This window comes from Peribacillus simplex (genome assembly GCF_030123325.1).
Taxonomy (GTDB): Bacteria; Bacillota; Bacilli; order Bacillales; family DSM-1321; genus Peribacillus; species Peribacillus simplex_D.
On record NZ_CP126106.1, the window covers coordinates 5158051 to 5210000 of the forward strand.

The 51950-nt window shown below is 43.2% G+C and carries 47 protein-coding genes, 21 tRNA genes, 2 rRNA genes, 1 riboswitch and 1 other annotated feature (2 of these 72 only partly in view); of the genes, 21 read left to right on the forward strand and 49 right to left on the reverse strand.

Annotated elements, in window-relative coordinates; genetic code table 11:
- The 3 genes from QNH43_RS24470 to QNH43_RS24480 all read left to right on the forward strand — a co-directional run.
- On the forward strand, positions 1-864 hold the 3' portion of the coding sequence (locus QNH43_RS24470; RefSeq protein ID WP_076370054.1) for a glutamate biosynthesis transcriptional regulator GltC. Its footprint begins 39 nt before the window's first position; only the last 864 of its 903 coding nucleotides appear in the window; its start codon lies off the left edge, out of view; the stop codon is at positions 862-864.
- Positions 865-1003: 139 nt separating this feature from the next.
- Entirely contained in the window at positions 1004-1498 is a 495-nt protein-coding gene (locus tag QNH43_RS24475; protein WP_283916062.1) for a spore coat protein, read from the forward strand.
- Positions 1499-1628: 130 nt separating this feature from the next.
- Complete coding sequence (locus QNH43_RS24480) at positions 1629-2228, forward strand: hypothetical protein (protein ID WP_283916063.1); 600 nt, start codon at positions 1629-1631, stop codon at positions 2226-2228.
- A 748-nt stretch (positions 2229-2976) separates the two neighbouring features.
- Here the strand turns inward: QNH43_RS24480 and QNH43_RS24485 are convergent.
- The 5 genes from QNH43_RS24485 to QNH43_RS24505 form a co-directional block, all read right to left on the reverse strand.
- Positions 2977-3219: a hypothetical protein gene (locus QNH43_RS24485; protein WP_283916064.1), complete on the reverse strand. Its 243-nt coding sequence runs from the start codon at positions 3217-3219 to the stop codon at positions 2977-2979.
- 275 nt (positions 3220-3494) lie between these two features.
- Positions 3495-6662: an Ig-like domain-containing protein gene (locus QNH43_RS24490; protein ID WP_283916065.1), complete on the reverse strand. Its 3168-nt coding sequence runs from the start codon at positions 6660-6662 to the stop codon at positions 3495-3497.
- 321 nt (positions 6663-6983) lie between these two features.
- On the reverse strand, positions 6984-9398 hold the full coding sequence (gene leuS, locus QNH43_RS24495; protein WP_283916066.1) for a leucine--tRNA ligase: 2415 nt from the start codon (positions 9396-9398) through the stop codon (positions 6984-6986).
- A gap of 54 nt (positions 9399-9452) precedes the next feature.
- Positions 9453-9684, reverse strand: a binding site (T-box leader).
- A gap of 154 nt (positions 9685-9838) precedes the next feature.
- A complete protein-coding gene (locus tag QNH43_RS24500; RefSeq protein WP_076370043.1) occupies positions 9839-10102 on the reverse strand; it encodes a DUF2524 family protein in 264 nt (87 codons plus the stop codon).
- A gap of 96 nt (positions 10103-10198) precedes the next feature.
- Entirely contained in the window at positions 10199-10705 is a 507-nt protein-coding gene (locus QNH43_RS24505) for an SMI1/KNR4 family protein (RefSeq protein ID WP_063234889.1), read from the reverse strand.
- A gap of 168 nt (positions 10706-10873) precedes the next feature.
- On the opposite strand from QNH43_RS24505, the gene QNH43_RS24510 reads away from it, so the two are divergent.
- The 3 genes from QNH43_RS24510 to QNH43_RS24520 all read left to right on the forward strand — a co-directional run bounded on the left by QNH43_RS24510 (position 10874) and on the right by QNH43_RS24520 (position 12933).
- The gene (locus QNH43_RS24510) at positions 10874-11833 is read left to right on the forward strand and encodes a tRNA modification radical SAM protein MnmL/YtqA (protein ID WP_283916067.1); all 960 of its coding nucleotides are present in this window, start codon (positions 10874-10876) and stop codon (positions 11831-11833) included.
- Positions 11830-12402, forward strand: a complete 573-nt coding sequence (locus tag QNH43_RS24515) for a tRNA 5-(aminomethyl)-2-thiouridylate-methyltransferase MnmM (RefSeq protein WP_283916068.1) — start codon at positions 11830-11832, stop codon at positions 12400-12402. The genes QNH43_RS24510 and QNH43_RS24515 overlap by 4 nt, the downstream gene beginning before the upstream one ends.
- 135 nt (positions 12403-12537) lie before the next feature.
- Entirely contained in the window at positions 12538-12933 is a 396-nt protein-coding gene (locus QNH43_RS24520; RefSeq protein WP_283916069.1) for a hypothetical protein, read from the forward strand.
- Positions 12934-13001: 68 nt separating this feature from the next.
- On the opposite strand, the gene QNH43_RS24525 is transcribed toward QNH43_RS24520, so the two are convergent.
- On the reverse strand, positions 13002-13805 hold the full coding sequence (locus QNH43_RS24525) for an alpha/beta hydrolase (RefSeq protein WP_283916070.1): 804 nt from the start codon (positions 13803-13805) through the stop codon (positions 13002-13004).
- 210 nt (positions 13806-14015) lie between these two features.
- Between QNH43_RS24525 and QNH43_RS24530 the strand changes: the two genes are divergently transcribed.
- The gene (locus QNH43_RS24530; RefSeq protein ID WP_063234974.1) at positions 14016-14534 is read left to right on the forward strand and encodes a gamma carbonic anhydrase; all 519 of its coding nucleotides are present in this window, start codon (positions 14016-14018) and stop codon (positions 14532-14534) included.
- A gap of 1520 nt (positions 14535-16054) precedes the next feature.
- On the opposite strand, the gene metK is transcribed toward QNH43_RS24530, so the two are convergent.
- Complete coding sequence (gene metK, locus QNH43_RS24535; protein ID WP_096340908.1) at positions 16055-17248, reverse strand: methionine adenosyltransferase; 1194 nt, start codon at positions 17246-17248, stop codon at positions 16055-16057.
- Between the two features lie 162 nt (positions 17249-17410).
- Positions 17411-17573: riboswitch (SAM riboswitch) on the reverse strand.
- A 431-nt stretch (positions 17574-18004) separates the two neighbouring features.
- Between metK and pckA the strand changes: the two genes are divergently transcribed.
- Positions 18005-19591, forward strand: coding sequence for a phosphoenolpyruvate carboxykinase (ATP) (gene pckA, locus QNH43_RS24540; protein ID WP_076370027.1), 1587 nt, complete (start codon positions 18005-18007; stop codon positions 19589-19591).
- 490 nt (positions 19592-20081) lie between these two features.
- Here pckA and QNH43_RS24545 read toward each other — a convergent pair whose 3' ends face one another.
- From QNH43_RS24545 to QNH43_RS24555, 3 genes are read right to left on the reverse strand one after another with little or no spacing between them, the layout of a single operon-like run.
- The gene (locus QNH43_RS24545; RefSeq protein WP_283916071.1) at positions 20082-21383 is read right to left on the reverse strand and encodes a nucleotide sugar dehydrogenase; all 1302 of its coding nucleotides are present in this window, start codon (positions 21381-21383) and stop codon (positions 20082-20084) included.
- A gap of 41 nt (positions 21384-21424) precedes the next feature.
- A complete protein-coding gene (locus tag QNH43_RS24550) occupies positions 21425-22741 on the reverse strand; it encodes a glycosyltransferase (RefSeq protein WP_283916072.1) in 1317 nt (438 codons plus the stop codon).
- 23 nt (positions 22742-22764) lie between these two features.
- The gene (locus tag QNH43_RS24555; RefSeq protein ID WP_349654788.1) at positions 22765-23970 is read right to left on the reverse strand and encodes a glycosyltransferase family 4 protein; all 1206 of its coding nucleotides are present in this window, start codon (positions 23968-23970) and stop codon (positions 22765-22767) included.
- A 196-nt stretch (positions 23971-24166) separates the two neighbouring features.
- On the opposite strand from QNH43_RS24555, the gene wecB reads away from it, so the two are divergent.
- Both wecB and QNH43_RS24565 read left to right on the forward strand, forming a co-directional pair.
- Positions 24167-25303: a non-hydrolyzing UDP-N-acetylglucosamine 2-epimerase gene (wecB, locus tag QNH43_RS24560; RefSeq protein WP_434060142.1), complete on the forward strand. Its 1137-nt coding sequence runs from the start codon at positions 24167-24169 to the stop codon at positions 25301-25303.
- Between the two features lie 147 nt (positions 25304-25450).
- A complete protein-coding gene (locus tag QNH43_RS24565) occupies positions 25451-25630 on the forward strand; it encodes a Fe3+ hydroxamate ABC transporter substrate-binding protein (protein ID WP_283916074.1) in 180 nt (59 codons plus the stop codon).
- Positions 25631-25824: 194 nt separating this feature from the next.
- Here the strand turns inward: QNH43_RS24565 and QNH43_RS24570 are convergent, their stop codons facing one another.
- The 4 genes from QNH43_RS24570 to QNH43_RS24585 all read right to left on the reverse strand — a co-directional run bounded on the left by QNH43_RS24570 (position 25825) and on the right by QNH43_RS24585 (position 28403).
- A complete protein-coding gene (locus QNH43_RS24570) occupies positions 25825-26595 on the reverse strand; it encodes a sulfite exporter TauE/SafE family protein (RefSeq protein WP_283916075.1) in 771 nt (256 codons plus the stop codon).
- A 38-nt stretch (positions 26596-26633) separates the two neighbouring features.
- Positions 26634-27098, reverse strand: coding sequence for a 2-thiouracil desulfurase family protein (locus tag QNH43_RS24575; RefSeq protein ID WP_283918447.1), 465 nt, complete (start codon positions 27096-27098; stop codon positions 26634-26636).
- A 232-nt stretch (positions 27099-27330) separates the two neighbouring features.
- Positions 27331-27573 (reverse strand): DUF2584 domain-containing protein, encoded by a 243-nt coding sequence (locus QNH43_RS24580; RefSeq protein WP_076370015.1) that lies wholly within the window; start codon positions 27571-27573, stop codon positions 27331-27333.
- Positions 27574-27614: 41 nt separating this feature from the next.
- The gene (locus QNH43_RS24585; RefSeq protein WP_241594698.1) at positions 27615-28403 is read right to left on the reverse strand and encodes an alpha/beta hydrolase family protein; all 789 of its coding nucleotides are present in this window, start codon (positions 28401-28403) and stop codon (positions 27615-27617) included.
- A 180-nt stretch (positions 28404-28583) separates the two neighbouring features.
- On the opposite strand from QNH43_RS24585, the gene QNH43_RS24590 reads away from it, so the two are divergent.
- From QNH43_RS24590 to QNH43_RS24600, 3 genes are read left to right on the forward strand one after another with little or no spacing between them, the layout of a single operon-like run.
- The gene (locus tag QNH43_RS24590; RefSeq protein WP_283918448.1) at positions 28584-29540 is read left to right on the forward strand and encodes an ABC transporter substrate-binding protein; all 957 of its coding nucleotides are present in this window, start codon (positions 28584-28586) and stop codon (positions 29538-29540) included.
- Positions 29541-29567: 27 nt separating this feature from the next.
- Positions 29568-30338: an ABC transporter ATP-binding protein gene (locus QNH43_RS24595; RefSeq protein WP_283916076.1), complete on the forward strand. Its 771-nt coding sequence runs from the start codon at positions 29568-29570 to the stop codon at positions 30336-30338.
- Positions 30328-31119, forward strand: coding sequence for an ABC transporter permease (locus QNH43_RS24600; protein ID WP_260320910.1), 792 nt, complete (start codon positions 30328-30330; stop codon positions 31117-31119). The genes QNH43_RS24595 and QNH43_RS24600 overlap by 11 nt, the downstream gene beginning before the upstream one ends.
- A gap of 442 nt (positions 31120-31561) precedes the next feature.
- Here the strand turns inward: QNH43_RS24600 and ytkD are convergent, their stop codons facing one another.
- Complete coding sequence (gene ytkD / locus QNH43_RS24605) at positions 31562-32032, reverse strand: RNA deprotection pyrophosphohydrolase (RefSeq protein WP_283916077.1); 471 nt, start codon at positions 32030-32032, stop codon at positions 31562-31564.
- Between the two features lie 113 nt (positions 32033-32145).
- On the reverse strand, positions 32146-32496 hold the full coding sequence (locus QNH43_RS24610) for a hydrolase (RefSeq protein ID WP_283916078.1): 351 nt from the start codon (positions 32494-32496) through the stop codon (positions 32146-32148).
- Positions 32497-32722: 226 nt separating this feature from the next.
- Between QNH43_RS24610 and QNH43_RS24615 the strand changes: the two genes are divergently transcribed.
- Positions 32723-32989, forward strand: a complete 267-nt coding sequence (locus tag QNH43_RS24615; protein WP_370662567.1) for a DUF6154 family protein — start codon at positions 32723-32725, stop codon at positions 32987-32989.
- A 94-nt stretch (positions 32990-33083) separates the two neighbouring features.
- On the opposite strand, the gene QNH43_RS24620 is transcribed toward QNH43_RS24615, so the two are convergent.
- The gene (locus tag QNH43_RS24620; protein WP_283916079.1) at positions 33084-33524 is read right to left on the reverse strand and encodes a Dps family protein; all 441 of its coding nucleotides are present in this window, start codon (positions 33522-33524) and stop codon (positions 33084-33086) included.
- Positions 33525-33648: 124 nt separating this feature from the next.
- Here QNH43_RS24620 and ytzI point away from each other — a divergent pair, with 124 nt between their 5' ends.
- Positions 33649-33804, forward strand: a complete 156-nt coding sequence (ytzI, locus tag QNH43_RS24625) for a YtzI protein (RefSeq protein ID WP_251434170.1) — start codon at positions 33649-33651, stop codon at positions 33802-33804.
- Between the two features lie 37 nt (positions 33805-33841).
- Here ytzI and QNH43_RS24630 read toward each other — a convergent pair whose 3' ends face one another.
- Positions 33842-34315 carry an S-ribosylhomocysteine lyase gene (locus tag QNH43_RS24630; RefSeq protein ID WP_137019600.1) on the reverse strand — a complete coding sequence of 158 codons (474 nt, stop codon included), beginning with the start codon at positions 34313-34315 and terminating at the stop codon, positions 33842-33844.
- Positions 34316-34524: 209 nt separating this feature from the next.
- On the opposite strand from QNH43_RS24630, the gene yidD reads away from it, so the two are divergent.
- Positions 34525-34746, forward strand: coding sequence for a membrane protein insertion efficiency factor YidD (gene yidD / locus QNH43_RS24635; protein ID WP_377400061.1), 222 nt, complete (start codon positions 34525-34527; stop codon positions 34744-34746).
- A gap of 123 nt (positions 34747-34869) precedes the next feature.
- Positions 34870-35814 carry a metal ABC transporter solute-binding protein, Zn/Mn family gene (locus QNH43_RS24640; protein ID WP_283916080.1) on the forward strand — a complete coding sequence of 315 codons (945 nt, stop codon included), beginning with the start codon at positions 34870-34872 and terminating at the stop codon, positions 35812-35814.
- 64 nt (positions 35815-35878) lie between these two features.
- On the opposite strand, the gene QNH43_RS24645 is transcribed toward QNH43_RS24640, so the two are convergent.
- Entirely contained in the window at positions 35879-36943 is a 1065-nt protein-coding gene (locus QNH43_RS24645; RefSeq protein ID WP_283916081.1) for a DctP family TRAP transporter solute-binding subunit, read from the reverse strand.
- Positions 36944-37082: 139 nt separating this feature from the next.
- On the opposite strand from QNH43_RS24645, the gene QNH43_RS24650 reads away from it, so the two are divergent.
- Together QNH43_RS24650 and QNH43_RS24655 are read left to right on the forward strand one after the other, a co-directional pair.
- Positions 37083-38693 carry an ATP-binding protein gene (locus tag QNH43_RS24650; RefSeq protein WP_283916082.1) on the forward strand — a complete coding sequence of 537 codons (1611 nt, stop codon included), beginning with the start codon at positions 37083-37085 and terminating at the stop codon, positions 38691-38693.
- Positions 38686-39381, forward strand: a complete 696-nt coding sequence (locus QNH43_RS24655) for a response regulator (RefSeq protein WP_283916083.1) — start codon at positions 38686-38688, stop codon at positions 39379-39381. Before QNH43_RS24650 ends, QNH43_RS24655 begins: the two co-directional genes overlap by 8 nt.
- A gap of 48 nt (positions 39382-39429) precedes the next feature.
- On the opposite strand, the gene QNH43_RS24660 is transcribed toward QNH43_RS24655, so the two are convergent.
- The 7 genes from QNH43_RS24660 to QNH43_RS24690 form a co-directional block, all read right to left on the reverse strand.
- A complete protein-coding gene (locus tag QNH43_RS24660; protein ID WP_283916084.1) occupies positions 39430-39576 on the reverse strand; it encodes a hypothetical protein in 147 nt (48 codons plus the stop codon).
- A 402-nt stretch (positions 39577-39978) separates the two neighbouring features.
- Positions 39979-41082: an o-succinylbenzoate synthase gene (gene menC / locus QNH43_RS24665; RefSeq protein WP_283916085.1), complete on the reverse strand. Its 1104-nt coding sequence runs from the start codon at positions 41080-41082 to the stop codon at positions 39979-39981.
- Positions 41079-42557, reverse strand: a complete 1479-nt coding sequence (locus QNH43_RS24670; protein WP_283916086.1) for an o-succinylbenzoate--CoA ligase — start codon at positions 42555-42557, stop codon at positions 41079-41081. Before QNH43_RS24670 ends, menC begins: the two co-directional genes overlap by 4 nt.
- A gap of 86 nt (positions 42558-42643) precedes the next feature.
- Entirely contained in the window at positions 42644-43462 is an 819-nt protein-coding gene (menB, locus tag QNH43_RS24675) for a 1,4-dihydroxy-2-naphthoyl-CoA synthase (protein WP_076369982.1), read from the reverse strand.
- Between the two features lies 1 nt (position 43463).
- Positions 43464-44285 (reverse strand): 2-succinyl-6-hydroxy-2,4-cyclohexadiene-1-carboxylate synthase, encoded by an 822-nt coding sequence (gene menH / locus QNH43_RS24680; protein WP_283916087.1) that lies wholly within the window; start codon positions 44283-44285, stop codon positions 43464-43466.
- Positions 44282-46033 carry a 2-succinyl-5-enolpyruvyl-6-hydroxy-3-cyclohexene-1-carboxylic-acid synthase gene (gene menD / locus QNH43_RS24685; RefSeq protein WP_283916088.1) on the reverse strand — a complete coding sequence of 584 codons (1752 nt, stop codon included), beginning with the start codon at positions 46031-46033 and terminating at the stop codon, positions 44282-44284. Before menD ends, menH begins: the two co-directional genes overlap by 4 nt.
- A complete protein-coding gene (locus QNH43_RS24690; RefSeq protein WP_283916089.1) occupies positions 46026-47435 on the reverse strand; it encodes an isochorismate synthase in 1410 nt (469 codons plus the stop codon). The genes menD and QNH43_RS24690 overlap by 8 nt, the downstream gene beginning before the upstream one ends.
- Before the next feature lie 299 nt (positions 47436-47734).
- Here QNH43_RS24690 and QNH43_RS24695 point away from each other — a divergent pair, with 299 nt between their 5' ends.
- The gene (locus tag QNH43_RS24695) at positions 47735-48655 is read left to right on the forward strand and encodes a 1,4-dihydroxy-2-naphthoate polyprenyltransferase (protein WP_283916090.1); all 921 of its coding nucleotides are present in this window, start codon (positions 47735-47737) and stop codon (positions 48653-48655) included.
- A 147-nt stretch (positions 48656-48802) separates the two neighbouring features.
- Positions 48803-49552 (forward strand): TraR/DksA C4-type zinc finger protein, encoded by a 750-nt coding sequence (locus tag QNH43_RS24700; protein WP_283916091.1) that lies wholly within the window; start codon positions 48803-48805, stop codon positions 49550-49552.
- Between the two features lie 41 nt (positions 49553-49593).
- Here QNH43_RS24700 and QNH43_RS24705 read toward each other — a convergent pair.
- The 23 genes from QNH43_RS24705 to QNH43_RS24815 all read right to left on the reverse strand — a co-directional run.
- A tRNA-Glu gene (locus tag QNH43_RS24705) sits at positions 49594-49665 on the reverse strand.
- Positions 49666-49668: 3 nt separating this feature from the next.
- Positions 49669-49759: transfer RNA gene (locus QNH43_RS24710), tRNA-Ser, on the reverse strand.
- 1 nt (position 49760) lies between these two features.
- Positions 49761-49835, reverse strand: a tRNA-Asn gene (locus QNH43_RS24715).
- A gap of 10 nt (positions 49836-49845) precedes the next feature.
- Positions 49846-49922: transfer RNA gene (locus QNH43_RS24720), tRNA-Ile, on the reverse strand.
- Between the two features lie 5 nt (positions 49923-49927).
- A tRNA-Gly gene (locus tag QNH43_RS24725) sits at positions 49928-50001 on the reverse strand.
- A gap of 4 nt (positions 50002-50005) precedes the next feature.
- A tRNA-His gene (locus QNH43_RS24730) sits at positions 50006-50081 on the reverse strand.
- Positions 50082-50098: 17 nt separating this feature from the next.
- Positions 50099-50174: transfer RNA gene (locus tag QNH43_RS24735), tRNA-Phe, on the reverse strand.
- Between the two features lie 23 nt (positions 50175-50197).
- Positions 50198-50273: transfer RNA gene (locus QNH43_RS24740), tRNA-Asp, on the reverse strand.
- A gap of 6 nt (positions 50274-50279) precedes the next feature.
- A tRNA-Met gene (locus tag QNH43_RS24745) sits at positions 50280-50353 on the reverse strand.
- A 105-nt stretch (positions 50354-50458) separates the two neighbouring features.
- Positions 50459-50551, reverse strand: a tRNA-Ser gene (locus QNH43_RS24750).
- Positions 50552-50572: 21 nt separating this feature from the next.
- Positions 50573-50649 (reverse strand) — tRNA-Ile (locus QNH43_RS24755).
- Between the two features lie 10 nt (positions 50650-50659).
- A tRNA-Met gene (locus QNH43_RS24760) sits at positions 50660-50736 on the reverse strand.
- Between the two features lie 28 nt (positions 50737-50764).
- Positions 50765-50840: transfer RNA gene (locus QNH43_RS24765), tRNA-Ala, on the reverse strand.
- 17 nt (positions 50841-50857) lie between these two features.
- Positions 50858-50934: transfer RNA gene (locus QNH43_RS24770), tRNA-Pro, on the reverse strand.
- An 11-nt stretch (positions 50935-50945) separates the two neighbouring features.
- Positions 50946-51022 (reverse strand) — tRNA-Arg (locus QNH43_RS24775).
- A 9-nt stretch (positions 51023-51031) separates the two neighbouring features.
- A tRNA-Leu gene (locus QNH43_RS24780) sits at positions 51032-51120 on the reverse strand.
- A 12-nt stretch (positions 51121-51132) separates the two neighbouring features.
- Positions 51133-51207: transfer RNA gene (locus QNH43_RS24785), tRNA-Gly, on the reverse strand.
- 8 nt (positions 51208-51215) lie between these two features.
- Positions 51216-51297, reverse strand: a tRNA-Leu gene (locus tag QNH43_RS24790).
- Between the two features lie 8 nt (positions 51298-51305).
- Positions 51306-51381: transfer RNA gene (locus QNH43_RS24795), tRNA-Lys, on the reverse strand.
- 20 nt (positions 51382-51401) lie between these two features.
- Positions 51402-51477 (reverse strand) — tRNA-Thr (locus QNH43_RS24800).
- Positions 51478-51487: 10 nt separating this feature from the next.
- Positions 51488-51563, reverse strand: a tRNA-Val gene (locus tag QNH43_RS24805).
- Between the two features lie 11 nt (positions 51564-51574).
- Positions 51575-51690: ribosomal RNA gene (rrf, locus tag QNH43_RS24810) — 5S ribosomal RNA — on the reverse strand.
- A 121-nt stretch (positions 51691-51811) separates the two neighbouring features.
- A 23S ribosomal RNA gene (locus tag QNH43_RS24815) occupies positions 51812-51950 on the reverse strand; it runs 2793 nt beyond the window's last position.

Here is a 51950-nt window from a genome sequence, read left to right on the forward strand (position 1 = left end):
GAGAGGGAACACGTCTCTGAAGCCGCAGAGCACCTGCATATTGCACAATCAGCAATCAGCCGGCAAATCTCCAGACTGGAAGATGAGCTTGGCGTTCTTTTATTCGAGAAAATCGGCCGTAATATCCAGTTAACCCCAATTGGTAAAATTTTCTTGATTCATGCAAAGACGGCGATACAGGCGATAGAATATGCCAAATATCAAATTGAGGAGTTTTTGGACCCTGAACACGGAAGCATTAAAATCGGGTTCCCGACCAGCCTTTCCACCCATTTACTGCCTACCGTCATTTCCGCTTTTAAAGATGAGCAGCCGAATATTGGCTTCCACTTAAGACAGGGATCTTATTCCTCTTTAAAGGAAGCTGTCAAAAATCGCGAAATCGGATTAGCCTTCCTTGGACCGATCCCGACAAACGATCCAGATATCGAAGGTCATATCCTGTTCACGGAAAACATTTCCGCTTTACTGCCGATAACGCACCCATTGGCCGAAAGGAAAAGTCTGCGTCTAAGTGACTTGCGAAATGATCCCTTCGTCTTGTTTCCAAAAGGATACATCTTTCACACTATCGCTCTCGAAGCATGCAAAGCAGCCGGTTTCGCACCGAACATCGCCTCGGAAGGTGAAGACATGGATTCCATAAAAGGGCTCGTATCTGCCGGAATCGGAGTCAGTCTGCTCCCTGACAGTACCTTTTATGAAGTCATTCCAAGACTGACTGTCAAAATTCCGATCGATACACCCGAAGTCAAACGGACTGTCGGCATCATCACTCCCAAAAACAGGGACTTGGCACCATCAGAAAAACTTTTTTACCAATTTGCCAAAAAGTTCTTCTCTGTTCTCGAGCAATATCAATAAAACATGGCGATCGTTCTAACCTGTGAATGTGAAGGAAGATGGGACAACCTACCTTTTCCATAAACAAGTTACTAGACAACTTACCTATAGCCCACCTTTCGAATAATTTATCAAGATTATTCGTTCAGGAGGAATTTACATGAAACCCACCCATTCACATCTTGCTTGGCATGAAACACTCGAGCTTCATGAATTGGTCGCCGCCCAGTCCAATGCCCTTATGAAATTTAAAAAAGCTTATCCCAAAATAAAAGATCCCATTTTAAAAACGATATATAGGCAAACGATCGATTCCCTTACCCAAAACATCATGGAGCTGCTGCAATTTTATCCATTGACGCCTAAGACGGGCCGGGATGACGATGTATCAAGGGATGACGCATCGGCCGCTGCTGCCGGGGAATTGCTGGGCTTTGCCAAATCATCCATCAAAAGTTATGCAGGTGCCATTACTGAAACAGCCACCCCTTCCCTTCGAAAAGTATTTAGGAAACATTTAAATGGAGCCATCGATACCCATGCCAAGATATTCCACTACCTTTATGAACGAAACCTCTATCCTGCTTACGACTTGAACCAATTGCTTCAAAATGACGTCGATGTTGCCAATAAGGCTCTTTCCCAACCATTCTAAATGCAAAAAAAAGGCAAGCATAACGATTGCTTGCCTTTTTGCCGCGTTCCGATTCCGTTTTTCATTATAATGTTATAATATATAAGAATTGGTTTTAATTAGGCAAATAGTATTCAAGAGGTGAAAAATCATGAAAAAGATCCTTTTTACCATCATCCTATCCCTGATCTCATTTTCGTTAGCCGCCTGTAAGGCTGATGAGCCAAAGTCCGGGAATAACCTTTCAATTCCTGAGTTGACAGCAAGGGAAAAATCCATCCTGGAGAATACAAGTGAACATTCCTTTCTTATCGATTTCCATGTTGATGATACATACAAGGAGATGTCCATCTGGATCGAAAAATATGAATTTGGCAAACTTGTCGAACCTGAAATGGGGCGCATGACAACTGCCATCAAAGATGATGGGACGATCATCTTTACGACCTCCAAAACGGTTGATGGCCAAAATCCATCGATGTTCCACATCAGCATTCAAAACGACAATGGTACGGATACAGCTACTTATCCTGAAACCATTGATGAAATGGAGTCCAGCGTATGGGGCAGTGCTGGCAAACTCAAAATAAACAGCACAAACAAGCTTGCATTGGCGAGTATATGCTATTCAAGCGGAAACGAAGGCATACGTTCACTTTCCACTGATTTTTATGGTGATAGTGATAGCCATATGGACGAGTTGAAGAAATACGATGTTGTCTACCTCCTAAGAAGTGAATTCACTAAATGAGCTGACAAATGCAGGGGCAAGTTGATTCGAACATTCCCCTGCATAGTTTTCCATTCTATCTTATTACCGCATCAAGACCTCCACCTTCAGTCATCTTCCTAGCCTTACATTAATCCCAATTAGCTGACCGACGAATTAAGTACATATATCCTGCATCAAGCTAAAGAAAAACTCATGCTTTAAGAGCAATTCAAGATCAAAGTGGTGGAATTGGCGGATCAAAAAGCAAATGAGAGTCCGCCAAGAGCTGACTCCCATAAATTCACAACCTCTTATTATGCTCATTATTTAAAGCTTTCACTTCTAAATTAATACCAGCTACTTTATCTTTGATACATTAGTTAAAAACGGTCATTTGATGTTTGTCACAATTAATTCAACATCCATAATAAGGGGGTTGAAGGAAGAGGCATTTGGGTGTAATCTTTAAAAATAATAAAACGGAAAGAAGATTATTAATTTGAAGAAAATCATCCTCCTCTTTGCAGCAGTAGTCATCGCGAGCTCTCTCGGACATCAAATAACCGGCGGATATATGGACCCTCGAAAATCACGCCTTAGGTATATACATTTAAAATAAGGGATCAGCTTTTTGTGCTTGATTCCTTATCATTACGGAAATCAATAAATATTAATCCCCTTAAATTAGTCACTTTCTTGATTATTTCCCGCCAATGCCAAATCACCACCTTTGATATATACCATTTTTTTCCACTTCTAATACTATCTCGATTGGTTTTTTCACATCTTATTGAATGGTTTGCAAACTTTCGGTTTCCATTTTATCCTTTATATCGATAAAAACCCGAGTCCTATCGGATGTATTTGATAGTACATAATTCCCCTCTTGTATTTCTGTATCGACCTTATAATAACCGGAATCTTTAAGGATGATTTTTTGACCCATTTTCGCTGCTTTTTCAAATTTAGATGGTCTAGATTCACATATGAAAAAGCACCGCATGCAAAACATCATTTTTATGCATTTCATCCCCCAAAACTCTTATCAAGGGCTTTAATATCATAATAGCCTTGATCGACATCTCTACCGACAGTGATATTTTGTGATTCGCCTCAACTATTGAACAGATTAATAGAACGGCGAGTACGTGAAGTTTCAGAGTATAACGCGAAACTCCAGATCTGAAATCATGCAGTGACAAAGCTTGGCAAAAACACCGCTCATCATCGAGCGATGTTTTCATTCGTTTTTCCACAAAAAAAAGCCGTTTAACCTGTAAGTTAAACGGCCTTCACCTCTTATTGCTATTTAGATTTTTTAACGGTAACTTTTGTTGCTTTTCCTGTATTGCCCGCTTTGTCTTTTGCTGAGACGTATAATGCGGATCCAGCTTTTTTCTTGCTGATTTTGATGGAGAAGTTCCCCTTACTATCAGCTTTTGCCGTTCCGATGTTTTTATTGCTGTACTTCACGGTTACGGTTGAACCGATTTCCGCTTTACCAGTTACTTTTGTTGCTTTGTCGTTTACTTCATTCACTTTCGGTGCACCTGGAGCGGTTTTATCTTTAACCGTTACTTTTGCCGCTTTTCCTGTATTGCCCGCTTTGTCTTTTGCTGAGACATATAATGCCGACCCTGCTTTTTTCTTGCTGATTTTAATGGCGAAGTTCCCCTTTTTATCAGCGGTTGCAGTTCCGATGTTTTTATTGCTGTACTTCACGGTTACGCTTGAACCGATTTCCGCTTTACCAGTTACCGATGTAGCTTTATCGCTTACTTCATTCACTTTCGGTGCATCTGGGGCTGTTTTATCGAGAACAGTCACGGTTGCCGCCTTGCTTTCACGTTTTGCTAAGTCTGTAGCTGTTACTGAAAGTTTAGTGCCGGCCTTTTGCTTGCTGATTTTCACTTTGAAATTCCCTTTGCTGTCCGTGTTACCTGAACCAATCACTTTTTTTGCACTATTTTTGATCGAGATTTTCATGTCCGCTTGTGATTGACCCGTTACATACGTATCTTTGTCACTTACAGCTTTAACAGTTGGTTTGTTAGGGGTTTCACCCTTATTCACGAATACTTTGATTGAAGATACTGCTAGTTTGGAAGAATCAGAGATATTCACAGTAAGCTGCTGCGCAGCTTTTTGGACCGGAATGGTAACGGTGAACATTCCGTTAGCTGCCGCCGTTCCTTTACCGAGCGTTTTGTTTCCGCTTTTCACTTCGATTACTGAACCTTTTTTAGCTGAACCGGTCAGTTTTGTTTGCGTATCCATAACAAGATTGACTTTAGCTTGTAAATCCACTGCACTAAGAGCGCTGTATGCATTCAGCCTTCCATATCCAGATACTAAATCTTTTCCGACAGGCAGTTCTTCTTCAGGGATTATGATTTCTCCATCTTCTGGTTGATAGTCCTCATAAGGATCTACATTATCTTCTTCTTCAAAAGCGACATATTCCGATGTCTCATGAAGAATTTCCCTTACTTCATTCACTTTCAACCCAGGGTTTCCGGATAATAACAGAGCTGTAGCTGCCGCAACATGGGGAGCTGCCATTGATGTACCATCCATGTAGGTAACATTCCCATTAGGCACAAGGCTCGGGATGCCTGTCCCTGGAGCTACCATGTCCAATTTCGATCCATAATTTGAATAATCGGATACTAAATCAAGTGCATTGGTTGCACCGACGGATATGGCGTATTTAGATGATGCAGGATAAGAAAGACCCTCCATCCCATCATTACCGCTTGCTACGACTACCATTACATTCTTGGCAGCGGCATGTTTCAAGGCATATTCAATCGTCCTGCTATATTCTCCGCCCAAGCTAAGGTTTATGACCTTTGCACCATGATCCACGGCATATTTAATGCCTAGTGCAATTTTCTCATTGTCTCCAAATCCTGAAGAGTCCAAGACCTTCACTGGCATGATTTTAGCTACTGGATTGATTCCTTGCATGGAATATCCATTATCCGCTTTGGCAGCGATGATTCCGGATACATGTGTCCCATGGCCATTGTCATCGATTGCTTTTTCTTTCTTATCGATGAAATTCTTACCTGACTCCATTTCAACGACACTCTGAAGATCTGCAAGTGAATCATCGACACCTGTGTCGATGACCGCTACCAATGTATCTTTTAAATTACGTTTCTTAATAAGGTTCTGCAGTTTTTCGTTATCGATGTCCGCGCCCTTTACGCCTTCTTCCCCACCGGCGTTATCCAAAGACCATTGATACGGTGATTGAATGTCGGCAGAAAGTGCTTTGTACGTTTTTACCGGTTCGATATATTCCACTTCTGAAAGTTTTTCGATACCGGATAGTGCCGCCGTGCTCATTTTAGCTTGGTTCTTTAACTCCACTACATACATATCATCATACAGAACCTCTTGTTGCTTAGGTGCCGATAATGTTCCATATCCTTTTCCGCTTATCTTGGATTGGACAGCGCTTAATGACTTCCCTGGTTTAAGTTTGACGATATATTTGTTCTTTACATTTTTCGAAGCCGGAAGTTCGATTCCCGCTTTGCTTGCGATATCGACGATTCTTTCACCTGCAAGCTTATCAAGATTGATTTTCTTTGCAATGGCGTCCATATCCTTTTTCAATCCGGCTGGAGCGACGTCTGTCGACTTTTTGAATAAGGCCTTAATCGCTTCTTGCTGCTTGTTGCTAATGACTGCCGTACTGCTTGCTCCATTTTCATTAAGATCCTCAATAAGGGGCTTAATCTCGACTAAGTGATTATAAACAGCTTCCCTTGCCGTTTTATTCCCGGCAAGATGAAGAGCCAGGAATGGCGAAGCTTTATAGTATAAAGAAGAAAGGGTGCGTCCCTCAGGTGACTTCGTGAGAACTTCATCTCTAAACACGCGGAGTGTTTTCAACATGGATTCTCCCGTTTTCTTATCGTTTACACTCACTTCAACCGGGCATGATTCGAGTTCCTCCCCTTCGTCCCCGGCAGATGGCGGCAATGTTACTGAATGCGCATTGATGGAGTATTCAGCTACATTTTCCGCATCCGGGATCGGATTTCCCTCATCATCCGTATCGCCGAAATATTCAACTTTAACATAATATGTGCCTTCCCAGGCATATGGGAAATCGACTACGGCTTTTTCATCAGGATAAGAAGAGACCATATAATTGCTCTCATCTTTTTCTGCTTTTTCTTTATCTTGATATACGGAGATATTCAAGATTTTGTCCGAATTGACTTCGAACTCAATATGGGAGAACTTTTGTATTTCTTCTGTTGTTGGACTGATTTGGTACCATTGAACATCCGGTTTTTCAAACTTTCCTTCCAGAGTGTCCCCATTTTTAATCGTTTTTACATTTTCAACGGGTGTTGCAGTTGCAGCTTGAGAATTTAACGGAACCATCAAGCTGAAAATCAGTGCAAAAATTAGTGCACATGCCGTAATTCGACTCACATTCTTAAATTTCACGATTTCCCCTCCAATAATTGGTTAAAAAATAACAGTACTATACCAAACTATCACACTGTAAAATTATATCAACCAATTTTTTCCCTTTTTTATGTCAAATGCTTGATTTATTTGGCCATCAAGTCGAAAAATGATTCACATGTACCAATTAAGCAAGATATTTGAGCTCCCCATGGTCATCTCATGACGATAGTCGTTTCCAACATTCGATAGATTCAAATCGGTGAAAATCCTAACATGACCTATTTCCTATGGCGATGACAGCGAAAAAAAGCTGCCCCAGCAGTAAAAATATCCGGGACAGCTTGCAATCATTTTTATTTAGTTTGCGACGATATTGACTAATTTGCCTGGTACGGCAATCACTTTACGAATGGTTTTCCCATCGATTTGTTCTTTGATGGAATCATCACCCATCGCGATTTCTTCCAGTTTTTCTTTTGTGGTGTCAGTCGGCACCATTAATTTCGCTTTGACTTTTCCGTTGATTTGGATGACGATTTCGACTTCGTTATCCACTAACTTCGCTTCGTCGAAAGCCGGCCATGTTCCGTACGTGATGCTTTCGGAATGGCCCAGTTTAGACCAAATTTCCTCAGCGATGTGCGGTGCAACTGGTGCAAGCAGCTTTACGAAGCCTTCGATATATACTTTAGGAAGCGAATCCGCTTTATAAGCATCATTAATGAATACCATCAATTGTGAAATCGCCGTATTGAATTTCAATTCCTCATAGTTCTCGGTCACTTTTTTAACCGTTTGATGATAGACTTTTTCGAGCTTGCCCGTGTCATCCGTTTCTGTCATCTTATCTGTGATCGTACCGTCATCGTTGACCAATAAACGCCAGATACGGTCAAGGAATCTGCGCGAACCGTCCAATCCGTTTGTGGACCAGGCAATCGAAGCATCCAATGGTCCCATGAACATTTCGTACATGCGAAGTGTATCGGCACCATGGCTTTCAACGATATCATCCGGGTTCACGACATTCCCTTTGGATTTACTCATTTTTTCATTATTCTCGCCAAGGATCATTCCTTGGTTGAATAGGTTTTGGAATGGTTCCTTCGTTGGCACGACACCGATATCATACAGGAATTTATGCCAGAAACGAGCGTAAAGCAAGTGAAGTACCGCATGCTCGGCGCCGCCGATATAAATGTCGACCGGCATCCATTCTTTTAATTTTTCAGGATCTGCAAGTGCTTCCTTGTTGTTTGGATCGATATAACGTAGGAAGTACCAGCTGCTGCCTGCCCACTGTGGCATCGTGTTTGTCTCACGGCGCCCTTTCCGTCCGTTTTCATCCGTTACATTCACCCATTCCGATATGTTCGCAAGTGGTGATTCTCCTGTACCTGAAGGCTTGATGTCCGTAGCTTTCGGTAAAATCAATGGAAGATCTTCTTCCTTCATTGCAGACATCGTGCCGTCTTCCCAATGGATGATCGGAATCGGTTCACCCCAGTAACGCTGACGGCTGAATAACCAATCGCGAAGGCGGTATGTTATTTTCTTCGTGCCGATTTCTTTTTCTTCCAGCCATTTTATCATGGTCGAAATAGCTTCTTCTTTATTCAATCCATCAAGGAATTCCGAATTCACATGAAGTCCATCGCCTGTATATGCTTCACTTGTCACGTCTCCGCCAGCTACGACTTCCTTTATCGGCAAGTCGAACTTGACTGCAAATTCATAATCACGCTCATCATGGGCAGGAACGGCCATGATTGCACCTGTTCCGTAGCTGATCAACACGTAATCGGCAATCCAGATCGGCATTTTCTCGCCGTTTACCGGGTTAATGGCATAAGCCCCCGTGAACACGCCTGATTTATCCTTTGCCAAGTCTGTTCTTTCCAAGTCGCTTTTATGTTTCACTTCATCTAAATAGGCCTCAACTGCTGCCCTTTGATCAGCCGTCGTGATTTTATCGACAAACTGATGTTCAGGTGCCAATACGGCATATGTTGCACCGAATAACGTATCCGGACGAGTCGTGAACACCGTGAATATTTCATCAAAGCCATCGATATTGAATGTAACCTCCGCTCCCTCGGAACGGCCAATCCAGTTACGCTGCATATCCTTGATGTTTTCCGGCCAATCCACATCATTCAGATCGTCGATTAAGCGGTCTGCATACGCCGTGATACGAAGCATCCACTGTTTCATCGGACGGCGCTCGACCGGATGGCCCCCACGCTCACTTTTCCCATCGATGACTTCTTCGTTAGCCAATACCGTGCCAAGTGCCGGACACCAGTTAACGGCCACTTCATCAATATATGCAAGGCCCTTTTCATATAATTTCAAGAAGATCCATTGCGTCCATTTGTAATAGTCTGGATCTGTCGTATTTATTTCGCGATCCCAGTCATAAGAAAAACCAAGGGCTTTGATTTGGCGGCGGAACGTGTTGATGTTGTGCTCCGTGAATTCAGCCGGATCATTTCCCGTGTCGATCGCATATTGCTCTGCAGGAAGTCCAAAAGCGTCCCAGCCGATCGGGTGCAATACATTATACCCCTGTGCCCGTTTCATCCGTGCCAAGATATCGCTTGCCGTATAACCTTCCGGGTGCCCTACATGAAGACCGGCCCCTGAAGGGTATGGGAACATATCCAGCGCGTAGAATTTGCGTTTGCCGCTTTCTTCACCCGTTTTGAATGTCTTATTGCCTTCCCAATACTTTTGCCATTTCGTTTCTATGCTTCTATGGTCAAAACTCATATGATTTCCTCCTAATTTCCGTATAAAAAAACAATAAAAAACCCCTCATCCCAAAATAGGGACGAGAGGATTATGTATATCTTCCCGCGGTACCACCCACATTGGCGATAGCTAAAATCCGCCCAGCTTAAAACATCCGTAACATGGATTAAAACGCCAGGCATTACTTTTCACCTTCACACCCGGGACTCCAAGGCGAGTTCACGACCATCCCAGGTTGACTTGCACCATCCGTCAACTCTCTATACTGGTTTAAACCGCTACTATTCCTCATCACAGTCTTTATGAGAATATTGCATTTTATTTTATTCTAGTCAATTTCACCGACAATTGCAATAGCCGTACATAAACATTATCGACAGGTTTTTCATTATATATGCGAATTAAAGAAAAATTGTGCAAAAAAGGGAGCTATTCTTTCATAGCTCCCTTGCTTCCATTTAATGTCGCAGTAAGATCATTTCATTCCTTAATTGATTCAACTGCTGCTTCATCCGCGAAAGCATTTCCCGTTGCTGGTCATTCGAACTGGCATACAATCGCTCCATATCCGTCAAAGCCTCTTCGATATACCTTTGCGAATTTTGAAATTGTTCATCATCATAATGCTCCTGCCGTGAGGCCTCGTTAAATTCATACTCTGCAAAATGGAGAGCCCCTTCACATTGCTCTAAAAAATGATCGACGGATTGTCTGGTTGCCATTTCAAACCCTCTCCTTCGCGTCTCATTTGGATGATTCGGAATCATCTTGTCTAGTTTGAGCAAATAACGGTTGGATTATCATTTTTTTTTGAGCATTCATCCTTTATCCCAAAACTTCTCACCTTGATGGGAAATGAACTGCTCGATCCATTCAGCAAAGCCCATATGGAGTTTCTCGCCTTCTTCAAAATCATCGATATGGCCTTTTACCATTAAATACTCCTTATCGCCTTTAGCGACTGCTTCCCCATCGATGACGATATTATCTTGATAAATGCAGGCCACTTTATAGCATCCCTCGTAGGAATTTTCATATGTGTAATTAATAATATCATCCAGACTGTATAAATCATTTTCCCCACCCGATTCCACATTATCGAACAGACGGCATCCATTGGTTATTTTTAAAAACTCCTTATAATCCTCGGGCAGAAGCAGTCCGGTTTTCTTTTCAAAGGAATGAATTTGTTCATCCGAAGCAGGTGAATTGAAGGTGCAAGTGGCTTTGTATATGAACCCATCTTCATTTACTTCGATCACCTGATTATTTTCGGCTAATTTCTTTTTCATTTGATTAATCGCTTCTTCAACTTGACCGGTCATGTCCATCAGCTCCCGATTGGATATAGTCATTCAAAGATATACTGGAAATAGCAGCAAAATGTTTAGCCTTCAAGTATACAGTATACGCTTATTTTTCGAAAAAAGACCTAGCTGCGAGAATGTTGTATAATATATGTTGCTCTTTATTTTATTTAGGAGGTTGCTGATTTGATTCAAGCAAACCCGTTTATATATGCAACGGATAACAAACGATATCATACATGGAATTACCACCTGAGGGAACATTTTGGACATAAGGTCTTTAAAGTTGCCCTGGATGGCGGTTTTGACTGTCCGAACCGTGATGGTACCGTCGCACATGGCGGCTGTACCTTCTGCAGTGCCTCAGGCTCTGGTGACTTTGCGGGCAACAGGGTTGAACCCCTCGACATCCAGTTTAAGCAGATCAGCGAACGGATGCATCATAAATGGAAAGATGGAAAATATATGGCCTATTTCCAAGCGTTCACGAATACGCATGCACCCGTGGCAGAGCTTCGCGAGAAATATGAAAGTGTATTGACCCAGGAGGGTGTCGTCGGACTCTCGATCGCGACACGCCCGGATTGCCTTCCAGATGATGTAGTCGAGTATTTAGCGGAATTGAACGAACGCACCTACCTTTGGGTGGAGCTTGGTCTCCAGACCGTTCATGAAAAGACCGCAACGATGATCAACCGTGCCCACGACTTCGATTGCTACAAAGAAGGCGTCGATAAACTGCGCAAACACGGCATCCGCGTATGCTCCCATATCATCAATGGCCTCCCTCAGGAAGATTACGGCATGATGATGGAAACAGCCCGTGAAGTCGCCAAACTCGATGTGCAGGGGATAAAGATCCATTTACTTCATTTATTAAAAGGGACACCGATGGTCAAACAATACGAAAAAGGCCTGCTCGAGTTTCTTGACCGTGACGATTATGTCAGCCTGGTATGTGACCAGCTCGAAATAATCCCTCCAGAAATGATCGTCCACCGCATTACGGGTGACGGTCCGATCGATTTGATGATCGGCCCAATGTGGAGCGTCAATAAATGGGATGTCTTGAATGCCATTGACGCCGAATTGAAACGCCGCAACAGCTGGCAGGGAAAAAATCATCACACGGAGGTACAATCATGAAGCTTGATCGAATTTTGCCTTTCGCCAGGATTCTGCTGGAAAAAGCGGTCCGCCCCGGGGATATAACCATAGATGGCACGATGGGCAACGGTTTTGATACGGCCTTTCTTGCAGGGCTTACAGGTGTAAACGGACATGTCTATAGTTTTGATATTCAGAAAGAAGCGCTCCATACCACAGCGGCGAAACTGGAAGCAGAAAATTTACAAGAGCGCTGCACTCTCATTCACGATGGGCATGAACATTTAAGCAAGTACATCAAGAATGAACATTCAGGAAAGGTCACGGGTGCCATTTTCAACCTAGGCTACCTTCCTGGCGGGAACAAATCAATCATCACCCAAGCAGATACGACGATATCAGCCATTGAACAGCTGTTCGAACTGCTTGCGCCTGAAGGCATCATCATCCTCGTCATTTACCATGGTCATCCAGGGGGATCGGAAGAACGGGATGCATTGATGGATTATGTTGAGAACTTCCCTCAACAGAAAGCCCATATCCTGAAATACGGGTTCATCAACCAAGCAAACAATCCGCCATTCATTGTCGCGATTGAAAAGAGATGAGACTTTTGACACCGTTCGATACGAACGGTGTTTTTTTAAAACAACTTGCATGCAGCAGAATTACCAATCATAACTTTTTGAATTTTTAGTCTATAATGATTATAATGATAAAAATTAGATAAGAGGGTGCAGAAAATGGAACATTTGCCTACTTCATTACTGACGGATATATTGACTGAAAACATCAAAAGGGATTCAAGTGAGCAATACGGGGATTTTGTCAGCTCGCTTAACTCGTTGACAGAAAAACAAAGAACCATGGAGGACCTCAAACAATTCGATCATCAGTTTGATAAATTCCTGCCACAGCTTGATTTAATGATTTCCACCCAAAACCATGAAGCGATCATGAATATGAAAGCGACGCTTTTGGACCTATTCGCCAATGACTTGACCTTCAAATCCATTTATCTTCTATCGACCGCATTATCCAATAAAAAAGAACTTACACATTTAAACCAATTTATGTATCCGGTTACTTTCTGGGCACCGGTCATCAAATCGAACGAAATGCTTAAAAACGCAGGCTGATCCAAATAAAAAAGCTGCCGAGATCTATCTTCGGCAGCTTTTTCATTTATCGTGACAGTATGTACTGATCAAACGACATACCCTAATATCTTTAAACGGTTTTCAACAAAACTCAGCGCATATTGAAATACATCATCACGCTCTGGTTCATTGAAGATTTCATGATATAGCTTCGGCCATTCCTTATATTGCTTTTCACTGGCCAAGTTATAATTAAACCACTCACGAACCGCCTTCTTATTCACGATTCGGTCATCTCCGCCCTGCATGACCAAAAGCGGCACATCCTGAAATTCAGGAATCTCTTCAAAAGCATCCTTCATGGCCTGTGCCAGCTCGCGATACCATCGAATCGAAACCTTCGTGATATATAATGTATCGTTTCTATCGGATTCACGAATTTCCGCACTTCTCGTCGCCATTTCAGGTGTCAATCCGGAATCTACCCTGAACTGAGGCATCACGATGTTCAAACCATGAGAGATGGTTGTAAGGAACTTCGGCGGCTTCGTCACGAGGCCCAAGCAAGGAGAAGAAAGTATCACCCCTGCAATGTCCCATTCCTCTTCCTGAAGAAGGCGGATCGAAATCAAACCACCCATGCTGTGTCCAAGTAAAAAGACCGGCAACGAATATTCGTAAGCCTCTTCTATCCAGCTTTTCACCTCGTCCAAATACTCATCAAAGGAATCGATATGTCCCCGGTAGGCGCGAGTTGTCATACCCTGCCCAGGAAGGTCGCCCATGACGACATGGTATCCAGCTGAAAGCCACATTTGTGTTACCCACTTATAACGTCCGTGATGTTCCATTGCCCCATGAATGATGACAATGACGCCTTTTGCGTCTCCTTCTGTCTCCCATTTCCACATACGAAATCCCCCTTTCGCTTTTCACTTGTTGTGTACGATCCATGATAGTCAAAATAATATATATAAATTATAACCATATTCGCGATTTTCGACAAAAAAGAAATCTAACAAGTTGTACATTGCTATTATAAATAGCCAAGTGTATTTGCATACGGTATATTAAAATAATACATAAAAACATTCACTTCGGAAAGGAAATGATTGAAAATGATTATTTATCCGTATAAAGGCAAAGAACCTGAAATCGCTGAAAGCGCTTATATTGCTGAAAATGCTGTCGTGACAGGTGATGTCAAAATCGGCGACGAAACATCAATTTGGTTCAATTCCGTCATTCGCGGGGATGTATCCCCAACCATTATCGGGAAAAAAGTCAGTATACAGGATAACAGCGTCCTGCACCAAAGCCCAAATAATCCATTGATCATCGAGGATGAAGTAACCATTGGCCATCAGGTCATTTTACATAGCTGTAAAATCCGCAAAGGAGCTTTGATCGGCATGGGATCGATCGTACTTGATGAAGCCGAAATCGGCGAAGGGGCCTTCATCGGTGCCGGCAGTCTCGTTCCCCAAGGCAAAGTCATTCCACCGAACATGCTGGCATTCGGACGTCCAGCTAAAGTCATTCGCGAAATCAATGAAGAAGACCGCCAGGATATGGAACGCATCGTACGTGAATACGCCGAAAAAGGCCAATACTATAAAACGGCGGAACGAATAAAGTAACTCACGATCAATTGACTGAAAGTTACGAGTATTGTACTGAAACTCACGAGTATACGGCTCTAAATCACAAGTAAATGCTACAAACTCACGAGTAAACGCTACAAACACGCGAGTAAACGTTCCAAACTCACGAGTAAATGCTACAAACTCACGAGTAAATGCTACAAACTTACGAGTAAATGCTACAATCTCACGAGTAAACCGCTCTAACTCACGAGTAAATGCTACAATCTCACGAGTAAATGCTACAATCTCACGAGTAAATGCTACAATCTCACGAGTAAACCGCTCTAACTCACGAGTAAATGCTACAATCTCACGAGTAAACCGCTCTAACTCACGAGTAACTGCTCTAACTCACAAGTAAATGCTACAATCTCACGAGTAAACCGCTCTAATTCACGAGTAAATGCTACAATCTCACGAGTAAACCGCTCTAACTCACGAGTATACTGCTCTAACTCACGAGTCAATGCTACAAACACACGGGTAAATGCTACAATCTCACGAGTAAACCGCTCTAACACACGAGTATACTGCTCTAACTCACGAGTTAATGCTACAAACTCACGAGTAACTGCTCTAACTCACGAGTAAATGCTACAATCTCACGAGTAAACCGCTCTAACTCACGAGTAAATGCTACAATCTCACGAGTAACTGCTACAATCTCACGAGTAAACCGCTCTAACTCACGAGTATACTGCTCTAACTCACGAGTATACTGCTCTAACTCACGAGTATACTGCTCTAACTCACGAGTATACTGCTCTAACTCACGAGTATACTGCTCTAACTCACGAGTATACTGCTCTAACTCACGAGTAAACCGCTCTAACTCACGAGTATACTGCTCTAATTCACGAGTAAATGCTACAATCTCACGAGTAAACCGCTCTAACTCACGAGTAAATGCTCTTACTCACAAGTAAATGCTACAATCTCACGAGTAAACTGCTCTAATTCACGAGTCAATGCTACAAACTCACGGGTAAATGCTACAATCTCACGAGTAAACCGCTCTAACACACGAGTATACTGCTCTAACTCACGAGTTAATGCTACAAACTCACGAGTAACTGCTCTAACTCACGAGTAAATGCTACAATCTCACGAGTAAACCGCTCTAACTCACGAGTAAATGCTACAATCTCACGAGTAAACCGCTCTAATTCACGAGTAAATGCTCTAACTCACGAGTAAATGCTACAATCTCACGAGTAAACCGCTCTAACACACGAGTATACTGCTCTAACTCACGAGTCAATGCTACAAACTCACGAGTAACTGCTCTAACTCACGAGTAAATGCTACAAACACGCGAGTAAACGTTCCAAACTCACGAGTCAATGCTACAAACTCACGAGTAGTTGAACCAAACAAACTTGTAAACGCCCCTGACTCACGCGTATTGCACGTAAGTTGAATTTCTTTGATTTCTTGAATTATTCCCGCTGACGGCAAAATTAATCCATAAAAAAGGTGCCCCGCTAATTGCGGGACACCTTTATTTATATGGATTACGCTTGTGCTTTTAATGTTTCTGCTTTGTCCGTGCGTTCCCATGGAAGATCGACATCTGTACGGCCAAAGTGTCCGTAGGCAGCTGTTTGTTTGTAGATTGGGCGACGAAGGTCAAGCATTTTGATGATACCAGCTGGACGAAGGTCGAAGTTAGCGCGAACTAGGTCAACAAGGACTTCTTCGCTAACTGTACCAGTTCCGAACGTATCAATTGAGATGGATACTGGCTCTGCCACACCAATTGCGTATGCCAATTGAACTTCCGCTTTGTCGGCAAGGCCGGCTGCCACGATGTTTTTCGCAACGTAACGAGCAGCGTATGCAGCAGAACGGTCAACTTTAGTAGCATCCTTACCAGAGAATGCACCGCCGCCGTGACGAGCGTATCCGCCGTAAGTATCAACGATAATTTTACGTCCAGTAAGACCAGCATCCCCTTGAGGTCCGCCAATTACGAAACGGCCAGTCGGGTTGATGAAGTATTTAGTATCGGCATCAATCAATTCAGCTGGAACGACTGCTTTGATCACATGTTCTTTTAGATCGGCTTGAATTTGTTCAAGCGTAATTTCTGCATCATGCTGTGTAGAGATAACGATCGTATCTACACGTACAGGAACGTTATTTTCATCATATTCCACAGTTACCTGTGTTTTACCATCAGGGCGTAAGTAAGCAAGAGTTTCATCTTTACGAACTTGAGCCAAGCGGAATGAAAGTTTATGCGCCAATGAAATCGGAAGCGGCATAAGCTCTTCTGTTTCATTACAAGCAAATCCGAACATAAGACCTTGGTCCCCTGCACCGATTGCATCGATTTCTTCCTCTGACATGTTTCCTTCACGAGCTTCCAATGCTTTATCAACACCAGCTGCGATATCGGCAGACTGCTCATCAATGGAACTTAACACGGCACAAGTTTCAGCATCGAAACCGTATTTCGCACGTGTGTAGCCAATTCCTTTAATTGTATCACGAACGATACGCGGAATATCCACGTAAGCGGACGTTGTAATTTCACCAGCAACAAGTACAAGACCTGTAGTTACGCTAGTTTCACACGCAACACGTGCATTTGCATCCTTAGCTAGGATAGCATCTAAAATGGAATCTGAAATCTGGTCACAAATTTTGTCCGGATGGCCCTCTGTAACAGATTCAGAAGTAAATAGACGTTTCTTTGACATCATATTTCCTCCTTGGAAGTTAGTATATTGCAGGCAAAAGCCTGATTTTTACGGAACTCGTTTCCCTCATTAGTTTCAACTATAGACACAGAATTACTTATAAAAACACAAAAACCTTCCCTGGCAAATGAGGAAAGGTTTAACATTCTGTCTTCTATCCTTTCACTCTTATCGTTCAAGGGTTTTTTACCTTGCTCAGGTTAGCACCATCACCACTATTCCTTGAAGAACTTCGCTTTATTTTCGGCGATCGATCTTGGAGTCAAGTTCAATATGGCAGGTTGCTGGGTTTCAAAGGGCCTGTCCCTCCACCAACTCGGGATAAGAGAATCCGTACAATTTAAGATATTATCGTATCTGGCTTGAATTTGTCAATGCTTTTCTAAAAAAGAACATTTCCACACAGAATAGCATTCATTTGAAAAATCATGTTGATACAACGTCCTAGAAGGGTTTACAATGCAAAATACGAATAGAAATGTTGTAAATTGCCATTAATAATAAAGTAATGAGCATCCGAAATGGAACGACATCCTTACTTTCCCTTTAGACATATATTGCTTACTTACTTCCTATTAAAATAAAATTTTCTTCATGGAAGTATATGCGATAATCCTGAATCGGTTCCTGCCGGATTAAAATGATTAACGCAACCAGCTGAAAATAATCACAAATTAAAAGAAATAGTATAGACTAATTAAATGAATGTGTTATACTAATTGTAATCTAAAAACTTAAACAAAGGAAGGTACCTCATATATGAATTCTGTAGACGTTTCTAATGAGTTACACCAATTATTAACAGGAAACAATGTGCAAACTCAACTTTCAGTTCCTCAATTGGTCGAAAAGGTATTAAGCAGAAAAGAAGGCGTTCTAACATCAACCGGTGCGGTAAAAGCTGAAACTGGCAAATATACAGGTCGTTCACCTAAAGATAAATATATCGTGGAAGAAGCATCAGTTAAAGATAAAATCGATTGGGGTCCAGTGAACCAGCCAATTTCCGAAGATGTGTTCAATAAACTATATAATAAAGTAGTTGACTACCTAAAAGCAAAAGAAGAGATTTTTGTTTTTAAAGGTTTCGCTGGTGCAGACGAAACATCACGACTTCCTATCCGTGTTGTTAATGAATATGCTTGGCATAACCTTTTCGCCCATACTTTGTTCATCCGTCCAAACGAAGAGGAACTGAGAGGTCACGAAGCTGAATTCACAATCCTTTCTGCACCTAACTTCAAAGCAGATCCGGAAGTGGACGGTACCACATCCGAAACTTTCATCATCGTTTCATTTGAACGCCGTACCATCCTGATCGGCGGAACGGAATATGCAGGAGAAATGAAAAAATCGATTTTCTCGATCATGAACTACTTACTTCCAGAGGCTGGAATCCTTCCAATGCATTGCTCTGCTAACGTAGGACGTGAAGGGGACGTCGCTTTATTCTTCGGACTGTCCGGTACAGGCAAAACGACTTTATCTGCAGACACTAGCCGTAAACTGATTGGCGATGACGAGCATGGTTGGTCTTCTAACGGTGTATTCAACATCGAAGGCGGCTGCTATGCGAAAACGATCAACCTTTCACGTGAAAAAGAACCACAAATTTTCGATGCGATCCGTTTCGGTGCCGTACTGGAAAATGTTGTTGTTGATCCGGATACACGTGAAGCGGACTATGATGACAGTTCATTGACTGAAAACACTCGTGCTGCTTACCAAATGCAAGCGATCGATAACATCGTGAACCCAAGTATTGCAGGACACCCGAATACAATCATTTTCTTGACAGCTGATGCTTCAGGCGTTCTGCCTCCAATCAGCAAGCTTTCCAAAGAACAGGCAATGTTCCACTTCCTAAGCGGATACACTAGTAAATTGGCTGGTACTGAAAGAGGCGTAACTTCACCGGAAGCTACATTCTCGACTTGCTTCGGTTCACCATTCTTACCGCTTCCAGCTACACGCTATGCCGAGATGCTTGGTGATAAAATTGACGAGCACAATGCAAAGGTATACCTTGTCAACACTGGATGGACTGGCGGAGCATACGGAACTGGAAGCCGTATGAAACTTGCTTACACCCGTGCAATGGTACAAGCGGCACTTGAAGGTGAATTAGCGAACATCGAAACGATCAAAGATGATATCTTCGGTTTGGATATCCCGCTTCATGTTCCTGGTGTTCCTGATGAAGTGCTTCAACCAATCAAGACTTGGGCAGATCCTGCAGCTTATAAAGCAGCAGCAACAGACCTTGCCGCTCAATTCCGTGCAAACTTCAAGAAATTCAAAAGCGTTCCAAGTGAAATTGAAGAACTTGGCGGACCGACAGCTTAATAAATTGTACACAAAAGGACCAAGCTCTTGCTTGGTCCTTTCAGTTTGTCGACAAGAAAAGACTCTTCCCGACCCATGATTTTAAAACGAGACTACGTTATCCTTCATGGTTTACTTTATTAAGCCAGGTATGACGAAAAACTGCGTATGCAGTCGATTACTGCCGTATATGGCACAAAGACGGCGTATACAGTCTATTACTGTCGTATATGGCGAAAAACGGCGCCTGCAGGCGATTACTGCAATATATGGCGAAAGACGGCGCCTGCAGGCGAATAACTGGCTTGCCTCCCCCGTCAGATGCCCGCGGAGAGAGGCTTCCCAGGACAGTCTCGGCGGAAAGGAAGCTGAATTCTGAAACCAACTGGAACGTTTCTACAGTCTGAAAGGACCAAGCTCTTACATAGTCCTTTTCTTCATTGGAAAAAGGGCACTGTCATAGTCAGCGCCCCCTTTATCCTTATTCCGTCATCGATGTTTGTCCAAGTTTTTAGATGATCGCTTTATTCCTGGCTTTTTTCATGGACATCGTTTTATATTGATATATATTGCCCAGGTTGGCCACCGGGACATCTGTTTTAGTTGCATCAATGCAATTGCGTGTATCCAAAATCAATTTATTGCTCATGAGATTCGATAGCTTATCATAATCCATCTGTTTAAATTCATCATGGTCAGTCAGGACAAGTATCAAGTCGGCATCATTTACAGCGTCTTCGACTGATACGACTGGCATCTTTCCAGATTGGACATGCGGATCATGCAAGGCTACATCCATGTTTTCCATCCCCATCAAGATATTGACGACATCAATGGCGGGACTTTCACGAATATCATCTACATTTCCCTTGTATGCAAGACCGAAAACGGCTACTTTTGGCTTCCGGATGCCCTCTAGCATCATCCTTACGGAATTAACGATGTAATAAGGCATCGATACGTTGGTATCACGGGCCAATTTAATGATTCTCGCATACTCTGGTGCCTTTGCAACGACGAAATACGGGTCGACCGCTAAACAATGGCCGCCAACTCCTGGCCCTGGTTGATGTATATTGACACGAGGGTGCTTGTTTGCCATCGATATGACATCCAAAACATTGATGTCCAGCTCGAAACAGATTTTCGTCAGCTCATTCGCAAGGGCAATATTGACATCCCTGAAGGTGTTTTCCATCAGTTTGGACATTTCAGCCGTTTTCGCATCCGTCTGAATGATCTCCCCTTGAACGAAGGTTTTATAAACAAGACTTCCTTTATATGAGCATGTTTCCGTGATGCCCCCGACGATACGGTTATTATGAACCAACTCTTCAAGAATCCTTCCAGGTAAAACACGTTCCGGACAATGAACGAGGAAAATGTCTTTTCCGATGGTAAGGCCCGTCCTTTCGATCATCGGTCTAATATGATCATCCATACTTCTCGGCGCTATCGTCGATTCGATAATGATGACATTCCCTTTTTTGATAAAAGGAAGAATGTTGGACGTTGCATCCATGACATGAGTTAAATCACAAGATTGATGTATGTCCTTTTTATTTGGTGTAGGCACCGCGATAATGAAAACATCCGCATGTTCCGGGCTTAACTCAGCTCGGAACTTATTGGAAATAAGCACTTCTTGCAATACCTCTTCCAAACCTGGTTCTTCGATATGGAGCCTGCCGCTATTCAAATTGGAAATAATCTCAGGATGGATATCCACGCCGACAACATCGACACCGTGTTTCGCAAACATTAAAGAAGTTGGAAGTCCTATATAACCAAGTCCGATCGTACAAAGTTTCATATAAACCACTCCTATCTATTTTTCTGCTACACTCAAATTCGTTAGGCTGTTTGATAGATTTCGATAAAGATTTCCTTCTCTTGTTTCCAATTGTATTTTTGTCGCGCCTTCAGGCAGTTATTGCTCATTTCCGCCCTTTTTTCAGGATGTTTCAATAAGTAATTGACGCCTTCGGCAATTGATTTTGGATCATGTGAATCGACACACACACCGATTTTTTCCGTATCGACAACCTTTTGAATTTCAGGAAAGCTGCAGGCAACCACAGGCACACCGCTCATCATGTATTCAAACAATTTATTTGAAGATGCGGAGTAGTGATTAAAGCAGACATTATTCAATATCTGAAAACCTAAATACGCATTTTTTGTATAATGGAGCAGCTCGTCGACCGGAACCTTCGGCAGGAACTTCACACGATGCTCCAGATTCATATCGCTTACCTTTTTCACTAATTCATCCTTGATCCTTCCATCCCCGATAAAGACTACCGTCCCGCCTTCGATCATCGGTACAGCATCAACCAATTGCTCTAATCCTCTTCCCATTTGAACGCCGCCTTGGTATAACAATATCGGTTCATTCTCTGGCAAATCGAGCAGCTCATGCAAATTCACGGCCGTACTTTCCTCAGGATTGGTCGGAATCGGGTAGTTATGGACCACTTTGGGATACAGACCATATAAGTCTTCGTTATACTTAGCTCTTGTATGGTTTTCGGCAATCATTTCATCGACGAACATTAATAGGAATTTCTCCATCATCCCGTAAATTCGGCTATTATATCCCGTTCTGCTCGTTTGCACCTCATGCGAGTCATAAATCAGCTTTTTCCTTCTCAACCATTTACTGCTGATCGCTCCCTGCATGAGCGTATTCAAGTCATTCGAATGATAAAAATCATATTTCCTTTTCCGGCCATGATAAATCATTTGACCGAAAATATAGCTCCTTGTTAATAGGGTCGGCAGCTTCGTTTTAGTGATGATCATGGTGCACATCGCAAGGAGTGCAAGGGAACCGAACAGTATTCCCGATCCCAGCCAGCCGTTGATCAAGTTCAAGTTCCACAACGTATTCCAGACCAGTAAGGCCAATAAGACGATTTCAAACTTCTTTTTCTTCAATTTGCCTACGATCCTGAGAACCTTATGAAGCGCCTCCCAGCGGTTATTCACCCTAGTGACGGAGAAACCATTTTGGTGTTTCTCCTTTTTGGGCAAGCCCTCGATTTTCCAGTTATGAATGGCAATTAAATCGACTTCATAACCAGCTTCAGTAAGTGCTGTGCACTCTCTTAGAACCCTCGCATCGTTTGTAAAGTGATTCCACACGAACATACATACTTTCTTCGCCATGTTGTCCTCCACTTCCGGATTTTTCAGCCTGACGCTTCCATCACATTGATGAGACCTTTAATATTTTTAGACCATTGAAAATGTTGTTTAGCATACCGATGACCGTTTTCCCCCAGTTCTTCACGAAGGGCTGGATCCGAGGCCATGGTCAAGATATGCTGACAGATTTCATCAACATTCCTGCTCTCTGCCACCAACCCGCATTTCGCCTCTTTGAGCATCTTCTTGGCCCTGCCGTCCACATCACCGACGATCGGTTTTCCGACACACATATAATCGATGATTTTACCAGGCAAAACCTTATTGAAGACTTCTTTTTCAACCAAGCTCACATAGGCAATATGGGACGTTGAAACTTCATGAAGGGTCACTCTTCGATTCATCGCATTAATCATCTTAATATTAGTCAGCCCTCTAGAGCTTATCTCCTTCTCCACTTCGGATATCCGATATCCATATCCAATCATCGAGAACTCGATTCGTTTATGTTCCCTTAGCCTTTCAGCCACGGCTATCAGTTTTTTCAAGTCCTGGGCCAGTCCGATATTCCCCGCATAAACGACCTTGATTACTTTCTCCGATACGGGTGTAAGCAAATTCTTTAACGTCAGCTCATCCGCAGTAAGCGAATTAGGGATGAATTGGATGGCCTCTTCCTTGACTCCCTTTGCAACGATATAATCCCTGAAACCAGGACTATTGATGATAATAAAATCCGAATGCCGATATAGCTTCCTTTCCAGGAAGAAAGCGATTTTCAAGACCCACTTATTAGTGAATACCCCAACTCCTATCAACGATTCCGGCCATAAATCCCTTACATCGGTAATGAGTTTCGCCTTCATCTTCTTCTTGGCGATCAACGCCGCAAATGTCGGGAAGATCGGCGGGGTCGTGGCAAACACATAATCATATTTTTTTTCGAGACGGATGATTGTATAAATGAAAAGCCACATCGCTTCAAGATAATGAAGCAACCGCTTCCCCATATTGCTTGTATACCTCTTCACTTTGTCCGGTTTAATCCTGATGACATCTTCTTCAATGCTTTCTTCATCCCAAAACTTTGTATCTTGATATAAACTTTGATTAGGATAACTCGGCTTCAATGTGATGACCGTTACCTCAAACCCGTTTCTTTTCAAATGGAGATATATATTTTTCATTCTATTTCCCGCACTTCCGATTTCCGGATAAAAGTTTTGCACGATCATCAGGACGCTTTTCATATTCGCCTATCACCTCTATTCTGCTGAGCTATACTTCCTGCTTTATATTGTAAATGCCAGATATTAACTGAAGGTTAAAGAAATATAAAGTCCTCATTAATATTGTAAAAATTCTGTTAATTATTGTTTCATTTTTATATTTCCCATGAACTTCCCGTTATAATGGGGGAGACATTCAGAAGGGGAGGAAATGAGCATGCCTAAACAACGTATTAAGGTCATGACCGTATTTGGTACAAGACCAGAGGCTATCAAAATGGCACCAGTCGTTTTGGAACTGAAAAAGCATCCAGAAGAAATAGAAACCATCGTGGTGGTCACCGCCCAGCATAGGGAAATGCTCGACCAAGTCTTGCAATGTTTTCAAATAAAGCCAGATCACGATTTGGATATGATGAAGGATAGACAAACATTAGAAGAGATTACGACTCGAGGGCTTGAAAAATTGAGTTCGCTCATGAAAGATATAAATCCGGATATCGTCCTCGTACATGGGGATACAACGACAACTTTCATCGCAAGCCTGGCAGCTTTCTATAATAAGATACAGATTGGTCATGTTGAAGCTGGTCTCCGGACTGGTAATAAGTATTCTCCATATCCTGAAGAAATGAATAGGCAGCTGACAGGCGTCTTAGCTGATTTGCACTTTGCGCCAACCAATCAGGCGGCAGAGAATCTAATTTTGGAAAATAAAAAGAGTGATTGTATCCATATTACTGGCAATACGGCAATCGATGCTTTGAAAACAACAGTACGGAAAGACTATGAACATCCGATTCTATCTAGTTTAAATGGGGATCGTATGTTATTGATGACAGCGCACAGACGGGAAAATATCGGAAAACCAATGGAAGAAATATTCCGTTCCGTCAAACGACTGCTTGAAGATCACACAGATATCCAGGTTGTTTTCCCGCTTCATAAAAACCCAGTAGTCCGTGAAATTGCTTACCGGATTTTTGGTGAAACGGAAAGACTTCACTTAATAGAGCCGCTTGAGGTGCTTGATTTTCATAATTTTGCGGCGCATGCCCATCTAATATTGACAGATTCCGGAGGGGTGCAAGAAGAAGCGCCCTCACTTGGTGTTCCTGTCCTTGTGTTACGCGATACAACAGAACGTCCGGAAGGAATTGAGGCTGGCACCCTTTTATTGGCAGGAATTGAGGAAGAACGAATTTATCAATTAGCCTCAGACTTACTTACAAATGAAGAAACCTATAAAAAAATGGCGACAGCTTCCAACCCATATGGAGATGGATTCGCTTCACAGCGGATTGTCGAAATCCTGTTAAAGCATTGCGGAATGAAATCCCCCCTTCCTTTATGAAGAAAAAAAATAATGAGAAAAGCCTGTCACGTTAGCGGCAGGCTTTTCACTCTTCCATTTTCATCCTCCTAATTTGAATTTGAAAATGTTAGATACCTATGTGATAGTTTTCGTAGCAATGACCTTAAATTGCTTGGAGGTGTTTAGATGTTTGGGGAAGATCCCAAGTGTGGTAGATGTGGTAAAGAAATTAAGGGGGACGAAGTCGTTCATTTGAAAATGCGTTATCCAAAGCGTAAAGGGATGACTGAAATAAAGGCATATTTAAAAAATGAAGGGAGTTACATCTGCGAAGTTTGTTTTGATAAGGGGAAAAAACCTCCCTGACGAATTGATAGTCATGACAAGAAACAGTAGGATCAGTATGAAAATTCAAGTTAGCCCATAGCTAAGTATGGTAAGGTCAAGGATCGATTTGGCGTACACTGGGGCTTGAATTTCACAAAATGAATGTAAAAATGGCCGCAAATACGCTTTGTATCCCCGGCCATTTTTAATAGACTCATTCCCGTAAACCTCCATCAAAGCACATGGAAATAATTCAGGACATTTTTCCCAATCAATAAGATCGTGACGCAAATGAATAATAACCGTACATATGAAGCACCTTTCTTAATTGCGAAGTTCGTTCCTACCAATGCTCCTGCGACCATTGCCAGACCCATCGGAATTCCATAGGCAAAATTGACGGTCCCCATGGATAAGAAAATGATAAGTGCGGCAATATTGCTTCCAAAATTCAATATTCTTGCATTCCCGGCTGCCTGGACAAAATCAAACCCGATGATCAAAAATGAAAATAATAAAAAGGAACCTGTGCCCGGTCCAAGAAAACCATCATAAAAACCAATCGCAAATATTATGACAATCAAAAGAATCATTTTCTTCCTTTTCAGCCCTTTATACTTTGCATCTTTACCCCAATCCTTTTTTACCAACGTATAAATCGCGACAATGACCAGCAAAATCAAAATGAGGGGCTTCAGTATCTCTGCGGAAACGAAATGTACAACGTAGGCTCCTAACGCCGCTCCAATCACAGTAATCGGAAACAGCTTGATGACGAATTTGAAATCCACTTTTCCAGCCCGAATGAATGAAATCGTACTCGTTAAAGATCCCATTGTACCCGCCAGCTTGTTAGTGGCAAGTGCCGCTGAAGGCGAAATCCCCGTGAACAATAAAGCCGGAATGGAAATTAATCCGCCCCCGCCCACAACGGAATCGATGAATGCGGCTATAAAACCAGCAAGTACTAAAAATAGCAAAGTATAGAGATTGATATCCTCCATGTATTCCCCTTCTTTCAAAAGCACTATCTAAAATGCCATTACTCATTTTTCAGATAATCGAATAACCTTTCCTCTGAAATGACCGTGAATCCATGCCGCCTAAGCAAAGCCGCGGTCACTCCATTCCCGACCTTCTTCTCCCCATTGAATTCCCCATTATAAATCGTGGCACTTCCACAGGATGGACTATTTTCTTTTAAAACGACTACCGTCGCCCCTACCTCCAGGGCTTTCAATAACGTTAGATTCGCTCCCTTTATGTACAATTCCGTTACATCCCTGCCCGACTTTTCGATGATCTTCGCTTTTCCATCAAGGACATCCCCACCTTCACCGCCAACTATCTCCGCAGGATCCCTCGGTGTCGAAAAACCGCCAAGCAACTCAGGACAAACCGTTATGGCCTTTTTCTCCTTCACCAATTCCATAATTCTATCATCCAGGCTGTGTGTACCATTGTATCTTACCTCAAGACCCGCTAAACAAGAACTCACCAAAATCATCAAATCACCCAACCTCATGCGCTTTACACCATTTTACCATTCTTTTAATGACAGTGATTTCGAAGATTGAATCCGCCAGGGATCTTGCGCTGATAAGATGTCTGTTAAAATATTGGGGTATAAGTCGAATATGGGAGTTTACGGCCGATTTCGCTGGTGCACAGGTCGAATTAAGCACACAATCAAAAAAAGCGCTTGCTGCGAAGACGATTCCCGGCAAGCGCTTGTCTATTTAGTTAGTTGAGTTCAGTGATAGTAGTTGGTACGTAATGATGGTCTTTTCACTGGTCCATTCAATTTTTTGGATAACGGCTGTTCCGCTTGAGTCAGATTGAATCGTCTTGCGGACATCGATTGGAATATCGATAGGGTATAACCTGTAACCATCTTTCGACAGCCGAAAAATGTTTTCTTCTTCACGGGTTTCGTTCCCTTTTGTAACGATCATGGTATTTAGCTCCATAGGCATGCCCATGTGTATCTCCTCCTCTTGCCAATATATACTTCATTCTATCATTATTCGGTTTTACTTTTCATCCAAGATGTTAAATCTTCGACTACTTTTCTGTTCACGGCGGGTGGGAAGTAATGCGTGAATTGAGGGAAATACCAGCTTTCGACCTCTTTGTCGTGCATTTTCAACCTTTTTTCCAACCGGTACGCGTGTTCAATGGCGACATTGTCATCCTTTTCACCATGAATGATCAGAACGGGTACATTCAAATCTTCAATTGCAAACAATGGCGTACGGTATTCATACTGATCGGGGCATTTTTTAGGTGTTCCGCCGATGACCCGCTTCATCATCCGACGCATATCGACACGTTCGACATATGTTAAAAACATATCCGACACACCTCCCCATGTGACGATCGATGCTGCATTCCTGCAGTATATCCCAGTCCAAAGCGCCATGATGCCGCCACGGGAAAATCCGAGGATATGAATGTGATCCTTGTTCACCCGGGGGTGCTGTTCAAGTAGATTGAATCCTGATATCGCATCGAACCTATCTTCGCCTCCAAAATCCTCATCTCCCTCCCCGCCTTGATTTCCACGGTAAAAAGGGGCAAAAACGATGAATCCTTCTACGGCATACTGCACGATCCTTGCGGGCCTCACCTTGCCGACATTTTTTATTCCGCCTCGTAAATATAAGAAAGCGTCATGTATCTCGCCATCAACCGGTTCAGCTAAGAGCCCTTTCACCTTCAGGCCTTGTGATATGTATGTGACTGAATAAAGATGGATTCGTGGATGCGGTGATGGAAACCGCCGTTTTGAAATAATCGTTCCGTTCTCCAATTTCCACTCTCCTTTCTCCTTATTCTTATTGTAAAACATCCGCTTGTTTTTATCCCCTGAGAGGCATTCACATTTTCTTCTTCCGTTCATACGATAATGTAGGCAAAATACCTATATATCAAGGAGGAAGGAATTTTGAAAAAATGGTGTAAAGCAGGTGTCGTATTATTACTTCTGTGCATGCTGGTGATCCCGCTTGGAGCATGCGGCAACAAGGAACGGGAAACAACGAAAGTCAGGGTTGCCGAAGTAACCCGCTCCCTTTTCTATACACCGCAATATGTAGCGATTGAAAAAGGATTTTTTAAAGATGAGGGTCTCAGCATTGATTTGAAAACGACGGCAGGCGGCGACAAAACGATGACCACGCTGCTGTCCGATGGGGCGGATATTGCTCTCGTTGGCTCTGAAACATCGATCTACGTTCAGGCACAAGGCTCGAACGACCCGGTCATCAACTTCGCTCAATTAACGCAGACGGATGGAACGTTTCTTGTTTCACGTGAAAAAATTGACAACTTCAATTGGGATATGCTGAAAAACTCTACATTCCTAGGCCAGCGAAAAGGCGGAATGCCGCAAATGGCCGGCGAGTTCGTATTGAAAAAACATAACATAGACCCGAAAAAAGATTTGAACCTCATCCAGAATATTGATTTTGCCAATGTCGCAACTGCCTTCGCTTCTGGAACCGGTGACTTCGTTCAACTGTTCGAACCAACGGCCAGTGTGTTTGAAAAAGAAGGAAAAGGCTATATCGTCGCTTCTTTCGGTACCGAGTCCGGGCATCTTCCTTATACAGTTTATATGGCTAAGGAAAGCTATTTGAAAGAAGACAAAGAGACAGTCGAAAAATTCACGAGGGCATTGAAGAAAGCACAGGATTGGGTTCAGGAAAATGATGCTGCCGAAATTGCCGAAGTCATTCAGCCGTATTTTGAAGATACCAACATCGAGACGATGGAAACTGTTATCAACCGCTACAAAGACCAAGGATCCTTTGCCACAGACCCCATTCTTGATGAAGAAGAATGGAACAATCTTCAAAACATCATGGATGAAGCAGGTGAGCTACCTTCACGTATAAGCCATGATGAGCTGGTCAATACAGATTTTGCAGAAGAAGTCACAAAATAGCATAACTAAAGGTAAGGAGGATGTCCGATGAGCTTTTTAAAAATCCAAGACATTCACCATACTTATTTTTCAAATCAGACGGCAGCGACCGCACTAGCGGACATTTCCCTCGACATTGAAAAAGGTGAATTCGTCTCTTTTCTAGGTCCGAGCGGCTGCGGAAAAACCACCCTGCTTTCCATCATTGCCGGGCTATTTCCGCCCACTGCAGGAAAGATCCTGCTCGAAAACAAACCGCTGAAAGCCAACAGTGACCTTTCAATCGGCTATATGCTGCAACAGGATTATCTATTTCCATGGAAGACAATAGAAGAAAATGTATTATTAGGATTGAAACTGATTAAAAAAGATGAAGGCCTTGAAAGAATAAAAACGCTGAAACTTTTAAGTGACGTTGGATTGGGAGGCACCGGAAAATCATATCCGCGCGAACTCTCGGGAGGAATGAGGCAAAGGGCCGCACTGGCACGGACACTGGCGGTCGACCCAAAAATCCTTTTGCTTGATGAACCATTTTCGGCTCTTGATTACCAAACGAAGCTGAAGCTGGAAGACCTTGTTTTTGAAACCTTGAAATCCTTCGGAAAGACAGCCGTGCTCGTCACCCATGATATCGGTGAAGCCATTGCAATGAGTGACCGCATCTACCTGTTTTCCGCGAACCCGGGAAGCGTGCACAAAATCTTCATGGTGCCCGATGAACTGCGTCAACTCACGCCTTTCCATGCACGAAACCATCCCCAATATCCGATGCTATTCCAAACGATATGGAAGGAGCTTGAGAGCCTTGAATATTGAACAGCTTCATAACCAATATAAAACCTCATTAAAAAAGGAAAACAGGCTCATCCGCTTTTATCAGATCCTGATTTTCATCGTTTTTTTCAGCAGTTGGGAACTCTTATCCCGGATGGAAGTGATCGATCCGCTCATCTTCAGCTCCCCAACTAAAGTATGGCATCTTTTCATACAGAAACTTGGTGATGGAACACTGCTATCCCATTCCGGAGTGACGCTATTCGAGACCGTTTTCGGCTTTATCATAGGGACACTGCTTGGAACGATCCTGGCATCCCTGCTTTGGTGGTCGCCAAGATTGTCCAAAACACTTGACCCCTATCTCGTCATTTTAAATGCCATGCCGAAAGTGGCACTCGGCCCCATCATCATCGTAGCATTCGGCCCTGGCTTTCCATCCATCATCTCGATGGGGGCGATCATCTCCATCATCATCACCACCATCGTCGTCTACACAGCATTCCGCGAAGTCGACCCGAACTACCTGAAGGTACTCCAAACCTTTGGCGCCACAAGAACACAAGCTTTTCGGGAAGCCATATTACCCGCCTCCTTCCCAACGATCATCTCGACATTGAAAGTGAATGTCGGACTCTCCTGGGTCGGCGTCATCGTAGGGGAATTCCTTGTTTCGGCCAAAGGACTCGGCTACCTCATCATTTATGGCTTTCAAGTCTTCAACTTCACCCTCGTAATGCTTGCCTTGATGATCATTGCCGTCTTTGCCACAATCATGTATCAACTAGTAGAACTGCTCGAGCGAAAATTAATCAAAGACTAACCAAACTGCCGATAACCCTCGGCAGTTTTTCAATCATGCTGAGATAAAACAGAATTTAGTTGAGTTTCGGCGATTTACTCGTGAGTTTCGGCGTTTTACTCGTGGATTCCGGCGGTTTACTCGTGAATTCCGCACATTTACTCGCGAATTGGGCTTTTACTCGTGAATTCCGCACATTTACTCGTGAGTTTTGGCGTTTTACTCGTGAGTTTCGCCCATTTACTCGTGAGTTTCGGCGATTTACTCGTGAATTGGGCTTTTACTCGTGAATTCCGCACATTTACTCGTGAGTTTCGGCGATTTACTCGTGAATTGGGCTTTTACTCGTGAATTCCGCACATTTACTCATGAGTTTCGGCGATTTACTCGTAAATTAGGCTTTTACTCTTTAATTGGACTTTTACTCATGAATTCCGCACATTTACTCGTGAGTTTCGGCGATTTACTCGTTTCTCAGCAAAATGGCATCATCCAGTCTCGATAAGCTCAACGGTACAATCTCATCTTTCATGATGAAGCTAAATTCCTCACCAAGTACATCCGGCAATGCTTCCAAAAAAATTGGGCCTTCCGTTTCCAGGTAATTCTGTTTCTTCTCTACTTCACGCAATGAAGCGTAATATATTGATTTAACGAATGGCTTCACTGGATCATGTACTTTATATTGTCCTAAAAATTGCAGCTGGCCCACCAAGCCTCCTGTTTCTTCATACACTTCCCTTATGGCCGTTTCTTCAATCGATTCCCCTGCTTCCCGCTTTCCTCCAGGAAACTCCAATCCCCGCTCTTTGTGTTTGGTCAATACCCACCTGCCTTTATACCTGCTTAGCACGAAAACATGCCAAGACTCTCCAAAGACAGGTTCCTCGGAGTATTCCACCTTATATCCGTTCTTATCAAGAAATCGCTTCATTTTTCCCCTTCTTTCCGTATAAGAAATAATGCTATGTCCCTTCTCTCATTATATGGGTAAAAAAAAACACTATCCAGCTAGAATCTGCGTCACATCAAAAAAACGATGGACCCTCAATATTCGAGGCCATCGTCTGTTGGTTTTGCCTGTAAAATCCCCATGCTTTCTATATGCCTTCTTCCTTCATCAGTACCTAGAGCATAAATCATCTCGTAAATTTTTTGGAGTGTGATATCCTGTTTATCATTTTCACGGTCAAAATGGTATTGAAGGTATGGGACGTGTGCCCGGTAAAAATTTTCTTCCCCTGCTGAATAATTATAATCAAATAATTCACGTAACTTGATGATTTCATCATCGGTCGCCTCGATTTCGAAATTCCATGGAGAACTTTCCCTATCTTGTGTTATCTGCCCATTCGGAAGCCAAATGTAATATTTTTTCCTGTTTTCAGACACATCCATCCACCCTTTCCATATATCCTACGCTTATTTTTCACGTATTTCCCTACTTCATACAATGGAAAATTTTGTTTACAGAAGAACAAAGATGTTAAATAATAGATTAAAGTATCTTTCAAAGGGTAAAACATATAATAAGCCCAAGCATCCCTTAAGATTTTTATATGCACCCAGAGGTTTTTTTGATAACCTACATATAAAGAGATAACGGATTTCTAATAAATGTGAGGTGAGAGTTTTGAAGTTAATTGAAGAATTATACAATATGTACCGTGATAAGATGACTGGTGATGAAGAGGATATTGATATGCTAACTTTTGCGGTTCTGGAACAACTTGACCGCAAGGAAATTTTCGAATTGCTTCAAGAGATGGATGATCAAGAACTAACCAATTTAATGGGCCTTTACATTATTGAAACGTTAAAAGGGAAGTTCGCTCAAAATAGTTTGAACGACACGAAACCTACACATTTTCCTCCTAGGAATATTCATTAATACATACCTAGTCAGGTGTCCCTCTTTGGATGGATGCCTTTTTTATTGTTTTAACCTAAAAAAAGCCCTACCGAAGCAGGGCTTTTCCAATATCTTAATGTCCTAAATACGCTCGCAGCATCCAAGCATGTTTGTTTAGGCTTTTCTTCATGCCTGTCAGCATATCAGCCGTAACCGGATCTTCTTCTTCGGCAACTTCGATGATTTCCAGAAACTCTTCGGAAAGCTTCTCAAAATCACTGATGACGCTTTGAACCATATCTTCTGTATTTTCATTACCTGTCGCTTCTTCGATCGTCGTTAATTCCATGTACTCTTTAAGCGTAGCGACCGGTTTTTCACCAATCGCCAATAACCTTTCAGCCAATTCATCATAATTGGATGTCACTTCTTTATATAATTCTTCCAATTTTTGATGAAGTTCAAAGAAGTGAGGTCCATTCACGAACCAGTGGTAATTATGAATTTTGGTATAAAGAACACTGAAGTTTGCAATTTCCTTGTTCACTAAAGTTCCTAATTTTTTCTGAGCCATAAATATCTACCTCCGTAAGTTGGTTATACCTTTATAATTCCCTCTATTCGAAAATTGAAACATTATCTGACTCGGTTCTTATGCTAAAATGAATCTAAATTGTGAACGTTAGGAGCTGTGAAGTATGATTACGGTTTTAGTCATCTCCATCATTGTGATTCTGATTGTATTGGCATTATCGGTCCTAACAATCGGAAAAGGGTACAGCTACAAGCATACAGTGGATCCCATCGATCCTTTGCCTGAGGATGAGGAAAAAAAAGAAGAACCCGAAAAATGAAAAAAGTTCCTGTCACAAAAGGACAGGAACTTTTTTATTAACCGAATACTTTATGAAGATCTTCTTTATCTTGTGCAAGCCAGAAATTCATTAATTTCTTGGCTCCTTCAAGATCATGCAATTTTGCTTGGCCGCATTGTTTTTCGTTTGCAGCGGGAATTTCGGTAATTGTAACAGCATCCTTGAATGTATCTTCAAGAACATCGATGATTTCCGTCACTGTCGGCTCACCGCTGACAACAAGGTAATATCCTGTTTGACATCCCATTGGCGAAATATCGATAATATCAAAGTGATCGTAGCGCTCGGAATGTTTACGGATATTGAATGCAAGCAAGTGTTCCAGCGTATGGATCGTATCCGGCTTCATCGCTTGTTTATTAGGCTGGCAAAAACGGATATCAAATTTATTAACAACACCGTCTGTTCCTACCTTATGGACACCGCAATGTCTAACATATGGGGCTTTAACAGCATTATGATCTAATTCAAAGCTTTCAACTGAAGGCATTTAATTCACTCCTTAATTGTATGTCATCTCTATTTTACCTTGAATAACAATATATTTCATCCTTTAAAATTAATTCTTATTATATCTATCGGATTACCTATATACTTATTCCTTTTTTACCCTTATTGGAAATTTAGAAAATATGCTATAATGAAGGGTAGTGAATTTACTCGAAAAGAGATGAAAGCATTGTGTTGAAAAAAATATTAATGGGAATCATCCGTTTTTACCAAGTTGCCATTTCTCCACTAAAACCGCCTACCTGCCGTTTTTACCCAACTTGTTCCCATTATGGTTTGGAAGCGATCAATCGTTTCGGACCTATAAAAGGAAGCTGGTTAGCACTCATCCGGATTCTTAAATGTCATCCGTTTCATCCAGGGGGCATTGACCTCGTTCCTGAAAAAAAAGAAAAAAGTGAGGACCAGTAGAAAAAATCCTTGCTTTCTTTTGCAATCTTTTGTATCATACAGAAGTCAAATCGTAATCATTTCGTTTTTACCACATAAAATTCAAATCGTAATCAATACGAATTATAAAGGAGCATTTCAAATATGAAAATCCGAGCATTGCTCTCACTTTGCCTTGTTACTGCGGTATTTCTGTCGGCCTGCGGCAACTCAAAGGGAGAATCGAGTAAAGAAGAAACCAAGGATGCCTTAGATATATATACGACGGTTTACCCTTTACAGTACTTCACGGAGGCCATTGGTGGGGAGTACGTAAATGTCGAGACGGTTTATCCTCCCGGAACGGATGAACACTCATTCGAACCCTCTCAAAAAGATATTGTAAAAATGGCTGAGTCAGACCTATTTTTCTATATTGGCTATAATCTTGAAGGCTTTGTAACCAAGGCTGAACCAATACTAAGCAAAGAAGGTGTCAGTACAATCGCGGTGGGCGAAACGGTTCATCTTGATGAAGATGCACACGAAGAGGAACATTCACATGAGGAAGACGGTCATGACCATGGGGGCGTTAATCCGCATTTGTGGTTAGATCCCATCTATTCCATTGACATGGCTAAAACCATCAAGGACGAATTAATAAAAAAAATGCCGGAACAGGAAGAATATTTCAACAGCCAATTCAATGAGCTTTCCGAAAAGCTTGAGGCACTAGATGAAAAATTCGCGACGACGATCGAGTCGGGCCGTACCAATAAAATCATCGTTTCCCATTCAGCATATGGTTATTGGGAGGAACGCTATGGTTTGGAACAAATTGGCGTCACAGGACTAACGTCTTCAAACGAACCTTCTCAAAAGGAATTGGGGAAAATCGTAACCATGGCTGAAAAAGAAGACTTGAACTACGTCATCTTTGAGCAGAATATCAGTTCTAAACTAACCGAGATCATCCAAAAGGAGATGGGAGCGAAATCACTTGAGCTCCATAACCTTTCCGTGTTGACGGATAAAGATATCGAAGCCGGTGAAGATTATTTCAGTTTAATGGAAAAAAATATCAAGACACTTCAAACTGCATTGCAATAGAAAAAAGAGCGGGCCCATTGGGTCCGCTCTTTTTTTGTCCCTCACTATTTAATGAGTTTTTCGGTTATTCCTTTAAATGCTTCTCACGGATCTTTTCCATCTTCATCATCAATTCGGTACCGATCGTTGATTCGAATTCCGGATAGATGACGGTCATCTCATCCATCCATTCCTTCTTTTCTTCATCTGACAGTTTATAGATGTCGATATTCGATTTTTGCTGGATTTCCTTAAGTTGTTCCTGATTCAATTCATTTGATTTGATCCATAGCCATTTCGTTGTATCATCCATCGCCCGTTGGATTTGCTGCTGGATGTCCAAAGGCAGTTTGTTCCAAAACGGCTTGTTTATCATGACGACATAGCCTAAATATCCATGATCACTGATCGTTAAATATTTTTGCACCTCATATAATTTCTTGGAATAGATATTCGAAATCGTATTTTCCTGGCTGTCCGTTTCATTGATTTCAAGGCTTTTAAACGTTTCATTAAACTCCAGCTCAGAAGTTGTCGCCCCAAAATGATTGAATTGACTTTCCAGAACTGCACTTGGCATGATTCTAAAATTCTTTCCTGCAAAATCACTAGGATGACGTATCGGTTTACTGCTTGTAATCTGTTTATAGTTATTCGACCAAAATGCGAGTCCCTCGATATCGATGGTGTTCAGCTGCTTAAGCAGCTCTTCCCCCACTTCCCCATTCAATGCTTCCTGCAAGGCTGCGTCCGTTGGAAAGACGTAAGGAAGGTCCAGTAGCATCCATTTCTTTGATATGCTCGTGATTTTAGATGTAGTTGGAGCAATCATCTGCACCTTGTTTTCTTGTAATGCTTCTATTTCTTCATGATCACTATATAATGACTGATTAGGATAAACTTCAATTTTGACACGATGATCTGTATATTCATCGACAAGTTGGGCAAACCGGTTCGCAGCTAGTCCTTTAGGTGTATTTTCGGCAACGACATGACTGAACTTAATCACGATTTGATCCTTCATCCCGACCTGCTCCTCATCCTTCGGCAAATTGAAACCGAAGCTTGTAAAGAACGATTGAAACGATATATACACTGCTACCAACAGCCCCAGGCCAATTAATAATAAGTACCCCCATAATGCACGCATACCGACACCCCTCACCGCTCATTTCACATTATCACTATTCTATCACAGCTTTTTACTGTCGTAATACAATGCGCGAAAAATGGCGAAAAGTGATAGAAATTCTGTTACTATAAAGTATAGAAGTAATGGAGGAAAAACAATGGATAAATCCTTTCATATGCCCATTCAAATTAAAATCACCCTGCTATCATTCGTAATCGTCGCTTTTTCGATACTAATAGGCGGGATTTTTATATTCGGGAACATCGTTTCGGTCAGGGAAGATGAAATCGGCAAACGATCCATGATCACTGCCCATACCATTGCCGAACTCCCTGAAGTACAAAAATTGGTCCGTGAGCCCGAAGGATGGACGCAGCTCAATCCGATTATTGAAAACTTAAGGAAAATCCATCAAGCCGATTATATAGTTGTGCTCAACAATCAGCATATACGTTATTCCCATCCGGTGTTCAGCCAATTGGGGACCCCTTCGGAAAGCAGTGATGAAAGCGCTGCGTTCGCTGAGCACGAGTATCTTTCAAAGGCGGCTGGCGATCTTGGCATTTCCGTCCGTGCCTTTGTACCGATCCTTGATAAAAATAGAGAGCAAATCGGCGTCGTTCTGGTAGGGAATATCTTGCCCACGATACCGGAATTAATCATGGATCTTAAGGGGGAAATCGCGATTATCCTGGTCCTTACACTCCTATTCGGGGTATGCGGCTCATGGCTCATGGCAAAAAGGATAAAAAAAGAGACCTTCCAACTTGAACCACATGAAATTTCACGGATGTTGGTTGAAAGGACAGCCGCATTCAATGCGATGCATGAAGGGGTCATCGCCATAGATAATAATGAAACAATCACGATTTTCAATGAAAAGGCTAAGCAAATATTCAATATCAACGGTGAAGTCATAGGCAAAAATATCAATGATATTATACACGATACCCGTCTCCCGGAAGTGCTCGACCGGACATCTCCCATCTTCAATCAGGAAATCTCCGTTCAAAACAGGAATATTGTAAGCAACCGGGTACCAATAAAGATTGCGGATAAAACGATCGGTGCCGTGGCCATTTTCCAGGATCGGACCGATGTGACGAAGTTAGCTGAAGAGTTGACTAGTGTCAAGGCATTCGTTGAAGCCCTGCGTGTTCAAAACCATGAACATATGAACAAACTTCATACGATAGCCGGATTGATCCAGCTAGGTAATCTTGACGAAGCGCTGCATTACATTTTTCAGATCACGGAAGAACAAGAGGAATTGACCAGGTTTTTAACGAAGCACATTCACGATGATAATTTAGTGGGGCTGATATTAAGTAAGATCTCATTGGGACGGGAACTCGGAATCGAGCTCATCATGGACAAGCACACGAAATTGGACCGTTTCCCCGCTGATTTGGATCATCACGATTTTGTTTTGATAATCGGAAACCTGGTCGAAAACTCATTTGCAGCGCTAAAGCATTGTTCAGAGGAAACAAAACAGGTTTATTTATCCATCTACCAGGATGAACGTCATTGTCAAATCGTGCTTGAGGATAATGGACCCGGCATTCCCGAGGACATTCATAAAGATATATTCGAGTATGGTTTTACAACAAAAGGTGCGGAAGGATCAGGAATCGGTCTTTATCTTATAGACCAAATTGTAAAAAAAGCGAACGGCGAAATGAAATTCACGACACGCCCTAACGAAGGAACAAGCTTTTTTCTTTCTTTTCCGATGCACGATATAGAGGAGAACCAAAATGACTAACGAAATTCGTTTACTTTTAATTGAAGACGACCCAATGGTCCAAGAGGTCAACAAACAGTTCATCGAGCGCCTGCCTGCCTTTAAAGTCGTTGATACAGCTTCAAATGGGCTTGAAGGTCTGGAAAAAATCAGGCAGTCTAAACCCGATCTTGTCATTTTGGACATCTTCATGCCTTCTTTAAACGGGGTTGATACACTTTATCAAATCAGAAAAGAGCAAATTGATGTGGATGTCATCATCATTTCAGCGGCAAATGATCAGAAAACGATCCGAAAAATGATGCAGAACGGGGCTTTTGACTATTTAATCAAGCCATTTAAATTCGATAGGCTAAAACATACGCTTGAACAATACTTCGCTTTTCGGATGGAGGTTGAGCCCGACCATCAAATTTCTCAAACCCAGCTCGACCGAATTCTCTTTCAAAATAAAACACATTCTGAAGCGAGTCCGAAACATGATGTTCCCAAAGGATTGAATGGCGCGACTCTTGAGCAAGTGACGAAGTTCATAAAGACCCATCCTGGGTCACTATCTGCAGAAGAAGTGGCTGATGGAATTGGTATCGCCAGAGTTACAGCAAGGCGCTATCTTGAATACTTGCATGGCGAAGAAGTCCTTCAGCTTGACGTACAGTATGGCAGCATAGGCCGCCCTGTCAATAGGTACCGGCTTAAAAAACCTTAAAACGAATGGGGACCGGCTCGAAAACGGTTCCCTTTTTACTTTTATTCTTTACGTACCTGTCTTCCGGTCATAGAGGCCCCACTTTCTCTTCAAAAGAAACAGCTCGCACTCTTCCAAAGCCGTCACTTCTTTTACGACATAGTCCGGCATGCCCCTTCTCAGTAGAATTTCCGCAATTAGGTACGGTTTTTTCATACACTCTCCCCTCCCTTTCCCTTGGTTGCCATTCTTTTAAATTCATTATACAAAATAATCCAATAAAGAAAAAATAGACAAAATCCCATTTTCCGAAAAAAATATGGTTTATCCTGCCATTTAAACGAATTTTCTAAAATCTCTAGGGGCGCTTTCAGAAATTCCCTTTCCGCCCGACCGTCTGCCTCGCCACAGGCATCCAGCAGGACCTAGTGGTTCGGGGAGATGCCAATCGAAACTTCAAACTTTTATTTGTTATTTATCCTATTAAATCATTTACCAAAAGGGTGGGATTCCTGTCCAAAAAATACTAATTGGGTGAGTTACATAGACCGTGGGATGTAAAAGGAGGGTTATCAATATTTGATCAAAAGAGGCGTGAAGCACCTCTTTTGATGTTTTTCACTTGTACAGCTTACTATATGTAGTCAATTCCTTTAGCCGCTTTTCATTGATGGCAAAACCGATTCCAGCTTTATCGGGAACTTGGATCATGCCGTTTTCGACAATGACTTCGGGATTGATTATATCCTCTTCCCAATAACGAGATGAAGATGATATATCCCCGGGAATCGTGAACCCTTTTAATGTGGCCAGTGCGATATTATGTGCACGTGAAATGCCAAATTCAATCATACCGCCGCACCAAACGGGCACACCATTGCCCAGGCATAGATCATGGATTCTTACAGCTTCCATCCAGCCGCCGACTTTAGCCATTTTAATGTTGATCACCCCACAGCTTTGGAGCGACAGCGCACTTTTGGCATCATGAAATGAATTTATGCTTTCATCAAGGCAAATAGGTGTCTGAAGCTGTTTCTGCAAAAATGAATGTTCCACAATGTCGTCATGTCCAAGCGGCTGCTCAATCATCATCAGCTTAAACGCATCAAGCTTCTGGAGATGTGGGATGTCATCAAGACTGTACGCAGAATTGGCATCTGCCATTAGCGGGATATCGGGATAGGCCCGACGTATTTCCCCTAAAAACTCCAGATCATTTTGAGGATTGATTTTTATTTTATAACGCTGATAACCAGAATCGGAAAAGTCCTCGATCTGGTGCATCGCGTCTTCTATATCATTGGATGCAACGACTACACCAGCGGCCACTTCACTTCGTTCGCCGCCAAACAGCCGTCCGAGGTAGACTCCTTTCTGCTTCGCATATAAATCGAGGATTGCCTGCTCTAAAGCTGACTTCGCCATCGCATTCCGTCTGATTCCGCCCCATAAGATCGGCAGCTCATCAGGATGCCTGATCTGACTGGCCAATGTCAGCGGGATTAAGAAGTCATCCAATATATGAAAGCATGTCTTGGTCGTTTCTTCGGTATACCAAGGACTTGTAAAAGGGACAGCTTCCCCGTATCCTATCAATCCATCTTCATCCATGGCTTCGACAATTATCACTTCCCGATCGCTTACCGTTTCGAGATGCGTCTTGAATGACCGCTTTAAAGGGGCCTTAATGAGCTTAAGGGAAATGGAAGATAACTTCATTGCCATTCCCCCATTTCCTTCTTCAGTTCCCGCCTCAAAAGCTTGCTTGCACCATTCCGGGGAAGCTCCTTACAAAAAATCACGTTCCGGGGAATTTTATAAGATGCCAAATATCCCCTGCAATATTCCAGCAGTTCGCTCTCATCAAGCTCTGCACCTGGATGCAAGACGACAAAGGCAAGTGGGACCTGTCCCCATTTCTCATCGTCAGTCCCCGTCACCCCCGCTTCGAAAACATCAGGGTGCATACTAAGGACATTTTCAATCTCGGCCGGGTAGACATTTTCACCGCCGGAAATGATTAAATCCGAGCGTCGGTCAAGCACATATAAAAAGCCTTCCTCATCGAGATAACCAAGGTCCCCAGTATAAAGCCATCCATCGGTAATGGCCTGCTGTGTAGCGTCCAGCCGATTAAAATAGCCTTTCGTCACATTCGGACCTGAAACCACGATTTCGCCCACTGCTCCCGGTTCACACATCGTGCCGTCTTTCTCTATCCGTAACTGCGAAGGAAACAAAGGCTTTCCCGCCGAGCCGATTTTTGTCATGCTATACTCCGGTGCCAGTGTCACAATCTGTGAAGACGTTTCGGTCATCCCATATGTTTGATACACGGGAATCCCTTTCTCCTTACATAACTCAAGTAAATGGACGGGTGCAGGGCCGCCGCCCAACAGGAAACAGCGAAAGGTTGCCGGATAGCCGGTTCCCCTCAAATCCTGCACCATCCTATTCAGCATCGCCGTCACGACCGAAATGATCGTCACTCCATTTTCCTGGATGCTCCGGTTTGCTTCCCGTTCATCGAAACGTTCTGCCAAAACGACTTTCATGCCATAAATCACATTTTTCATCAGGATGGATAAGCCGCTAATATGAAAGATGGGAACCGCACAATACCACGAATCCTCCTCATGCAATCCGAGGTTCAGAACCGACCCGACGGCACTCCACCAATGGTTGCCGAATGTTTGGATCACTCCTTTTGGATTCCCTGTCGTACCTGATGTATACATGATCGTCGCGGTATCCTCAAGGTAAAACTCTTGAAGTATCTCAGCAGTGCCCTCCGGCAATTCTTCCATTAGGTGAAGGTTCAACTCCGGGAGAATCTCACCAATATCAGAGAGTTTGCCGGAGAAGGAGCCTTCTGAAACCAAATGGGCAGTTCCACTATCCCCGATCTGCCAGGACAGCTCTTTTGCCGTTAGCTTATTATTCAGCATCACAATCTTCACACCGAGATAAAGCAGTGCATGGATAACGACAACACCATCAATATGGTTACGTAGCAAAACCGCACATGAATCGCCAGCGCCCAGACCAACGCTTGCCAGCTTACCAGCCATTTTCTCCGATAATGTATGCAGTTCAAGAAAGCTATACGTATGACCTTCAAACTCGATTGCCGGGCGATCCGGTGAAAGATGCGCCCGGTTTTTCAGCCAGTTCGGCAACTTTTCTTCTGCCATTGCTGCTTACCCTCTTCCATTTTGATATAGAAAACAGCCCGGCGAGTTTCCGCCAAGCTGTCAGTCTCATCGATTCACTCGCTTCATTAAGGGAAACGAGGGAATTGCCCAAAGTCCGGAGTGCGTTTTTCTTTGAATGCATCGCGGCCTTCTTTTGCTTCTTCTGTTGTATAGTATAAAAGTGTAGCGTCACCGGCCAATTGTTGAAGACCTGCAAGGCCATCCGTATCAGCGTTCATTGCCGCTTTCAAGAAACGAAGTGCAGTCGGGCTCTTCTCAAGCATTTCTTCACACCATTTAACCGTTTCCGTTTCCAATTCGTCCAAAGGTACAACCGTGTTGACCAATCCCATATCCAATGCTTCCTGTGCATTGTATTGACGGCATAGGTACCAGATTTCGCGCGCCTTTTTATGACCCACGATACGTGCAAGGTAGCCAGAACCATAACCAGCATCAAAGCTTCCCACATTCGGTCCAGTTTGTCCGAAAATTGCATTGTCAGCAGCAATCGTCAAGTCACATACCACGTTCAAGACATTACCGCCACCAATTGCATATCCTGCAACCATGGCTACGACCGGTTTTGGAATTACGCGGATCAAACGTTGCAAATCAAGAACATTTAGACGCGGAATGTTATCTTCACCTACATATCCGCCATTTCCACGTACTTTTTGATCTCCGCCTGAACAGAATGCTTTGCCGCCTACACCTGTTAAGATAATGACACCAATGCTTGAATCATCACGCGCCCTTGCGAATGCATCAATCATTTCAGCAGTCGTTTTGGGCGTGAATGCATTATGTACATGTGGTCGGTTGATGGACACTTTTGCAATCCCGTTATATTTTTCATACAAAATTTCATCATACTCACGTATTGTTTCCCATTGTATCGTCATCTTAATTCCTCCCTTTATTTCGCTTTAAAAACTCACTTATTATTTTACCAAACTTTTCTCCAACTTCCACATGAATCGCATGTCCCGCATCATTTATTATTTTCCATTCGGCCCGCTTCAGCTTTCTCTTCATGGAGTCCGCAATGTCACAAAATTTACGGTCAAGTTCACCGGTTACAAGGAGTACAGGGAAATCAAGAGTTTGCAATTGTTCCCAGTATGATGCCTGACTGCCTGTCCCCATACCAAGAAGGCTATTGGAAAGGCCGGCAGGGTCATTTGCCAACCGCTGCTCCCGAATGGCCGACCTGGTTTTGGACGACAACCGTTTTTGACTTTCAAACAGCGGGATGTTTTCCCATTGATCCACAAACGCTTCCATGCCATTTACAAGAATCCGTTCGGCAAGCTTCCTATCATTTTCCCTTCGGATTTCCCGTTCCCCTTCTGTTAAAAGGCCTGGTGAAGCGCTCTCCAATATCAATGTATCAACATACTCGGGATACAAACAGGCAAATCCCAATCCGAGCCTTCCGCCCATTGAGTATCCAAGGATATGTGCTTTCGGGAAATGTAACACATCCAAAATATACTTGATATCCTCAGCCACACGCTCCATCTTATACCTTCGATGATCGGCTGGTGACGCAGACATGCCATGACCGATGATGTCGACCATTATCATGGTATACCTGTCACTCAGTAGCGGAATGAGGAACTTCCATGTATCCCGATTTCCCGTAAATCCATGTAAAAGTACAAGAGGATCTCCATTTCCCGTTATTTCAACAGCATAATTGACATCCTTGCTGACAATATTCATGATATTTCCCTGTCTAACACCATTTTTATTTCCTGGGAAACAAAGCTCCACAAATTTCGATGCTTTTGTAGATTGGACTCTCTTTCTGTCGGTACTTCGATGATTTTCAGACCTTGAATTTCAAATGACTCCGTAAATACCTTCTCAAACTCATCCCAACTTTGGACCTTGCTGTATTTACCGCCATAAAGCTGTGAAGTATGGGAAAAATCAAGCCCATGAGGCGTGCCGAATAGCGTTTCGAAATGTTCCCTCTCATTCGCCTGCGGCAAGAAGGAGAATATGCCGCCGCCATCATTATTAACCAGCAATATCGTGATATTTTGTTTTTGAAGTTTTGCCGCAAGCAAGCCATTCATATCATGGAAAAAGCTTAAATCCCCGATTGCCAGCACTGTATTTTTTGATACCGTACTTACGCCAAGAGCAGTGGAAACGACACCATCGATCCCGTTCGCACCTCGATTTGCCATGGTTTTGATTCCTTTTCCATTATTCAAAAAGAAAGTATCCAAATCACGTATAGGCATGCTATTCCCGACAAACAGCGTCGATTCCAATGGCATCATATCAGTAAGCAGGGCAAACAGCTTGCCTTCACTTAACTCCGATTCATCCCTGACGGAGGCCAGGGCATCCTTCGTCGCTCCGTTGACGGTCTGCCATAAACGAAGCCAATCATCATCAGGGGAAGAAATAATTTTATCAGCAATTTTCAAACAAAAATCTTTCTCTTCGCAGTAAATCATATTCGTTGCCAATCCGGCAGGTTCACGCCAGCCTGCTCCGCCATCGACGACCAAAGTGATTGCCTGTTTTTGGTTTTTCATGAATAACAATAAGGGTTTAGAAACAGGCATTGCCCCGAAACGCAAGATCACTTCCGGCCTGAAAGCCGCTTTTGCCGTCTCATCGCGTAGAAACGTATCATACGCATCAATTATGACGGCTTTGTCATGACTTCCGCTCCTTAACTGGGAAAGGGGATCAGCCAGTATAGGAAAAGCAAGTTTTTCCGCTAATGCGATGATGGCTTCCTTCATCTCTGGATGCGGTAATTCTCCACATACAATCATACCTTGCTTAGCTTGTGACAATGTAGTTGCAACAGCTTGTATTTGTGATGCGGACAGTAACCGTTCTCCACTGTCAATCAACACTGCAGGCGTCATTTTATTTTGCCTGTACTCCTTTGCTTTCTCCAGATCCGGAATCAATGGTTCACGAAGCGGGAAATTCAAATGTACAGGCCCTGCAGGTTCAGCTGCCGCTGTAGCCACTGCCCTTGCACCGACCGTTCTGGCATACCGCATCATCCCATCCGTGCTTTCAGGAAGTGCCATTTCGACAAACCATTTTACATGTCTCCCGTAAAGATGTATCTGATCGATCGCCTGCGGGGCTCCGACATCACGCAATTCATGCGGGCGGTCAGCGGTAAGTACAATAAGCGGCACTCTTGAATAGAAAGCCTCAATGACGGCTGGGTAATAGTTTGCTGCGGCTGTACCGGACGTACAAAGAAGTCCGACAGGTTCTTTTAAGGCCTTAGCCAAACCAAGGGCAAAAAAAGCAGCCGAACGCTCATCCACATTAATATGAATCTCGATATCAGGATGTTCCACCAGCAACAAAGCTAGGGGCGTGGATCGTGAACCTGGGCTCACCACCACATGCTTCACCTCATTTTGTGCCAGCTCATCGACGAATGAAGCAGCATACGCTGTCAATGCATCTCGGTCATTCATTAAGATTTCCTCCTAAAGCACTTAACATCGGATTGAATTTAATCCCTGTTTCCCTGAATTCACTTTCGGGAGTCGAATCTTCGACTACCCCGCATCCGGCAAAGAGGGATGCCTCATTGTTCTGTAATAGGGCAGAACGTATCCCTACAGCGAATTCCCCGTTTCCATACGTATCCACCCAACCTAAAGGACCCGCATAAAAGCCTCGTTCAAGACCTTCCATTTCCCGAATCCGGACAACAGCCTTTTCTTTTGGAAGTCCGCCCATGGCAGGTGTTGGATGGAGGTTCTCGACGAATTCAAAAATCGTGACACCTTCCTTGGATATACCGCGGACAGGTGTGTACAAATGCTGGATATGACGGTTTTTCATAAGTGTCGGTTGGCCCGGAACCATCACCTTTTCGCATACAGAATCAAAAGCATTGGATATCATCGACACGACATATTGATGCTCTTGTAAATTCTTTTGGTCATGAAGCAATTCTTCACCAAGACAAACATCTTCCTGCTCATCTTTCCCTCGTCCCATCGATCCGGCAAGACAGGTTGAAAAAACTTCATTTCCCTGTTTCTTAATTAAACGTTCAGGGGTGGCACCTACAAAACAGTCACCGCCAGCCTCCAAACTGAAAATATAGCTTAAAGGCTGCTCTGCAATCAATTGTTCAAGCACTTTCCCTGAATCGATGGAACGTTCAAAAACAAGTCGAAGCTCCCTTGCCAAAACGATCTTGTCGAGATCTGTCGTCTTGATTTCCTGAACAGCCCCTTCGACCGTCCGCTTCCATTCCTCAGGTTCGACTTCCCTCTGCATAACCAGGGAATTTGCAGCCGATCCATTGCCATCCAAGCTTTCTAAAAGAAAAGCTTCCCGTTCATTTATCATATCTATGAAGAGTTTTTCTGAATCATCAGGCGAACAAAGTAAGTTTGTCGTTAAGTAAGCTTGTTTCCCCACTATTGACAGCATGAAGGCAGGTATATAAAACAGGTTGTCCCCGAACTGGTTCCACAGGAGCGTACTGTCCGTTTCATAATCAAAAGAAAAGCCTCCAAACAGTAAGGGACCTGTCGCTTCCACATCGATCACTCCTGTTTTGACAGCAGTATTCTGCAATTTGATCCAGCTCTTTTCGACTTCTCTATAACGTTCGGCATTCGATGCCGCTTTGAGTTTCTTAACATTGCCTAAACCGGTGATGGTTATTTCCTTTGCAGGGTCCTCCCAGAAAAAGCGTTCACCCGCGTACCGTTCTCTTCCAGCTTGATAAAATGAAAGGGGGTTGTTGCAATTAACTTTCTTAATATGACTGAATAGAACTTGATCATTCAAGTCCTTCGCCTTTTGTATAGCTGAAGCCAGTCCCTGAAACTGTTCAGTTTCCTCTGAGATAGCCAAAAAAATCCCCCCAAATGTACATTTTAAAAGCTTTTTAACCTATTTAAAGATACACCTCCCTTGAACCTCATGTCAATAAAACGCCCCTTTACCGACCGATTCTTTCCTGCTTTTTTCCTTATTATATGAATCTTAGCGAATGTAGAGAAATATCCTTGATTCTGGAAATGCATCATCCATGAATTCCAAATATCACTCTTGCCCACTTTTCCTGCATTTATTAGGATAACCTTTTGTGCAACATTTCAATATTTGTTATAATTTCGAGAGAACCAATAATGATTTTGAGGAGAGAAATAATGCAAACAGAATACGACGGACTTCCCCTTAAACGGACCTGGAAAATTTGGTGGGAGTTAATTCGTCCACATACACTAACCGCAGCTTTTGTCCCAGTCTTGCTTGGAACTGTTATTGCACTTTTGGAAGATGGAGTGAATTGGTTATTATTCGCTGCCATGATGATTGCAAGTATCCTGATTCAAGCTGCAACCAATTTATTCAATGAATACTATGATTTCAAGAGAGGTTTGGATACAGAGGAATCCGTAGGCATCGGCGGCGGGATCGTCCGTCATGGGATGACCCCCAAACTAATCATGAACTTGGCCCTTGGCATGTATGCCATCGCCTTGATAATTGGAATCTATATCTGTGCCGCATCATCTTGGTGGCTTGCTGCAGTAGGACTCGTTTGCATGCTTGTCGGCTATCTTTATACAGGCGGCCCCCTGCCCATTTCATATACACCATTCGGGGAACTTTTTTCTGGATTGTTCATGGGCTTTTTGATAATCCTGATCGCCTATTTCATTCAAACCGGTGATGTTTCTTCAACAGCCATCTTAATTGCCATTCCAAGTGGAATATTGGTCGGGTTGATCAACTTATCCAATAACCTACGTGACCATGACGGAGATAAGGCACATGGCCGCAAAACGATGCCAGTAGTCATGGGTCGGAAAAACGCCCTGACATTCATGGCAATCATGTTCGCCTTCTCTTACCTATGGCTAGTTGGGCTAGTCCTTACCGGAAGCGTAACGGCGTGGATCCTCCTTGCCTTCCTAAGCATCCCGAAAGCCCTGGCCGCAATCAAAGGCTTCGTAGGTAAAACGCAGCCGATCACGATGGTGCCAGCAATGAAAGCCACGGCCCAAACGAACACATTCTTTGGCTTACTCATGGCCATTGGATTATTCATCAGCTATCTTATATAACCTCCGAGGACTGAGCCCATCCGCTCAGTCCTTTTTTTCTATCATCCGTTCCATATTGTTTTCCTATCCCCCGAATCGGGTAATAGATAATACAACCATCCTACCAATATAAAATGATATTTAGACTTTAGAAGGAGTGAATCCGATATGGCAACGAAACAACAAACGCAAAAATTCAAAAAAGAACTGCTCCAGGAAAAGAATGAGCTAAGTAATAGAATTCAAAATGATGAACAATCCGTTCTGGATAAAAGCCAGACCGAATCCGTAGGGGAATTATCATCCTATGATAATCATCCCGCTGACCTAGGAACCGAATTATTCGAGATGGAACGGAATCAAGCACTCGATGAGCACGCACAATCCGAAATGGAGAAGATCGATGAAGCTTTAAAAGCCATGGAAGAAGGTTCGTATGGCCATTGTAAAACCTGCAATAGGGAAATCCCCATCGAGAGGCTTGAAGCGATCCCAAGTACCCTCCACTGTGTCGAGCACGCCCCAGAACGGCCACTTTCACAGGACCGGCCTGTGGAAGAGGATATACTGATTCCTTCCAAGGGTGATCATTTTGAAAATCGTCATGGAATCGAAATGGTGGATAAAGAAGATAGCTTTGGTGAAGTTGCCAAATTCGGTACATCCGAAACACCATCCGATTACACAGGCGATCATGACAATTATAATGATCTTTATAAAACCGAGGATGAAACGAACGGGTTTCCTGAAGACTATGAAGGATATGCCGCAAATGATATCGAAGGAAAAAATAGAGTGAATATAACGAACAAGAAGCAAAAGGAATTTGAAGATACACTGGAGGAAGAAAATATAGAATCAAATCTTGGAGACATTCCCTATAAACAAAAAGATAGTTATATCAATGAAAAGAAATGAAAAAAAGAAGCATACATGAATGTATGCTTCCTTTTTTGTTATGACCCGTACGGGATTCGAACCCGTGTTACCGCCGTGAAAGGGCGGTGTCTTAACCGCTTGACCAACGGGCCAACTGGCGGAGAAGGAGGGATTTGAACCCTCGCGCCGCTCGCGCGACCTACACCCTTAGCAGGGGCGCCTCTTCAGCCTCTTGAGTACTTCCCCATGGCTCCGCAGGTAGGACTCGAACCTACGACCGTTCGGTTAACAGCCGAATGCTCTACCACTGAGCTACTGCGGAACAATGAATATGGTGGGCCTAAATGGACTCGAACCATCGACCTCACGCTTATCAGGCGTGCGCTCTAACCAGCTGAGCTATAGGCCCATATTTGGAGCGGGTGAAGGGAATCGAACCCTCATCATCAGCTTGGAAGGCTGAGGTTTTACCACTAAACTACACCCGCGAAATGGGGCGACTGATGGGAATCGAACCCACGAATGCCTGAACCACAATCAGGTGCGTTAACCACTTCGCCACAATCGCCGTAATTTTTTATAATATGGTGGCTCAGGACGGAATCGAACCGCCGACACAAGGATTTTCAGTCCTTTGCTCTACCGACTGAGCTACTGAGCCACATATGTATTCAATTTTAAGAATGGCGGTCCCGACGGGAATCGAACCCGCGATCTCCTGCGTGACAGGCAGGCATGTTAACCGCTACACCACGGGACCTAATAATTGCGGGGACAGGATTTGAACCTGCGACCTTCGGGTTATGAGCCCGACGAGCTACCGGACTGCTCCACCCCGCGACGGTAATAATGAAACGATTCGCATCAAGTTTTCGTGTATATCGTTTCGTCCGCATCCTTTATGTAAGGGTGTTTCAAAACAACTTGCTGCTTTTTTTAAAAAAATGGAGGAGGTAGAGGGATTCGAACCCCCGCGGGATTTGACTCCCCTGTCGGTTTTCAAGACCGATCCCTTCAGCCGAACTTGGGTATACCTCCATGGCTTTTGAAAAGTGAATATGGTGGACCTTGTAGGACTCGAACCTACGACCGGACGGTTATGAGCCGTCTGCTCTAACCAGCTGAGCTAAAGGTCCTTATATTTATTGGTAGCGGCGGAGGGGATCGAACCCCCGACCTCACGGGTATGAACCGTACGCTCTAGCCAGCTGAGCTACACCGCCAATATAATATAAGTATCTGATTGAAAAATGGTGGAGCCTAGCGGGATCGAACCGCTGACCTCCTGCGTGCAAGGCAGGCGCTCTCCCAGCTGAGCTAAGGCCCCATTCATTAAAAATCACGTGGTCGGGAAGACAGGATTCGAACCTGCGACCCCTTGGTCCCAAACCAAGTGCTCTACCAAGCTGAGCTACTTCCCGCAATAAAAACATGGTGCGCCCGGCGGGAGTCGAACCTACAACCTTCTGATTCGTAGTCAGATGCTCTATCCAATTGAGCTACGGGCGCATATTATGATGGTGCCGAGGACCGGAATCGAACCGGTACGGTAGTCACCTACCGCAGGATTTTAAGTCCTGTGCGTCTGCCAGTTCCGCCACCCCGGCACATACGAAAAGTGGAGCGGAAGACGGGATTCGAACCCGCGACCCCAACCTTGGCAAGGTTGTATTCTACCACTGAACTACTTCCGCATGAAAGATGCGGGTGAAGGGACTTGAACCCCCACGCCTTGCGGCGCCAGATCCTAAGTCTGGTGCGTCTGCCAATTCCGCCACACCCGCATATGAAATGGTGAGCCATGAAGGATTCGAACCTTCGACCCTCTGATTAAAAGTCAGATGCTCTACCAACTGAGCTAATGGCTCGTGCTTGTACTATCTTAAAATGGTGCCGGCAAGAGGACTTGAACCCCCAACCTACTGATTACAAGTCAGTTGCTCTACCAGTTGAGCTACACCGGCAGGTGTAAAATGGTGGAGGATGACGGGATCGAACCGCCGACCCTCTGCTTGTAAGGCAGATGCTCTCCCAGCTGAGCTAATCCTCCATATGAAACCTGCTTGGCGACGTCCTACTCTCACAGGGGGAAACCCCCAACTACCATCGGCGCTGAAGAGCTTAACTGCCGTGTTCGGAATGGGAACGGGTGTGACCTCTTCGCTATCGTCACCAAACAATGTTAACATTTTTTCAAGACATATATTATTATAACGTCTTTTTGAGAAAATGCAAGAAGAAATTTTCATTCCTTCAAAACTAGATAATAAGAAGGTATTTCATTTTTTTTTAAAAGCGTTGGTTAAGTCCTCGATCTATTAGTATCAGTCAGCTCCACATGTCACCATGCTTCCACCTCTGACCTATCAACCTGATCATCTTTCAGGGATCTTACTAGCTTGCGCCATGGGAAATCTCATCTTGAGGGGGGCTTCAT

What these genes read in the sequence shown, in the direction of transcription:
- ytzI (WP_251434170.1), top strand. Translation starts at nt 33,649, where the DNA reads ATGATTACGGTTTTAGTCATCTCCATCATTGTGATTCTGATTGTATTG.
- QNH43_RS24650 (WP_283916082.1), top strand. Translation starts at nt 37,083, where the DNA reads ATGGATAAATCCTTTCATATGCCCATTCAAATTAAAATCACCCTGCTA.
- QNH43_RS24550 (WP_283916072.1), bottom strand. Translation starts at nt 22,741, where the DNA reads ATGGCGAAGAAAGTATGTATGTTCGTGTGGAATCACTTTACAAACGAT.
- QNH43_RS24620 (WP_283916079.1), bottom strand. Translation starts at nt 33,524, where the DNA reads ATGGCTCAGAAAAAATTAGGAACTTTAGTGAACAAGGAAATTGCAAAC.
- menC (WP_283916085.1), bottom strand. Translation starts at nt 41,082, where the DNA reads ATGAAGTTATCTTCCATTTCCCTTAAGCTCATTAAGGCCCCTTTAAAG.
- QNH43_RS24655 (WP_283916083.1), top strand. Translation starts at nt 38,686, where the DNA reads ATGACTAACGAAATTCGTTTACTTTTAATTGAAGACGACCCAATGGTC.
- pckA (WP_076370027.1), top strand. Translation starts at nt 18,005, where the DNA reads ATGAATTCTGTAGACGTTTCTAATGAGTTACACCAATTATTAACAGGA.
- QNH43_RS24640 (WP_283916080.1), top strand. Translation starts at nt 34,870, where the DNA reads ATGAAAATCCGAGCATTGCTCTCACTTTGCCTTGTTACTGCGGTATTT.
- QNH43_RS24610 (WP_283916078.1), bottom strand. Translation starts at nt 32,496, where the DNA reads ATGGATGTGTCTGAAAACAGGAAAAAATATTACATTTGGCTTCCGAAT.
- QNH43_RS24590 (WP_283918448.1), top strand. Translation starts at nt 28,584, where the DNA reads ATGCTGGTGATCCCGCTTGGAGCATGCGGCAACAAGGAACGGGAAACA.
- menD (WP_283916088.1), bottom strand. Translation starts at nt 46,033, where the DNA reads ATGAATGACCGAGATGCATTGACAGCGTATGCTGCTTCATTCGTCGAT.
- ytkD (WP_283916077.1), bottom strand. Translation starts at nt 32,032, where the DNA reads ATGAAGCGATTTCTTGATAAGAACGGATATAAGGTGGAATACTCCGAG.
- QNH43_RS24545 (WP_283916071.1), bottom strand. Translation starts at nt 21,383, where the DNA reads ATGAAACTTTGTACGATCGGACTTGGTTATATAGGACTTCCAACTTCT.
- QNH43_RS24485 (WP_283916064.1), bottom strand. Translation starts at nt 3,219, where the DNA reads ATGAAATGCATAAAAATGATGTTTTGCATGCGGTGCTTTTTCATATGT.
- QNH43_RS24695 (WP_283916090.1), top strand. Translation starts at nt 47,735, where the DNA reads ATGCAAACAGAATACGACGGACTTCCCCTTAAACGGACCTGGAAAATT.
- leuS (WP_283916066.1), bottom strand. Translation starts at nt 9,398, where the DNA reads ATGAGTTTTGACCATAGAAGCATAGAAACGAAATGGCAAAAGTATTGG.
- QNH43_RS24570 (WP_283916075.1), bottom strand. Translation starts at nt 26,595, where the DNA reads ATGGAGGATATCAATCTCTATACTTTGCTATTTTTAGTACTTGCTGGT.
- QNH43_RS24700 (WP_283916091.1), top strand. Translation starts at nt 48,803, where the DNA reads ATGGCAACGAAACAACAAACGCAAAAATTCAAAAAAGAACTGCTCCAG.
- QNH43_RS24645 (WP_283916081.1), bottom strand. Translation starts at nt 36,943, where the DNA reads ATGCGTGCATTATGGGGGTACTTATTATTAATTGGCCTGGGGCTGTTG.
- metK (WP_096340908.1), bottom strand. Translation starts at nt 17,248, where the DNA reads ATGATGTCAAAGAAACGTCTATTTACTTCTGAATCTGTTACAGAGGGC.
- menH (WP_283916087.1), bottom strand. Translation starts at nt 44,285, where the DNA reads ATGAATATTGTCAGCAAGGATGTCAATTATGCTGTTGAAATAACGGGA.
- QNH43_RS24670 (WP_283916086.1), bottom strand. Translation starts at nt 42,557, where the DNA reads ATGGCAGAAGAAAAGTTGCCGAACTGGCTGAAAAACCGGGCGCATCTT.
- QNH43_RS24555 (WP_349654788.1), bottom strand. Translation starts at nt 23,970, where the DNA reads ATGAAAAGCGTCCTGATGATCGTGCAAAACTTTTATCCGGAAATCGGA.
- QNH43_RS24500 (WP_076370043.1), bottom strand. Translation starts at nt 10,102, where the DNA reads ATGGCAACCAGACAATCCGTCGATCATTTTTTAGAGCAATGTGAAGGG.
- QNH43_RS24575 (WP_283918447.1), bottom strand. Translation starts at nt 27,098, where the DNA reads ATGATTTTGGTGAGTTCTTGTTTAGCGGGTCTTGAGGTAAGATACAAT.
- QNH43_RS24660 (WP_283916084.1), bottom strand. Translation starts at nt 39,576, where the DNA reads ATGAAAAAACCGTACCTAATTGCGGAAATTCTACTGAGAAGGGGCATG.
- QNH43_RS24630 (WP_137019600.1), bottom strand. Translation starts at nt 34,315, where the DNA reads ATGCCTTCAGTTGAAAGCTTTGAATTAGATCATAATGCTGTTAAAGCC.
- menB (WP_076369982.1), bottom strand. Translation starts at nt 43,462, where the DNA reads ATGACGATACAATGGGAAACAATACGTGAGTATGATGAAATTTTGTAT.
- yidD (WP_377400061.1), top strand. Translation starts at nt 34,525, where the DNA reads ATGGGAATCATCCGTTTTTACCAAGTTGCCATTTCTCCACTAAAACCG.
- QNH43_RS24565 (WP_283916074.1), top strand. Translation starts at nt 25,451, where the DNA reads ATGTTTGGGGAAGATCCCAAGTGTGGTAGATGTGGTAAAGAAATTAAG.
- QNH43_RS24515 (WP_283916068.1), top strand. Translation starts at nt 11,830, where the DNA reads ATGAAGCTTGATCGAATTTTGCCTTTCGCCAGGATTCTGCTGGAAAAA.
- wecB (WP_434060142.1), top strand. Translation starts at nt 24,167, where the DNA reads ATGCCTAAACAACGTATTAAGGTCATGACCGTATTTGGTACAAGACCA.
- QNH43_RS24505 (WP_063234889.1), bottom strand. Translation starts at nt 10,705, where the DNA reads ATGACCGGTCAAGTTGAAGAAGCGATTAATCAAATGAAAAAGAAATTA.
- QNH43_RS24595 (WP_283916076.1), top strand. Translation starts at nt 29,568, where the DNA reads ATGAGCTTTTTAAAAATCCAAGACATTCACCATACTTATTTTTCAAAT.
- QNH43_RS24520 (WP_283916069.1), top strand. Translation starts at nt 12,538, where the DNA reads ATGGAACATTTGCCTACTTCATTACTGACGGATATATTGACTGAAAAC.
- QNH43_RS24475 (WP_283916062.1), top strand. Translation starts at nt 1,004, where the DNA reads ATGAAACCCACCCATTCACATCTTGCTTGGCATGAAACACTCGAGCTT.
- QNH43_RS24580 (WP_076370015.1), bottom strand. Translation starts at nt 27,573, where the DNA reads ATGGGCATGCCTATGGAGCTAAATACCATGATCGTTACAAAAGGGAAC.
- QNH43_RS24525 (WP_283916070.1), bottom strand. Translation starts at nt 13,805, where the DNA reads ATGTGGAAATGGGAGACAGAAGGAGACGCAAAAGGCGTCATTGTCATC.
- QNH43_RS24480 (WP_283916063.1), top strand. Translation starts at nt 1,629, where the DNA reads ATGAAAAAGATCCTTTTTACCATCATCCTATCCCTGATCTCATTTTCG.